The organism is Mesorhizobium sp. B2-3-12, from assembly GCF_006442205.1.
Classification (GTDB): domain Bacteria; phylum Pseudomonadota; class Alphaproteobacteria; order Rhizobiales; family Rhizobiaceae; genus Mesorhizobium.
Genome location: NZ_VFVR01000014.1, coordinates 56236 through 102422, shown reverse-complemented (window position 1 = coordinate 102422; position 46187 = coordinate 56236). Strand labels below are relative to the sequence as shown.

44 protein-coding genes, 1 tRNA gene and 1 pseudogene (1 of these 46 running past the window's edge) are annotated in these 46187 nt (G+C 64.7%); 25 read left to right on the top strand and 21 right to left on the bottom strand.

Features of this window, described 5'->3' with window-relative positions; all coding sequences use genetic code 11:
• From FJ948_RS27565 to FJ948_RS27545, 5 genes and pseudogenes are all read right to left on the bottom strand, one after another.
• Positions 1–282 (bottom strand): annotated as a pseudogene (locus FJ948_RS27565) (hypothetical protein); the annotation flags it as partial.
• Between the two features lie 64 nt (positions 283–346).
• Positions 347–1255: an N-acetylmannosamine kinase gene (locus tag FJ948_RS27560; RefSeq protein WP_140710035.1), complete on the bottom strand. Its 909-nt coding sequence runs from the start codon at positions 1253–1255 to the stop codon at positions 347–349.
• Positions 1239–2066, bottom strand: coding sequence for a MurR/RpiR family transcriptional regulator (locus tag FJ948_RS27555; protein ID WP_140710033.1), 828 nt, complete (start codon positions 2064–2066; stop codon positions 1239–1241). The genes FJ948_RS27560 and FJ948_RS27555 overlap by 17 nt, the downstream gene beginning before the upstream one ends.
• A 14-nt stretch (positions 2067–2080) precedes the next feature.
• Complete coding sequence (locus FJ948_RS27550; RefSeq protein WP_246677640.1) at positions 2081–3229, bottom strand: GNAT family N-acetyltransferase; 1149 nt, start codon at positions 3227–3229, stop codon at positions 2081–2083.
• Between the two features lie 196 nt (positions 3230–3425).
• Positions 3426–3701, bottom strand: a complete 276-nt coding sequence (locus FJ948_RS27545) for a hypothetical protein (RefSeq protein ID WP_140710031.1) — start codon at positions 3699–3701, stop codon at positions 3426–3428.
• Positions 3702–4021: 320 nt separating this feature from the next.
• Between FJ948_RS27545 and FJ948_RS27540 the strand changes: the two genes are divergently transcribed.
• The 6 genes from FJ948_RS27540 to FJ948_RS27515 all read left to right on the top strand — a co-directional run bounded on the left by FJ948_RS27540 (position 4022) and on the right by FJ948_RS27515 (position 11771).
• Positions 4022–4975: an ABC transporter permease gene (locus FJ948_RS27540; protein ID WP_224542515.1), complete on the top strand. Its 954-nt coding sequence runs from the start codon at positions 4022–4024 to the stop codon at positions 4973–4975.
• Positions 4976–5009: 34 nt separating this feature from the next.
• Positions 5010–6026, top strand: a complete 1017-nt coding sequence (locus FJ948_RS27535; RefSeq protein WP_140710027.1) for a sugar ABC transporter substrate-binding protein — start codon at positions 5010–5012, stop codon at positions 6024–6026.
• 12 nt (positions 6027–6038) lie between these two features.
• Positions 6039–8156, top strand: a complete 2118-nt coding sequence (locus tag FJ948_RS27530) for an SMP-30/gluconolactonase/LRE family protein (RefSeq protein WP_140710025.1) — start codon at positions 6039–6041, stop codon at positions 8154–8156.
• Positions 8153–9247, top strand: coding sequence for a strictosidine synthase (locus tag FJ948_RS27525; protein ID WP_140710023.1), 1095 nt, complete (start codon positions 8153–8155; stop codon positions 9245–9247). Before FJ948_RS27530 ends, FJ948_RS27525 begins: the two co-directional genes overlap by 4 nt.
• A gap of 3 nt (positions 9248–9250) precedes the next feature.
• Complete coding sequence (locus FJ948_RS27520; protein ID WP_140710021.1) at positions 9251–10750, top strand: sugar ABC transporter ATP-binding protein; 1500 nt, start codon at positions 9251–9253, stop codon at positions 10748–10750.
• 124 nt (positions 10751–10874) lie between these two features.
• Positions 10875–11771 (top strand): LysR family transcriptional regulator, encoded by an 897-nt coding sequence (locus FJ948_RS27515; RefSeq protein ID WP_140710019.1) that lies wholly within the window; start codon positions 10875–10877, stop codon positions 11769–11771.
• A 167-nt stretch (positions 11772–11938) separates the two neighbouring features.
• Here FJ948_RS27515 and FJ948_RS27510 read toward each other — a convergent pair whose 3' ends face one another.
• A complete protein-coding gene (locus tag FJ948_RS27510; protein WP_140710017.1) occupies positions 11939–13435 on the bottom strand; it encodes an aldehyde dehydrogenase family protein in 1497 nt (498 codons plus the stop codon).
• A 142-nt stretch (positions 13436–13577) separates the two neighbouring features.
• On the opposite strand from FJ948_RS27510, the gene FJ948_RS27505 reads away from it, so the two are divergent.
• Genes FJ948_RS27505 through FJ948_RS27495 form a run of 3 tightly spaced genes read left to right on the top strand, consistent with a single transcriptional unit; the run spans position 13578 to position 16617 of the window.
• The gene (locus FJ948_RS27505) at positions 13578–14321 is read left to right on the top strand and encodes a glucose 1-dehydrogenase (protein ID WP_140710015.1); all 744 of its coding nucleotides are present in this window, start codon (positions 13578–13580) and stop codon (positions 14319–14321) included.
• Between the two features lie 25 nt (positions 14322–14346).
• Positions 14347–15444, top strand: a complete 1098-nt coding sequence (locus tag FJ948_RS27500) for an isocitrate/isopropylmalate dehydrogenase family protein (RefSeq protein WP_140710013.1) — start codon at positions 14347–14349, stop codon at positions 15442–15444.
• A 33-nt stretch (positions 15445–15477) separates the two neighbouring features.
• Positions 15478–16617 carry an alpha-hydroxy acid oxidase gene (locus FJ948_RS27495; RefSeq protein ID WP_140710011.1) on the top strand — a complete coding sequence of 380 codons (1140 nt, stop codon included), beginning with the start codon at positions 15478–15480 and terminating at the stop codon, positions 16615–16617.
• 33 nt (positions 16618–16650) lie between these two features.
• Here the strand turns inward: FJ948_RS27495 and FJ948_RS27490 are convergent.
• Positions 16651–16726 (bottom strand) — tRNA-Ile (locus FJ948_RS27490).
• A 134-nt stretch (positions 16727–16860) separates the two neighbouring features.
• Between FJ948_RS27490 and FJ948_RS27485 the strand changes: the two genes are divergently transcribed.
• A complete protein-coding gene (locus tag FJ948_RS27485) occupies positions 16861–17571 on the top strand; it encodes an SIMPL domain-containing protein (RefSeq protein ID WP_140710009.1) in 711 nt (236 codons plus the stop codon).
• A 293-nt stretch (positions 17572–17864) separates the two neighbouring features.
• On the opposite strand, the gene FJ948_RS27480 is transcribed toward FJ948_RS27485, so the two are convergent.
• Both FJ948_RS27480 and FJ948_RS27475 read right to left on the bottom strand, forming a co-directional pair.
• On the bottom strand, positions 17865–18221 hold the full coding sequence (locus tag FJ948_RS27480; RefSeq protein WP_140710007.1) for a hypothetical protein: 357 nt from the start codon (positions 18219–18221) through the stop codon (positions 17865–17867).
• A gap of 283 nt (positions 18222–18504) precedes the next feature.
• A complete protein-coding gene (locus tag FJ948_RS27475; protein WP_140710049.1) occupies positions 18505–18951 on the bottom strand; it encodes a YcgN family cysteine cluster protein in 447 nt (148 codons plus the stop codon).
• A 197-nt stretch (positions 18952–19148) separates the two neighbouring features.
• Between FJ948_RS27475 and FJ948_RS27470 the strand changes: the two genes are divergently transcribed.
• Entirely contained in the window at positions 19149–21371 is a 2223-nt protein-coding gene (locus FJ948_RS27470) for an OmpA family protein (protein WP_140710004.1), read from the top strand.
• Between the two features lie 384 nt (positions 21372–21755).
• Positions 21756–22280: a TIGR00645 family protein gene (locus tag FJ948_RS27465; protein WP_140710002.1), complete on the top strand. Its 525-nt coding sequence runs from the start codon at positions 21756–21758 to the stop codon at positions 22278–22280.
• Positions 22281–22539: 259 nt separating this feature from the next.
• Here the strand turns inward: FJ948_RS27465 and FJ948_RS27460 are convergent, their stop codons facing one another.
• Positions 22540–23406 carry an NAD(P)-dependent oxidoreductase gene (locus tag FJ948_RS27460; protein WP_140710000.1) on the bottom strand — a complete coding sequence of 289 codons (867 nt, stop codon included), beginning with the start codon at positions 23404–23406 and terminating at the stop codon, positions 22540–22542.
• A gap of 183 nt (positions 23407–23589) precedes the next feature.
• Here FJ948_RS27460 and FJ948_RS27455 point away from each other — a divergent pair, with 183 nt between their 5' ends.
• Together FJ948_RS27455 and FJ948_RS27450 are read left to right on the top strand one after the other, a co-directional pair.
• Positions 23590–23856: a type II toxin-antitoxin system VapB family antitoxin gene (locus FJ948_RS27455; protein WP_140709998.1), complete on the top strand. Its 267-nt coding sequence runs from the start codon at positions 23590–23592 to the stop codon at positions 23854–23856.
• Positions 23853–24242 (top strand): type II toxin-antitoxin system VapC family toxin, encoded by a 390-nt coding sequence (locus FJ948_RS27450; protein ID WP_140709996.1) that lies wholly within the window; start codon positions 23853–23855, stop codon positions 24240–24242. The genes FJ948_RS27455 and FJ948_RS27450 overlap by 4 nt, the downstream gene beginning before the upstream one ends.
• A gap of 6 nt (positions 24243–24248) precedes the next feature.
• Here FJ948_RS27450 and FJ948_RS27445 read toward each other — a convergent pair whose 3' ends face one another.
• Both FJ948_RS27445 and FJ948_RS27440 read right to left on the bottom strand, forming a co-directional pair.
• A complete protein-coding gene (locus tag FJ948_RS27445) occupies positions 24249–24887 on the bottom strand; it encodes a helix-turn-helix transcriptional regulator (protein ID WP_140710047.1) in 639 nt (212 codons plus the stop codon).
• Between the two features lie 8 nt (positions 24888–24895).
• Entirely contained in the window at positions 24896–25768 is an 873-nt protein-coding gene (locus tag FJ948_RS27440) for a S1C family serine protease (protein ID WP_140709994.1), read from the bottom strand.
• A gap of 226 nt (positions 25769–25994) precedes the next feature.
• Between FJ948_RS27440 and FJ948_RS27435 the strand changes: the two genes are divergently transcribed.
• Entirely contained in the window at positions 25995–26945 is a 951-nt protein-coding gene (locus FJ948_RS27435) for a trypsin-like peptidase domain-containing protein (RefSeq protein ID WP_140709992.1), read from the top strand.
• A gap of 41 nt (positions 26946–26986) precedes the next feature.
• On the opposite strand, the gene FJ948_RS27430 is transcribed toward FJ948_RS27435, so the two are convergent.
• Positions 26987–29854, bottom strand: a complete 2868-nt coding sequence (locus FJ948_RS27430) for a patatin-like phospholipase family protein (protein WP_140709991.1) — start codon at positions 29852–29854, stop codon at positions 26987–26989.
• Between the two features lie 169 nt (positions 29855–30023).
• Positions 30024–30449 carry a VOC family protein gene (locus tag FJ948_RS27425; protein WP_140709989.1) on the bottom strand — a complete coding sequence of 142 codons (426 nt, stop codon included), beginning with the start codon at positions 30447–30449 and terminating at the stop codon, positions 30024–30026.
• 67 nt (positions 30450–30516) lie between these two features.
• Here FJ948_RS27425 and FJ948_RS27420 point away from each other — a divergent pair, with 67 nt between their 5' ends.
• Together FJ948_RS27420 and FJ948_RS30470 are read left to right on the top strand one after the other, a co-directional pair.
• A complete protein-coding gene (locus tag FJ948_RS27420) occupies positions 30517–31110 on the top strand; it encodes a TetR/AcrR family transcriptional regulator (protein ID WP_140709987.1) in 594 nt (197 codons plus the stop codon).
• A 148-nt stretch (positions 31111–31258) separates the two neighbouring features.
• On the top strand, positions 31259–31354 hold the full coding sequence (locus tag FJ948_RS30470; protein WP_210242293.1) for a putative RiPP precursor: 96 nt from the start codon (positions 31259–31261) through the stop codon (positions 31352–31354).
• A gap of 36 nt (positions 31355–31390) precedes the next feature.
• Here FJ948_RS30470 and FJ948_RS27415 read toward each other — a convergent pair whose 3' ends face one another.
• The 3 genes from FJ948_RS27415 to FJ948_RS27405 all read right to left on the bottom strand — a co-directional run bounded on the left by FJ948_RS27415 (position 31391) and on the right by FJ948_RS27405 (position 34189).
• Positions 31391–32206 (bottom strand): oxidoreductase, encoded by an 816-nt coding sequence (locus FJ948_RS27415; protein ID WP_140709985.1) that lies wholly within the window; start codon positions 32204–32206, stop codon positions 31391–31393.
• Positions 32207–32297: 91 nt separating this feature from the next.
• Positions 32298–33599 (bottom strand): beta-ketoacyl-ACP synthase II, encoded by a 1302-nt coding sequence (gene fabF / locus FJ948_RS27410; protein WP_140709983.1) that lies wholly within the window; start codon positions 33597–33599, stop codon positions 32298–32300.
• Between the two features lie 11 nt (positions 33600–33610).
• The gene (locus FJ948_RS27405) at positions 33611–34189 is read right to left on the bottom strand and encodes a TetR/AcrR family transcriptional regulator (RefSeq protein ID WP_140709981.1); all 579 of its coding nucleotides are present in this window, start codon (positions 34187–34189) and stop codon (positions 33611–33613) included.
• Positions 34190–34274: 85 nt separating this feature from the next.
• Here FJ948_RS27405 and FJ948_RS27400 point away from each other — a divergent pair, with 85 nt between their 5' ends.
• Positions 34275–35387 (top strand): efflux RND transporter periplasmic adaptor subunit, encoded by a 1113-nt coding sequence (locus FJ948_RS27400; RefSeq protein WP_140709979.1) that lies wholly within the window; start codon positions 34275–34277, stop codon positions 35385–35387.
• A 2-nt stretch (positions 35388–35389) separates the two neighbouring features.
• Positions 35390–38500: an efflux RND transporter permease subunit gene (locus FJ948_RS27395; protein WP_140709977.1), complete on the top strand. Its 3111-nt coding sequence runs from the start codon at positions 35390–35392 to the stop codon at positions 38498–38500.
• 186 nt (positions 38501–38686) lie between these two features.
• Here FJ948_RS27395 and FJ948_RS27390 read toward each other — a convergent pair whose 3' ends face one another.
• Entirely contained in the window at positions 38687–39643 is a 957-nt protein-coding gene (locus tag FJ948_RS27390) for a LysR family transcriptional regulator (protein WP_140709975.1), read from the bottom strand.
• Between the two features lie 108 nt (positions 39644–39751).
• Here FJ948_RS27390 and FJ948_RS27385 point away from each other — a divergent pair, with 108 nt between their 5' ends.
• Complete coding sequence (locus FJ948_RS27385; RefSeq protein WP_140709973.1) at positions 39752–40384, top strand: FMN-dependent NADH-azoreductase; 633 nt, start codon at positions 39752–39754, stop codon at positions 40382–40384.
• Between the two features lie 54 nt (positions 40385–40438).
• On the opposite strand, the gene FJ948_RS27380 is transcribed toward FJ948_RS27385, so the two are convergent.
• A complete protein-coding gene (locus FJ948_RS27380) occupies positions 40439–40738 on the bottom strand; it encodes an AzlD family protein (RefSeq protein ID WP_140709971.1) in 300 nt (99 codons plus the stop codon).
• On the bottom strand, positions 40735–41469 hold the full coding sequence (locus FJ948_RS27375) for an AzlC family ABC transporter permease (RefSeq protein ID WP_140709969.1): 735 nt from the start codon (positions 41467–41469) through the stop codon (positions 40735–40737). Before FJ948_RS27375 ends, FJ948_RS27380 begins: the two co-directional genes overlap by 4 nt.
• Positions 41470–41640: 171 nt before the next feature.
• Between FJ948_RS27375 and FJ948_RS27370 the strand changes: the two genes are divergently transcribed.
• The 3 genes from FJ948_RS27370 to FJ948_RS27360 all read left to right on the top strand — a co-directional run bounded on the left by FJ948_RS27370 (position 41641) and on the right by FJ948_RS27360 (position 44199).
• Positions 41641–42099, top strand: a complete 459-nt coding sequence (locus FJ948_RS27370) for an Lrp/AsnC family transcriptional regulator (RefSeq protein WP_140709967.1) — start codon at positions 41641–41643, stop codon at positions 42097–42099.
• Positions 42100–42510: 411 nt separating this feature from the next.
• On the top strand, positions 42511–43536 hold the full coding sequence (locus FJ948_RS30825; RefSeq protein ID WP_246677639.1) for a hypothetical protein: 1026 nt from the start codon (positions 42511–42513) through the stop codon (positions 43534–43536).
• Between the two features lie 63 nt (positions 43537–43599).
• Entirely contained in the window at positions 43600–44199 is a 600-nt protein-coding gene (locus tag FJ948_RS27360) for a hypothetical protein (RefSeq protein WP_140709965.1), read from the top strand.
• A 116-nt stretch (positions 44200–44315) separates the two neighbouring features.
• On the opposite strand, the gene FJ948_RS27355 is transcribed toward FJ948_RS27360, so the two are convergent.
• The gene (locus FJ948_RS27355; protein ID WP_140709963.1) at positions 44316–45239 is read right to left on the bottom strand and encodes a LysR family transcriptional regulator; all 924 of its coding nucleotides are present in this window, start codon (positions 45237–45239) and stop codon (positions 44316–44318) included.
• A gap of 128 nt (positions 45240–45367) precedes the next feature.
• Here FJ948_RS27355 and FJ948_RS27350 point away from each other — a divergent pair, with 128 nt between their 5' ends.
• Positions 45368–45886, top strand: a complete 519-nt coding sequence (locus FJ948_RS27350; protein ID WP_140709961.1) for a cupin domain-containing protein — start codon at positions 45368–45370, stop codon at positions 45884–45886.
• Positions 45887–45901: 15 nt separating this feature from the next.
• Positions 45902–46187, top strand: partial view of an alpha/beta hydrolase fold domain-containing protein gene (locus tag FJ948_RS27345; protein WP_210242292.1) — the beginning only. 632 nt of this gene lie beyond the right edge of the window; the window shows 286 of its 918 coding nt (coding positions 1–286); its start codon is at positions 45902–45904; its stop codon lies off the right edge, out of view.

Below are 46187 nucleotides of genomic sequence, written 5' to 3'. Positions count from 1 at the left end.
CTTGCCGATGTCGCATCGATCATCGACGCCGGTGCCGACATCGTGGCGCTGGATGCCACCAGCCGGCCGCGCCTTGATCAGTCCGATGATGGGAACGCTGACCCGCCGGCGCACGGCTTCCATGTTTGCCACACCCTCGATGCGCACCCCGGTCGCGCCGCCAAGAACGACCGAGCGGGCAATGGCGGCAATGTGCTCGGGAGCGTCGAGCGGCATGCCGGATTCCGCCTGGCACGAGACGACCAGCGTTCCATCGAGCTGAGCGAGCACATCGCCTTGCACCTGGGGCTTCTCCTTCGAGCGTTACCCCTGCAATCAATCGCGGATGATGCTTTTTGTCAAGAAACTATTTTAGATGAAAATTTCCGTCATAGAGCAGCGCCACCCCCAGCAGACCCGCATCGGCGCCGGCCTGCGCGGCAATGATCGGGCGCTGGAAGACGGCCGGAAGCCGCAGGGAACGCGCCCGCAGGGCCTCGATGAAACCCTGCGCCAGCCCGACGCCGCCGCCGACCGCGAAGCAATCGATGTCGACGGCGGCCGTCAGGTCGGCGAAGCCGTTGACCAGCGCGTCGACGGCGGAGGCGATCACCTCGGCGGCGCGGCCATCGCCTTGATTGGCGGCCGCGAACAGGTCCGGCGCGCCGACCGGACGGCCGAGCCGCTCGCTGCCGCGGCGAGCAAGCGCCGTACCGGATGCAACCGTCTCCAGGCAGCCGCGCCGGCCACAGCCGCAGATCACGCCGCCGGGATCGGACGTCATGTGCCCGGCATGGCCGGCGAGCCCCGTGGCGCCGGTCTGCAGGCGGCCGTCGATCACCAGACCGCAGCCAATGCCGGTGGAAACCGTGAAGAATGCGAAATTGCGAAAACCCCGGCCGGCGCCGACGGAGAATTCGGCCCAGGCAGCCGCCTGGGCATCGTTGACGACGAGCGGCGGCACGCCGAGCGCGCTTTCCAGCGCGTCGGCCAGCGGGTAGCCGTTCTCGATCGGCAAGGTATCCGGGTTGAGCGCGGTCAGCGCGCCGTCGCGCACGATGCCGGTGGTGGCGACGGCGACGGCGCTTGGCGCGTGCCTGGGCACAAGCGCGGCTATGGCCGCGACCAGATCGTCGCCCCTGCCCGTCCTTGGCGTCGCCGTCTGGCGCCTGTCGTGCAACCGTCCACCCTGCACTTCGGCCGCGGCGATCTTGGTTCCGCCGATGTCGATGGCAAGAACCGGGGCAAACACCGCACGGTCAGAAGCTGCGGTCACTCACGACCTCCGCCGTGCGGCCGAGCAGCGTGAGCCGCGCCGGATCCTGCCGCATCATCTCGGCCGCCAGCGCATCGACGATCAAAAGCTGGCTGATCTTCGACGGAAACGCGCCGCCGGTCAGCGGCGTCTCCGGCCAGGACGCGATCAGGGCGAGGTCGCAGGCGGCGACCAGCGGGCTCTTCGAGCGGTTGGAGATGCCGATGACGAAGGCGCCTTGCGAGCGGGCGAGTTCGGCGATGCGCACCGCGTCTATGGTCGAGCCCGAACTCGAAATGACCACCTGCACGGCGCCCTTCTGCGTGGTTCCCGCGGCCATCACCGCCAGATGCGCGTCACCCAGCGCACGGCTGAGCTTGCCGATGCGGGTCATCTTGTAGGCGAGGTATTGCGCCGTGATCGCGGAAGCGGCGATACCGAAGCAGTCGATCGCCGTCGCCGCCAGCAGCTGCCGCGAGGCCGTGGCGATGTCTTCCCGGACAATCAGCTGCTCGGTTTCGCGCAGCGAGATGATGGCGGTTTCCACCAGCCGCTGGATATCGTCGGTCGGCAAGCCGATGTCCCTTGCCCGCTCGTCGGTGGCCAGTTCCTTGGCCAGCGCCAGCTTGAAATCCTGGAAGCCGGTGAAACCCTGGTCGCGGCAAAAGCGCATGACGCTGGCTTCGGACGAGGCTGAGGCCTCGGCGAGTTCGGTGATGCTCTGGCGCAAGGTCGCGTCGGGCTGCGCCAGCACCGTCTCGGCGACGCGCGCCAGCGCCGGCGTCATGTCTCCCGCCGCCGCCCTCAGCGAGGCAATAAGCGCATGTGTCATGGATTTCCCTGTTCCTAGAAGTGCTCCGCCACCCAAGGCGGCGGTCCGGCAAACAGCTGATCACACAAACGTATATCAGCCGCATCGCCGGTCACCTGGCCATACTGCGCCAGTTTCGAGGCGCTGCGAAAGCCCGTGAATATCTGCACGAAGGCCGGCGCCTGCACGGCAATCGTCGGGCTGCCTCCGGTTGCCTCGCGGACCTCGACCACGCCATCCCTGATCCCGATCTCCAGCGCCGCCTCAGCGGGTCCGATGCGCAGCGCAAGCCTCATATTGTCGACATGGTAGCCGCGCTGGCGGAGCGCCGCGGCCGGATCGAGCACCCGCAACAGCCATTCCTCCTGATGGGCGAGACGCCAGCCCTTGTCCGGCATCGCCGCCACCAGATCATCCTGCGGGCCGCCATGCCAGCGCACGACCGGATAGACCGAGCGGAACCTGGCCAGGAACGAAAGCACGCCCTGCGCGGCTTCCGAGGAAGCGGCATGCCAGTCGCGGACCAGGAGGCAGGCCTCGTCGCCCATGTCCAGGATCAGATAGGCCGCCTCGCTTTCGGCAAGATAGGCGGCGAGGGAATCGGTCGGCTCCCGCCGCAGCTCGTTCCAATGCGCGGCACCACGGCTGAGCAGCCCAGCCTCGCGACCCGCCTTGGCGGCATAGGCAACGGCAAGGCGCGGATCGCTGAGCTCGACGCGCTCGAAGCCGAGCTTGCTTGCGGCCGGCAGGCTTGACGTCTCGGCTTCGTAGACGATCTCGTGGCCGGCGAGCTCGAAGCCGCTCTTGCGGTAGACCGGCCGCGTCGAGGCGAACAGCGTGGCGATGGCAGCCCCTTTGCCCAGGGCCTGGGCGCACAGCGCGTCGACAAAAGGCACCGCCAGCCCCTGCCCGCGACGCTCCGGCGCGATCGCCACATGCGCGATGTTGGCCGCCGGCACCGGCTTGCCATGGAAGACATGCGCGGTCTCGAGCAGCGCCGCGCAGGCCTCCGGCTGCCCGCTTTCGCCGCGCAGCAGCCTGAGCGAGCCGAGGCCGACATGGGCGATGTATTCGTCCGATCGCGCCTTGCCGAAGCCGAAGGCCCAGCTCATCAGCCGCGCGATCTTAGGGGCATCCCCTGTCGTCGCCGCTTCGACAACGACAGTTTTGGAGTTTTTCTTCATATGAGCCTCATGATTGGAGATTTTCATCATAACGTGAAATCGCCAATTCGCAATGGCCGGCGGCAATGATCGGCCGGTATGCTCGGGAGGTAATGGCCGGTCGTTCAGGATAGCGCCAAGCCGGACGCGTGTCCGCGCCAGTGGACCGTGTCGCGTTCGCAACGTGCCGGCCTGATGGCCGGCGAGCGTCAGCCGATCACTTCCCGCAATGGTGGTCGTTGATCTTATTTATCGCAAAGCCGTCCGGTCCTGTCCGGTGGTAGGAGCAGGCCCCGGCGGCCGTCGTGAACAGCTGCTGGTCGTAATAACGCGGGCCGCCGAACAGGAAGTCGATGAGATCGTCATCGGCGGGAACGTAGCGCTCCTGATCGCCCTGATGATGACGATGCTTGGACCCGGCCAATGCCGAAGAGGACATGCCGCAACCCATTGCCAGAGCAACAGCGCAGATCGCCAACCGTTTGATCGTCATCGCAAACACCCTTCTGTTCGGACTCCATCTATATCCAAATCATCGGACGGCGAAAAGTTCCCTCGGGCAAGGCGCGCCAGCCGATTTGCGGCGGTCCGCCGACGCGTCCGGACCGAACTGCACAGCGCATCAGAAAATCGAAATTGCCCCTGCCGCCTCGAGCCGCAATGGTCTTGTGGGAGGCAGCCGGCTCAAGGCTGCGGAGGAATCGCCGGGCGGCAGGGGGGCCGCACGGGCAGGCTGCCGCTCATGGCTGCGGCAAGGGAGGAAGGACATTGGCTGGTTCGGGCAAATCCGACAGCGCGCGCCCGGGCATCAAAATGTCCCAGGAACTCGTCGTCGTCGCGATCTCGGCCGTTCTCTTCGTCGTGTTTTCGGCGACGCTCAACAATTTCCTGAGCCAGGGCAACATCCTCGCCATCCTCAAGAACGTCTCGATCCTCGGCACGCTGGCGGTCGGCATGGGGTTCATCGTCGTGGGCCGCGGCATCGATCTGACCATGGTGGCGGTGATGGTCGTCGGCGTCGCCTTCTCGATCTGGATCTCCACCTGGGGCGTCGACTTCACGCTGGCCATCATCTTCGGCGCCGTCCTGGTCGCGGCCATCGGCCTGTTCACCGGCATCATGGTGGCGGTGGCCGAAATCCCGCCGATCTTCGCCACCCTGGCCATCGCCTCGTCGGTCTACGGCTCGGGCCGCATCGTCTTTGCCTCCGACGTGCTCTATGCCCCGTCCGATATCGGCTGGCTGAAATTCGTTGGCAACGGCACCATCCTCGGCATCCCGATGTCGGTGATCATCTTCGCGGCGGTGGCCGCGCTGATGGGCTTCTTCCTGAAGAAGACCCGCTTCGGCCGGCTGGTCTATGCCACCGGCGACAACCCGAACGCGGCCCGCACCACCGGCCTGCCGACGCGCCCGATCATCGTGACGCAATATGTCATCAGCGCCCTCATCGCCTATACCGCCGGCATCATCATGCTGGGTCTGGTCACCGGCATCGACACGCGCCTCTACAATTCCAGCCTGATCTACGACGTGCTTTTGGTCGTCGTGCTGGGCGGCATCGGCCTCTCCGGCGGCCAGGGCGGCGTGCGCAACGTCATCGTCGGCACCATCCTGGTCGGCATCCTGACCAACGGCATGACGATCCTGAATTTCAGCTACACCAGCCAGAACCTGATCAAGAGCGTGATCCTGCTGGGCGCCCTGGCGATCGACGCCATCATCAATCCGCGTGACGAGCAGACCTCGCAGAGCGGCGACATCTGAAACAACAACCAAGACATTAATCAGGGAGGAAACCATGAGATTGTTCAAGAACTGCCTGTTCGCGGGGCTTACCGCGCTCACGCTGCTGGGCGCGGCGCAAGTCACGGGCGCGCAGGAAACCGACCAGGTCGGCCGCTCGACCTATCTCGAGGCGCTGAAGGGCAAGAAGGTCATCTTCGTGCCGATCTCGCAGGGCATGGACCTCAACCAGGCATGGGTGGTGGTGTGGCAGCGTCACGCCGCCCGCTACGGCTTCACCCTCGAAGTGCGCGATCCTTCCGGCGACACCAATGCCGGTATCCGCGCCATGCAGGGCGCGATCGCCGAGAAGCCGGACCTGATCATCGTCCAGAACCCCGATGTGCAGACCTACGCACGCCTTTTGAAGCAGGCGCAGGCCGCCGGCATCAAGGTGCTGCAGGTCAACATGCAGTCGGCGACCCAGACCGATTCCTATGTCGGCAATGACTGGATCGAGATGGGCCGCCTCGAAATGGGCGAACTGGCCAAGCACTGCACCGGGCCTAACGCCGTCTCGCACAAAGTGGTGTGGCTTGCCGGCGTCCAGACGGGCGCCGCCAACATCTACATGCGCACCGGCATCGACGAGGTGCTGAAGGCCAATCCCGAACTGCAGCTCGTCTCCGACCAGCCGGCCGACTACATGAGCGAAAAGGCCCGCCAGATCACCGAGACCGTCCTCCAGCAGCATCCGGATCTGTGCGGCATCATGGGCATCTGGGACAATGCCGAAGTCGGCGCCGGTGCCGCCGTCGCGGCCGCCGGCAAGCAGGACCAGGTGACCATCGTCACCAATGGCGCCGGCAGCGCCACCGGCTGCGAGAGCATCAAGAACGGGCTGCTCGACGTCATCTTCAACTTCAACGCCCCGATCCAGGCCGAGATCGCCGCGCAGCAGATCTCCGAACTGCTGCAGCAGCCCGACCGCAAGGCGGGCAGCGAGAAGACCATCTTCTTCGGCCCGATCACCCGCGTCGACAAGACCAATGCGACCGGCAGGAACTGCTGGAAGCTGGACGAGCTCAAGTAACGGACTTCATTGATGAGCCTGGCCGAAAGCCTTGTGCGCTGGCGCTACCGCCTGCTCCCCGACCACGTGGTCGGGGAGATTCTGACCAAGAAGTGGATCGACAGCGTCATCCCCTTCACGGCGCTGGTGATCCTGTGCGCGATCTTCGGCTCGATCGTGCCGGGCTTCTTCGATCTGACGACGCTGACCAATCTCAGCGGCCAAACCGCGGAACTCGGCCTGGTCGTGCTCGGCATGACCATCGTCATGGTCTCCGGCGGCATCGACCTGTCGGTCGGCTCGACCTTCGCGCTCGCCGTGCTGGTCACGCTCTACGGCATGAATGTCGAGCAATGGAGCTTCGGCACCGGCTTGCTGGCGTGCCTTGGACTGGGCGTCGTCTGCGGCGCCATCAACGGCTTCCTGGTCGGCTTCCTGCGCATGCGGGCGTTCCTCACCACGCTGGTGACGCTGATCATCTACCGCTCGACCTTCGACATCGTCTTCCCGCGGGTCTCGACGCCGATCGTCACCAGCGGGCCGGATTCGCCGACCTATGATTTCCTCGGCTTCGGCACGGTCTGGGGCGTGCCGACATCCTTCGTCGTCTTCGTGGTCATCGCGCTGGCCATCCACCTCGTGCTGTCGCGCGCCCGCTATGGCTGGCGGCTGTTCGCGGTCGGCGGGGCGCGCCGCTCCGCCTACAATGCCGGCATCAATGTACGCTTCACCCTGTTCAGCGCCTATGTGCTGTGCTCGGTGCTGGTGGCGCTCTCCGGCTTCTTCTTCTCGGCCCGCATCGGCAGTGCGGCTTCCGACATCGGCACCGGGCTCGAACTGCAGGTGCTGACCGCGACCGTGCTCGGCGGCATTTCGCTCGGCGGCGGGCGCGGGTCCGTCGCCAAGGCGCTGATGGGCACCGTCTTCGTGCTCGTGCTTTCGAACAGCCTGCTTGCGCTCGCCGTGCCCGGCCCTGTCAACTTCCTGATCCTCGGCTTCGTGCTGCTTTTGTCGGTGCTGCTCGACGTGCGCTGGGTGAAGAACCGCCACAAGATCCTGCGCAGCGTCTACATCTCGCCGACCTTCGCCAAGATGCCGCAGGCGATCTCGACCGCGCCGGGCGCGCCGATGGCGGTGAACGACCGGCTGAAGGATGTCGGCGTCATCGGCCTCGGCTTTCTCGACGGCGCCGAGGACGTCATCTTCGACCGGCAGGACCGTCTCTACACCGGCAGCCGCCAGGGCGACATCCTGCGCTTCCAGCCACCGCATTACACCGAAAGCGAAGTGTTCGCCCATATTGGCGGCTCACCGCTCGGCATGGCTTTCGACCGCGACGACAATCTGGTCATCTGCGTCGCCGGCATGGGCCTCTACCGGGTCTCGCCTGCCGGCGAGGTGAAGCTGCTCACCGCCGAGACCAACCGCTCGCTGACCTCGGTGGTCGACGACTCCACCATGAAACTCGCCGACGACTGCGATATCCTCCCCGATGGCCGCATCGTCTTTTCGGAAGCGACCGTGCGCTTCGAGATGCATGACTGGTATGCCGACGCACTGGAAAGCCGGGGCAATGGCCGCATCATCATCCATGATCCCAGAACCGGTTCGACCCGTACGCTTTTGTCGAACCTCGTCTTCCCCAATGGCATCTGCACCGCTTTCGACGGCCAGTCGGTGCTGTTCGCCGAAAGCTGGGCCTGCCGCATCAGCCGCTACTATTTCGACGGCCCCAAGAAGGGCAAGGTCGAGCGCGTCCTCGAGGGCCTGCCCGGCTATCCCGACAACATCAACCGGGCCTCCGACGGAACCTACTGGCTGGCCCTGATGGGCATGCGCACGCCGGCCTTGGATCTCTCGCTTGAGATGCCGGGCTTCCGCCGCCGCATGGCGCGGCGCGTTTCGGAAGACGCCTGGCTGATGCCCAACCTCAACACCGGCTGTATGCTGCGCTTCGACGAGAACGGCCAGATCCTCGAAAGCCTGTGGGACCAGGCCGGCGAGAAGCACCCGATGATCACCTCGATGCGCGAGCACAAGGGCATCCTCTATCTCTGCGGCATCTTCAACAACCGCATGGGCACGCTCCCCCTGAAGGGCGTCGATCCCAACTGGTTCAGCTCGGATTCCTATTGGGGCAAAAAGCCATGAGCGGTTTGAGCCAGCTTTTTGACCGCTTCCTCGGCCGTGGCGACTGGGCCGTGACGGTGCCGACGCTCGACGGGCCGCTTTTGCCCAACCAGAGGCTGGAAGAGGCCGAGCCATTTGCCGGCCTTGCCGAGGCCGACAATCTCGTGCGCACCGAAAAGGGCATACTGGCCAGCAGCGCGAACCGGCTGATGCGCTTTGGCGCCGAAGGCCATGCCGAGGTGCTGCAGGAGTTTCCCGGCGAGATCACGGCGCTTGCCCATGCCCGCGGCATGACCGCAATGGCCATCGACGGCACGGGCGTCGTCATTCGCGGCGGCCTCCATGACGGCCGGGAGGCGACGGGTGACGAAGCCCGGCGTCTCTCCTGCGTCACCGCCCTCACCTTCCTCGACAGCAACACCTTGCTGGTGGCCAACGGCTCGGCCGCGCTGCCGGCAAGCGGCTGGCGCCGCGACCTGATGCAGAAGAACGCCTCCGGCTCGCTCTGGCGCCTCGACCTGAAAAACGGCCGGCTGGAGCTGATCCGCGACAATCTCGCCTGGCCGGCCGGCATCGCCACCACCGGCTCCAACCGCGTCTACGTCACCGAGGCCTGGCGCCACCGCGTGCTGGCGATCGACCTTGCCACCAAGGCGACGCTGCCGGTGCTGGAGCATCTGCCGGCCTATCCCGCCCGCATCGCGCCCGCTTTCAACGCCGGATACTGGCTGACCTTCTATTCCGTGCGCAACCAGCTGGTGGAGTTCATCCTGCGCGAGGAGACCTATCGCAAGCGCATGCTGGCGGAGGTTCCCGAAGCCTACTGGATGGCGCCGTCGCTCGGCTCATGGCGCGACTATCGCGAGCCGATGCAAGGCAGCCAGTTGAAGCAGATGAACGTGCTGAAGCCTTACGCGGTCACCCGGTCCTACGGGCTGGTGGTGCATTGCGACCAGAACATGAAGCCGCTGTCGAGCTTCCATTCGCGTGCCGATGGCAAGGTGCACGGCACGCTCAGCGCCTGCGAGGCGGGCGATGATCTGCTGGTCGCCTCGCGTGGCGGATCGAGGATCGTGCGCGTGGCGAACGCCGCCGGCGGCAAGCGAGGCTAAGCGATGTCGGACGCCAACATCATCGAACTCAGGGACGCCACCAAGGCCTTCTCGCGCATCCCGGCGTTCAAGAATGTCAATTTCGACCTGCGCAAGGGCGAAATCCACGCGCTGCTAGGCGAAAACGGCGCCGGCAAGTCGACGCTGACCAAGGTCATGGCCGGCGTCTTCAAGCTGACCGAGGGCAAGATGACCTTCGACGGCAAGGACGTGTCGTTCTCGGCACCGGCCGAGGCGCTGCGTGCCGGCATCGCCATGGTCTACCAGGAAACCAATCTGGTGCCGGCCATGACGGTGGCGCAAAACCTCTATCTCGGCGAAGAGAAGATGTTCAACCGGCTGCGCGGCCTCTACATCCAGGCGCGCCAATTCCTCGCCGGCATGGGTTTTCAGGTCGACCCGACCGCGCAGGTCAGCACGCTGGGCGCGGCGCACAAGCAGATGGTCGAGATCGCGCGCGCCGTCCACCACAAGGCCCGCGTCATCATCTTCGACGAGCCGACGGCGACGCTGACGCCTGAGGAAAAACGCCATTTCTTCAATCTCTTGCATCGCCTGGTGAAGGAAGGCATCGCCGTCATCTTCATCACCCACGCACTGGAAGAGGCGCTCGCCGTCGCCGACCGCATCACCGTCATGCGCGATGGCGAGATCGTCGCGTCCGGCGATGCCAAGGGCTTCACCCGCGCTTCCGTGGTGCAGGCCATGGTTGGCCGCACGCTGACCGAAACGCTGCATGGCGAGGTCAAGCGCGCGGCGCGCCCCTATGGCGACAAGGTGCTTTCGGTCGAGAACCTGTCCTGCGCCGGCCTGGTGCGCAACTCCTCCTTCTCGGTCTTTTCAGGCCAGGTCACCGGCATGTTCGGCCTCGTCGGCGCCGGCCGCACCGAAATGGCCAAGGTCGTCGCCGGCCTGTTGAAGCGCAACATCTTCCATGGCGGCGAAATCCGCTTGCTCGACAAATCGGTGCGTTACCGCGTGCCGAGGCCCGCCGTGCGCGACGGCATCGTCTATGTCACCGAGGACCGCAAGGTCGACGGCTTCTTCGAGACCATGACGGCCGGCGAGAACCTGCAGATGGGTGAACTGACCGAAGGCGCCAATCCGGTCTCCATGGTGTCGCTGGCGCGCGCCAGGCAGCTCGCCCGCGAATGGGGTGAGCGGCTCAGCCTGCGGCAGATCAGTGACCGCGCCAGGATGATCGAGCTTTCCGGCGGCAACCAGCAAAAGGTCGTGATCGCCAAATCCCTGATCCAGAAGCCGAAGCTGGTGATTTTCGACGAGCCGACGCGCGGCGTCGACGTCGGCGCCATCGTCGAAATCCATCAACTGATCGGCGAGCTCGCCGACCAGGGCATGGCCGTCGTCGTCATCTCCTCCTATCTGCCTGAGATCCTTGCGGTCTCCGACCGCATCCTGGTGGTCAAGCGTGGCCGTGTGGTGGAAGAGATGATGCTGTCGGAAGCGACCGAGGAGCGCGTCATGTTCGCCGCGGTCCACTGATCCCCGGCTGAACGGGGATATCTTTGCTGGCTAATCAAGGACCGACGCCTGGCCCGGCCTATTGCCTTGCAATCGCTTCCGCGTCTCAATAGGTCAGGAGGACAGATCACCTGCCCGAACGGACATGTCCAGCATCAACCTCAAACTTCTGCAGACATTCCTGCTTGCCGCCGAAAACGGCAGCTTCCGGCGTGCCGCCGAAGAGAGCAACCGCTCGCCATCGGCCGTCTCCATGCAGATCCGCGATCTCGAGGAACAGATCGGCATCTCGCTCTTCATCCGCACCGCGCAGCGCGCCAGCCTGACGCCCGAGGGCCAGATCCTGTTCGAGGAGATCGCCAATGCGATGTCGCAGGTGCAGACCAGCCTCGACCGGCTGACCGAGATCGCCGCGCGACGCAAGGGCAAGGTGCAGATCGCCTGCGCGCCGACGCTTGCCGCGAGCCGGCTGGGCGACATACTGGCCACCTTCAAGCTGCGCTATCCCCGCTCGATCGTCGAGGTCATCGAACTGCCGCCGCAGGCGGCGCTCAGCCTGCTGCAGCAGCAGGAAGTCGAGTTCTACATCGGCCCCGAATTGCCGAACCTGACGGACTTCCAGTTCGAGTCGATCCTCGACGATCCGCTGATGGCCTGCATCCCCACGGAAATGCATGGCGGTGAGAAGAAGCTGCTTTTGTCCGACCTGCAGCGCTTCCCGCTGATCCTGCTCAACCGCAAGACGGCGGTGCGCGGCCTTGTCGACCGGCTGACGGCGGCGGAAGGCATCGAGCTCAAGCCGCAATACGAGGTCGAAAGCGCACAGACGGCGGTGGCGCTGGTGTGTTCGGGACTTGGCGTCTGCGTGGTGCCAGGCATCGCCATCTCGCGCAATGACGAGCGCATGCGGGTCGTGCCGATCGACCATCGCGACGCCCACCGCTCCGTCGGCATCATCACCGCGCGCGGCTACGTGCACCACTCCTTTTCCGAACAACTGATGAACCTGATCCGCACCAACCTGCGCGAACTGGCGCACTGAGCAACGCACCCGGCACATGCGCCAGGGTGTGTCGAGATTCAGGTCAGGCCGAGCCGAGAATGATGGCGTTCGAGAACCGGAGCGGAGCGTACTTTTCGTACGTGAGCACCGGAAGCGCAGAACGCCGCCATTCGCAGGCCGGCCTCACCTGAATATCGCCACACCCGTCAGTCGGTCTGGATCCAGACGGCCTTGGTCTCCAGATACTCATTCAGATGCTCGACGCCGCCCTCGCGGCCGTAGCCGGACATCTTCATGCCGCCGAACGGCACGGCGGGGTCGATGGCGTGGTACATGTTGACCCACACCGAGCCGGCCTTGACGCGGCGCGCCAGCTTGTGCGCGGTGCCGAGATTGGTGGTGAAGATGCCGGCGGCCAGACCGTAGGGCGTCGCATTGGCGCGCGCCACGGCCTCGTCCAGCGTGTCGAAAGGCATCGCCGAGATCACCGGCCCGAAAATCTCCTCGCGCGCGATGGTCATGGTGTCCGACACCGCGCCGAAAACGGTCGGCGCGATGAAATTGCCGCCGTCATAAAGCGCGCCCGTCAGCCGCGCGCCGCCGGCGACGAGTTCAGCGCCTTCGTCGCTGCCGGCCCTGATGTAGCCTTCGACCTTGCCGGCCTGCCTGGCGTTGATGAGCGGCCCGATTTCCGTTTCCGCCTCGATGCCGTGGCCGATGCGTAGCCTGCCGGCGAACTCGGCCAGCCGCCGCACGAATTCGTCATGGATCTCGCGCGCCACGAAGAGCCGCGAGCCGGCGATGCAGATCTGGCCCGAATGCACGAACACCGACATCGCCGCGACGGGCACGGCCTTGTCGATATCGGCGTCGCGGCAGACGATGACAGGCGACTTGCCGCCGAGTTCCAGCGAAACACGCTTGAGATTGGCCACGCCCGCCCGCGCGATCGCCTGGCCGGTCAAAGTCGAGCCGGTGAACACGATCTTGTTGACGTCGGGATGCTCGGCGAGCCGCGCTCCGGCCTCCGCCCCGGTACCGGTGACGATGTTGACGACGCCATCGGGCACGCCCGCTTCCTGCATCAGCTTGGCGATCAAGAGCGGCGTCAGCGACGCATCCTCGGAAGGCTTCAGCACGATGGTGCAGCCGGTGGCGAGCGCCGGCGCGATCTTCCAGATCGAGGCCGCGGTCGGCGCGTTCCAGGGGATGATGGCGCCGACCACACCGACCGGTTCGCGTCTTGTGAAGGAGACGATTTCGCCCGGAATGGAATTCTCGATCGCCTCGCCGTGCAGCGCGGTCGCCATGCCGCCGTAAAAGCGCAGCATGCCGATGACGCGCCTGCGGTTGGCCAGCGTGCGCGTGATCGGCAGCCCCATGTCGAGCGTGTCGGAAACGCTGAGCTCTTCCCAATGGGTCTCGAACAGGTCGGCGATGCGCAGCAAGACGCACTGCCGCTCATAGGGCGAGAATTTCGACCATGGACCTTCGAAGGCCGCGCGCGCCGCGGCCACCGCGGCATCGATATCGGCGGCTCCGCCGCGCGGCACTGTGGCCAGCACTTCACCGGTCGCCGGGTTCAGTGCCTGCATCACCGCACCGGATTGCGCCGCGACCCACTTGCCGCCGATGAACATCGGCCGGAATTCGCCGTGGTAGAGCGTCGTGGCCTTCGCCCTCGGGTCGAAATTCACTGTCATCTCTTCCTCCTCGAGAATTCCGTGGCGACTATTACGCCCGGTGCGGCCGACCTCAAACAAGGAAAGCTAAAAGGGCGTTCAGATAATCGGACTGTGCAATTGGTGCGTCTTCCCCGATGGTTCAGCCAACGGAGGAACGGATATGAGACTTGCAGGCAAGGTCGCCATCGTCACCGGCGGCGGTTCGGGATTTGGCGAAGGTATCGTCAGGAAATTCGTCGCCGAGGGCGCGCTGGTCGTGCTCATGGACCGCGACGAAGCGGCCGCGTCCCGCGTCGCGAGCGAGGTGGGCGGCAATGTGCGGCCCATCACCGGCGACGTCTCGACGCTGGGGAGCTTCACGGCTGCCGCCGACCTCGCCCGCTCGGCCTTTGGCGGCCTCGACATCCTCGTCAACAATGCCGGCGTCGCGCAGCCGCCGCTGCCGCTGGAAACCATGGACGAAGACCTGTTCGACAGGATAGCCGACGTCAACATGCGCTCGATCTACAACGGCGCCCGCGCCGTGGTGCCGCATTTCAAATCCACCAAATCGGGCGCCATCCTCAATGTCGCCTCGACCGGCGGCGTCTCGCCGCGCCCGAACCTCACCTGGTACAACGCCTCCAAGGGCTGGGCGATCGCCGCGAGCCGGGCCATGGCCGTGGAACTCGCGCCTTTCGGCATTCGCGTCAACGCCATCAACCCGGTCGCCGGCGACACGCCGCTTCTGTCCACCTTCATCGGCTCCGGCGAGGAGAACCGTGCCCGCGTCGTCGCCACCATCCCGATCGGCCGGCTGTCGACGCCGCAGGACATGGGCAATGCCGCCGCGTTCCTGTGCTCGGACGAGGCCAGCATGATCACCGGCGTCGACCTCAACGTTGATGGCGGCAAGTGCATTTGAGGCTCTGGCATATGGGTGTCCACCGATGAAGGAAACTTACGAAATCGCGGTGGTGCATGGCGACGGCATCGGCCCGGAAGTCTGCGCCGCCGCCATCGAGGTGTTGAAGGCGGCGCTCGGGTCGGGCAATCCGTTGCGCTTCACGGAATACCCCGCCGGAGCCGAGCATTTCCTGAAAACCGGCCAGAGTTTTCCCGAGCCGACCTTCAAGGCCTGCCGGGCGGCGGATGCGATCCTGCATGGTGCCGGCGGCCTGCCCGGCGTCGTCCATCCCGACGGCACCGAAGCCGGCCTCGATTTCACCCTGAAACTGCGCTTCGACCTCGACCTCTACGCCAACATCCGCCCGATCAGGCTCTTCGAAGGCGTGCAGAGTCCACTGAGCGGCATGAAGGCCGGCGACATCGACTACATCATCCTGCGCGAAAACAGCGAAGGGCTCTACGCGGCGCGCGGCTCGGGCGCGCTGCTGCGCGGCGAGGTCGCGGTCGACACGCTGGTGCAGACCCGCGCCGGCATCGAGCGCATCGTGCGCAAGGCTTTCGAGCTGGCACGCCAGTCAAAGGGCGCGCCGCGCGACGGCGTGCGCCGCGTCACCTGCTGCGACAAGGCCAATGTGCTGCGCAGCTACGCCTTCTTCCGCTCCGTCTTCGACGAAGTGGCGAAGGACCATCCCGATATCGCCACCGAACATGCGCTGGTCGACGCCATGGCCATGCATCTCGTGCTCAAGCCCGGCCATTTCAACGTCATCGTCACAGAGAACATGTTCGGCGACATCCTGTCCGACCTCGCCGCCGCCACCGTCGGCGGCATGGGCATGGCGCCGTCGGCCGAGATCGGCGAGACAAACGGCTTCTTCCAGGCCGCGCATGGCTCCGCGCCCGACATCGCCGGCAAGGGCATCGCCAATCCCTACGGCACGATCCTGTCCGCGGCCTCGATGCTCGACTGGCTCGGCCACAGGCATGACGACGGAAAGCTCAACCGGACCGCCGACCGCATCCGCGCTGTCACCGAAAGCTGCCTTGCCGGCGGCCTGCTCAGCACCGATCTCAAGGGATCATCCTCGACCCGCGAGATTACGCAGGCCGTGTGCGATCGCCTCGCCGGCCCGGCATGAGGCGGGCGGGCATGCTGACAGGCGAGGTCTGAGATGGGATCGCTCGATCGCATGGTTTCGGTCGAGGATTTTCGCCAACGCGCGCGCCGCCGCCTGCCCAGATCGATCTTCGAGTTCGTCGATGGCGGCGCCGGCCACGAGCTGACGCTGGCCGCCAACCGCGCCGACTTCGAGCGCATCCGGCTGGTGCCGCGCGTGCTGACCGACGTCTCCCGTCCAGACCTGACCACATCGCTGTGGTCGCAGACCTTCGCGACGCCGCTGGTGATCAGCCCGATGGGCTCCTGCGCGCTGGTCAGGCCCGGGGCCGACATCGCCATCGCCAGGGCAGCGGCGGCGCGCGGCATCCCCTATACGCTGTCCACCATGTCGACGACCGGCATCGAGCGCATGGCCAGGGCCGTGCAGGGGCCGCTCTGGTTCCAGCTCTACGTGCTCAAGGATTTCGACTTCAACCGCCAGCTCGTGCGACGGGCCGAGGAGGCCGGCTATTCGACGCTGGTCGTGACCGTCGACCTGCAGGCCGGTGGCAAACGCGAAAAGGATTTGCGCAACGGCATATCGATCCCGCTGCGCCCCTCGCCCCGGCATCTCCTCGAGGGCCTTTTGCATCCCGGCTGGTCGCTGCGCCTGCTGCGCGGCGGGCTGCCCCGGTTCGAGAATGTGCGCGGCTATCTCGGCGACACCAGCGCCGGACTGACCATCGCCGCGCGTGTCGGCGCCAACCTCCATGCCGGCTTCGACTGGGACGACTTCCGCCGCATCCGCGACTGGTGGAAGGGCCGGCTCGTGGTCAAGGGCGTCCTGCATGCCGGCGATGCCGCAAGCCTCGTGAAGGCCGGCGCCGACGGCATCTGGGTGTCCAACCATGGCGGCCGCCAGCTCGACGGCGCCATATCGAGCATCGACGCGCTGCCGGCAATGCGCCATGCGCTGGGGTCCGAGGTGCCGATCCTCATCGATTCCGGCATCCGCACGGGCATGGACATCATCAAGGCCGGGGCAAGCGGAGCATCCGCGACGGCGATCGGCCGGGCCGCCCTGTTCGGCGCCGCGGCTGGCGAGGCAGGCGTGGCCAGGGTGCTCGACATCCTGCTGGAGGAAGTCGCCAACGGCCTGAAGCTCAGCGGCGTGCCGGGCTTCGGACGGCTGGGACCCGACCTGATAGCCTGACGATGCCTCTCGCGCGTACTGGGTCAAAGCCAATGGTGGGCCCGGAGGGACTCGAACCCCCAACCAAGCGGTTATGAGCCGCCGGCTCTAACCATTGAGCTACAGGCCCCACGCGGGCTGGATTAATGTTTTTCGCATCGCGGCACAAGGCTTTACCGGCGGGCTTTCGCAGATCGCCCAAATCATCCCATAATCGCGCTCTACGCGACCCCTGCGACTTGATCGCGGACCAAGGAGATTTTCATGACCAGATATGTTTTGCCCCTCGCGCTCGCCGCTGCAATCGCTTTTCCGGCGATGGCTGGAGCCACCGATCTGCCGACGCCGCCCCGTATCATCGTTTCGGGTGAAGGCGAAGCGACCGTGGCTCCCGACCTGGCGGTCCTGACGCTCAGCGTCATGCGCGAAGCCAAGACGGCGCGCGCCGCGCTCGACGCCAACAATGACGCCATGGCCGCCGTGATCGCCGCGATGAAGGCCGCCGGCATCCAGGATCGCGACCTGCAGACCGCGGGCATTCAGATCAATCCCCGCTACAATTACACCAACAAGCCGGACGGCAGCCAGGAGGCCGAACTCGTCGCCTATCAGGTGACCAACACGCTTTCGGTGCGCGTGCGCGACGTCGACAAGACGGGCGAGGTCCTCGACAAGGCGGTGTCGCTCGGCGTCAACCAGGGCGGCGGCATCGCCTTCACCAATGACAATCCGGCGGCGACCGTCACCGAGGCGCGCAAGAAGGCCGTCGCCGACGCCATGGCCAAGGCCAAGACGCTGGCCGAGGCGGCCGGCGTCAGCCTCGGCCGGGTGCTCGAGATCACGGACCAGAACATCAGGCCGGCGCCGATGCCGATCAACGCCAAGGCCTTCGACGCCGCGGCCGGGGCGGCACCCGTGCAGGCCGGCGAGAACGCCTACAATGTGCAGGTCACCGTTACCTTCGAACTCAAATGATTGGCGAACTGAGGTAACCCGTTGAGCCGATGGCCGGTCCCGCCGGTCATCGGTCAGCCCTTTGCCCACATGAAAAACCCCGCGGGATCGCTCCCGCGGGGTTTTTTCGAGCCGCGCCCATCCGACGGACAGGGGCTCTACTACTCCAGGCTGATCTTCGCAGAAGATCATGCCTCCAGGCTAATCCTCGCAGAGGATTATGCCTCCAGACAGACCGACGCAGAAGATCATGCCTTCCGGCTAATCCTCGCAGAGGACCATGCCGCTAACCGATCTTCACGGCCGGAAAAGCCTCAGCGGTCGATGACCGGGCAACCGCGCTCGTTGGCGAACACGACGACGACACGGTCGCCATATTGACGGCCCACCACCTTGATCACGCGGCGGTTGACATCGACGATGCGGGCACGGTGCAGCCCCATGCGCTCGGCCTTGTCGAGGGCGCGGTCCGGCGAGCAGCCACGGCGCCAGTCGTCGCGACGCTCGTCCCGGCGGTGGCGATAGCCATCGTCGCCGGCATAGACGCCGAAGCGAGGATCCTGGTTGTTGCCAAAGCCGAGGTAGAGGCTGTCGGCATGGGCCGGCATGGCCGCCAGCGTGCCGAGGCCGACCAGAGCCGAAAGCGCTGCCGTCTTGATGGTGTTGTACATGGTTCTCTCTCCTTGTTGCGGGCTTGCGCCCCTCCTCGTGAAACCGATAGCGGGAGAATGCACTGGCCTGTCTGAACTATTTACGAACTCGCCGTTCATCCGCGGTTCATGTGGCGCCAACGGGGCAAATCGCCGGCCATCCGCAAATTCCTCGCCGGCCTAAATCTTTCGCCGATCCAATTCTTTCGCCGATATTGAACAATATCGCGCCAAACGCCTTGTCCCCGAGCCGGGTTCCCCCGAAAGCAGCGATCTTCGCCCGCAACTGCGGCCGATGTCTGCCTCAGGGCTCGTCGTCGAGCATATAGTCAAAATAGTCCTCGGGTTCGGCCAACTCCGTCTCGCTCGCCTTGACCCGGCCCCGCATCGAGATGCCGGCCTCATGCACGGTCTCGGCACTGCCCGAGACCAGGCGGTGCCACCAGTAGAGGTCGCGGCCCTCGGCCACCAGCCGGTAGGCGCAGGTGCTGGGCAGCCAGCTGATGGTGCGCACATTCCGCGGCGTCAGCCCGACGCAGTCGGGAACGCGCGCCAGCCGGTTGGCATAGTCGGCGCAACGGCAGCTCTCGGCGTCGAACAGCCGGCAGCCGACGCTGGTCCAGTAGATTTCACCGGTATCCTCGTCCTCGAGCTTCGACAGGCAGCATTTGCCGCAGCCGTCGCAGAGCGATTCCCACTCCGTGGGGCTCATCGCTTCCAGCGTCTTGGTTTTCCAGAACGGCGTTTCCATCTCCGGCATGTGGCCCCGGCAGCCGCCAAGGTCAAGCGCCGCAACGGCCGCAATGCGGCGGTAACCCGGCCGAATGACACGAATTTGCCTTCAAAAGGCCGGCCAATCGCCCCGTACGGCCCCTAACGATGGGCAACCGGAACCAATTTCGTTAGAAGCGGTTTCGGCAAGGATGGGACCCCACAAGGAGAATTTCGATGAAACGCCAATCCCGGATTCTGGCAGGCACTGCCCTTGGCCTGCTGATGGCGTCCGCGCCGTTAGGCGCAACCCCGCTGCAGGGGACAGCCGCGTTCGGCCCCATGCAACGCGACGCGACACCGCTGATCATCCTGGCGCAGGACACGCCCACCGACCAGGGGCAGGGCGACCAGGAACAGCCGCGCAAGAAGAAGCGCGAGCAGCAACAGCAGACCGAACAGGCGCCGGCCGCCGAGCAGCCCGCTCCAGCGGCCGAGGAACAGCAGCCGCGCAGGAAGAAGCGCGACCAGCAGCAGCAGGCCGAGCAGGCGCCGGCCGGCGAGGCAGCGCCCGCAACCGACGAGCAGCAGCCGCGCAGGAAGAAGCGTGACCAGCAGCAGCAGGCCGAGCAGGCGCCGGCCGGCGAGGCGGCACCCGCAACCGACGAGCAGCAGCCGCGCAGGAAGAAGCGCGACCAGCAGCAGCAGGCCGAGCAGGCGCCGGCCGGCGAGGCCGCACCTGCAACCGACGAGCAGCAGCCGCGCAGGAAGAAGCGTGACCAGCAGCAGCAGACCGAGCAGGCGCCGGCCGCCGAGCAGCCCGCTCCAGCCACCGAGGAACAGCAGCCGCGCAAGAAGAAGCGCGATCAGCAGCAGCAGACCGAGCAGGCGCCGGCCGCCGAGGCCGCACCCGCCAACGACAACCAGCCGACCAAGCCCGGCAGGAAACACAAGCAGGATCAGCAGAACGAGGCGCCGGCCGCCGTGCCGGAGACCGCCCCGACCCCGAAGGAGGCTCCCGCGGGCGAAGCGACGCCGAAGATTGAACCGGCCCCCGCCGGCGAACAGCCGGTCCAGGGCGAACAGCCCCAGGACAAGACGAAGAAACACGGCAGGAAACCGGCTGGCGAACAGCCCGCGAATGGCGAGCAGCCCGCGACCGGGGAACAGCCTGCGACCGGCAAACAGCCCGCCACCGGCGAACAGCCGGCGACGGGAGAGCAGCCCGCCACCGATGGCAAGGCCGCGCCTGTCCAGGGCGAAAACCCCGTTCAGGGCGAAGCACCCGCCGACAAGAACGCCGCTCCGATTCTCGACAGCCAGAAGGATGCCCAGCGTAAGGGCGGCGGCCGCAAGCATGGCGACAACAACGGCCAGCAGAATGGCGAGCAGCAGAATGGCGGGCAGAATGCCCAGCAGGGCGGTGACCAGGGCCAGAAGCCGGTGGTCGCTCCCGTCGACCAGGGTCCGCCTCCAACCGACGACAAGGCTGCCCAGCAGGAGATCAAGCCCGAAAAGATCGTCCCAGTGACGGAAGAAAAGGGCAAGCGCCGGGACCGCGCGCCGGATGAAAACATCCGCGACCGCCAACGCCCCAAGGGCGTCGACGTCCTTAAGGAGATCGGCGACCGCGTCATCATCCAGCTTGGCGGCCAGACGCTCGTCCAGAGCAACGATCGCCCGCGCCTGACCCGCGGCGCCAAGGATGTCTACTACGAGGACCTGCCGCAAGGCCGCACGCGCGAGACGGTCGAGCGCGACAATGGCTTCCGGATCGTCACCATACGCAACCGCTACGGCGACGTCATCCAGCGCTCGCGCATCACGCCCGACGGCCGCGAATATGTGCTGAGCTATGTCGACGAGCGCAGCTACCAGGACGAAAATGACTGGCGCGACCCCGGCGATGACCTGCCGCCGATGCGGCTGACCATTCCGCGCCGGGATTACATCCTCGATTCCGAGGATGTCGAAAGCGACGACGACTACTACACCTTCCTCGAACAGCCGCCGGTGGAGAAGGTCCAGCGCCTCTATTCGATCAACGAGGTCAAGCGTTCGGCCCGCGTGCGTGACATTGCACGGCGTATCGACCTTGACACGCTGAACTTCGAATTCGGCTCGTCTTCGATCTCCGACACCGAGGTGCAGAAACTGGAGGGCGTCGCCAACGCCATGGAGAAACTGCTGAAGAAGAATCCGGCGGAGACCTTCCTGATCGAGGGCCACACCGACGCCGTCGGCACGCCGGAGGCGAACCTTGCTCTGTCGGACCGCCGCGCCGAAGCGGTTGCCGAAGCGCTGACCAATGCCTTCGGCATCCCGCCCGAGAACCTGACGACGCAGGGCTATGGCGAGGAGTATCTGAAGGTCGACACCTCGGCGCCCAACCGCGAGAACCGGCGCGTCGCCATCCGCCGCATCACCTCGCTGGTGGCGCCGGTGGCCAGCAACAACTGACCATGATCGCGAAAAGCGAAAGCCGCTTTTCCGAGAGGATCATGGTCCGTCAAATGTCTGCTTTTCCAGAGGCTTGAGGCGGCCTCTGGAATCAGATCGGCAAGAAGGACCCATGCCGGCTCACCGCGGTGGGTCCTTCTTGCCTTCAGCTGCCCGGTTCAACAAGAATTGTCCAGGCGTCAGGCTCCGCTCATTGAATAGCGAAGCCGCCTACCCCAGATTCAGGGCTGGGCGTTCCCTGCCCCGTCCCGACTCCAGCGGGACGCATTGAGCCCCGCCGGGTCCCCTCTCCGGCGGGGTTTTTTGCTTCCGATTTTGTCTTGCAAACCGCCCCCGGGTGGCCGAAATACGCCCCGACGGACAAGAGAACCAGCGGAACCACCTATGAAGCGTCTCGAACTCGCCATCGAATCGATCATTCTTGCCTCGCGCTGGCTGCTGGTCGCCTTCTATATCGGGCTCGGCCTCGCTCTGGCCGTCTACGCGCTGTCGTTCTTTAAGAAACTCTACGAGTTCATCACCACCGTCTTCCTGCTGGGCGACACCGACACCATCCTGAAGATGCTCGGGCTCATCGACGCGGCCCTGGTCGCCTCGCTTGTGGTGATGGTCATCATCTCGGGCTACGAGAACTTCGTCAGCCGCTTCGACGCCCAGGCTGGCGAGGGCGGCGTGCACTGGCTGGGCACGATCGATGTCGGCTCGCTGAAGGTCAAGGTCGCCTCGACCATCGTCGCCATTTCCTCCATCCACCTGTTGCAGGTGTTCCTCAACTCGTCCTCCTATTCGACGGACCAGTTGATGTGGCTGACCATCATCCATCTCGCCTTCGTCGTCTCGGCGCTGATGCTGGCCTATATCGACCGGCTGATGGGCCTGAGCAAAGGCAAGAAGGAGGAGATAGGCTGAGACTCGACAAAGACGGAGTTGAAGGCTCCCAGACTTCGTCATCCCAGGGCGGAGCAGCCGGGTAGCGGCGTCGCGAAGACCCTGGGATTCATTCCGTGACATCGGCCGTAGAGTGCAGGGGCGCGGAATTCCGCACCGCGGCAACGCTCCGGAGTCCCGGAATGGATCCTGGGTCTGCGCTGCGTCGCTTCGCTCCTTGCTTCGCCCCAGGATGACGAAGTGGAGCCAATTTCCAAGTGATACGTCCGGCGTCGAAAGGCTAGTATATGCTCTTGATATTCGTCTCGGTACGCGCGAACACCTCGTCCGGCACGAAAAAATCTCCGGCCAGCGGGCCGGTGGCACCGGGCGCATAGGGGGAAAAGTCGCTGACACCCTCGGCGCGCAGCACCTCCTCGTCGATGTAGAAATTGCCTGTCGCCTCGCGCGATGGCCGCATGAAAATCGCGTGCGCGGCATCGGCCATGATGTCGGGCGAGCGGCTCATCGCCGCCACGGTGGCGCCGCCCAGCAAGTTGCGCACCGCGGCCGTGTCGATGGTCGAGATCGGCCACAGCGAATTGACCGCGATGCCGTCCTTGGCGAATTCCGCGCTCATGCCCAGCGTGCACATCGACATGCCGAACTTGGCCATGGTGTAGGCGACGTGGTTCTTGAACCATTTGGCCTTCATGTCGAGCGGCGGCGCCAGATTCAGGATGTGAGGATTTTTAGCCAACTTCAGGTGCGGAATGCACATTTTGGACACGAGGAAGGTGCCGCGCGTGTTGATCTGATGCATCAGATCGTAGCGCTTCATGTCGGCTTCCAGCGTGCCGGTGAGGTGGATGGCGCTGGCATTGTTGACGCAGATATCGATGCCGCCGAATGTCTCGACAGTCCTGGCGACCGCCTCGGCGACCTGCGCCTCCTCGCGGATGTCGCACAGCATGGGCAGCGCCTTGCCGCCGGCCTGCTCGATCTCCTGCGCCGCGCTGTAGATGGTGCCCGGCAGCTTCGGATGCGGCTCGGCGGTCTTGGCCGCGATCGTCACATTGGCGCCGTCGCGCGCGGCCCGCAGCGCGATCGCCAGCCCGATGCCGCGCGACCCGCCGGAGATGAACAGCGTCTTTCCCTTGAGCGACATTTCCTTGCGCCTCCCTGCACTCTTTTCGTCGGCACGATCCTTGCCCGCGCTGCGGCGGGATACAAGAGCTTGCGACGGGAAGCCATGGTGACGCAGCGGAGGCTGGCCAGGTTGGGAATGCAAAAACTGTTTGGACTGGCAGGCACGCGGGTATATATTCTATACAAATAGGAAGATTATAGAATGGCGCTATCGATCAAGAATATGGAAGTCGAGCAGCTGGCGCGCGAACTCGCCCATCGCCGACGCGTGTCCGTGACGGAGGCTATCCGTCAGAGCCTTGAGCGCGAAGTTGCGCGCGAGAGGCTGGTGCCACGTGACGAAGCAAGCGACCTGCTTCAGCGGCTGATGGCAATTGCCGACAGCGCGGGAAAAATCCCCGAACGCGAAAATGCGATGACGGACGACGAAATCCTCGGTTACGACGAGTTCGGAATCCCCACGAAATGATCATCGATTCCTCGGCTCTCGTCGCCATACTGCGTGTCGAGCCCGGCTTCGAACGATTCGTGCTCGCGATCACGCAGGCCAAGAGACGGCTGCTGGCGGCGCCAACCTTTCTCGAAACGACGATGGTGCTCGCGGGCGGCAGGCAAGACGAAATCCTGGATCGTCTCGACAGCTTCCTGCGCACCGCCTCGATCGAGACAATCCCCTTCACCGCCGACCACGCCGCCGTCGCCCGCCAGGCCTTCCTGCGCTATGGCAAGGGCCGGCACCCGGCGGCGTTGAATTTCGGCGACTGCATCGCATACGCCACGGCGAGGCTCGAAGCCATGCCATTGCTTTTCAAGGGCGATGACTTTCGTCTGACCGACATCGAAGCGGCGGTCTGAGCACTATCAGACCAGAACCAGCCCCTGCCGCATCGCAATGGCGATGGCATCCGTGCGATTGGCCGCACCCAGCTTGATCAGGATCGCGGCGACATGGAACTTCGCCGTGTGAACCGAGATGTTCAGCCGCCGCGCGATGACCTTGTTGGGCGCCCCCTCGGCAAGCAAAGCCAGCACCTCCGCCTCGCGTGGCGACAATGCCGGGCGGGGGGCGTGTTCGTCCAGAGCTTCATCCTCGAACGGCTCGCCATCTCCGGCCTGGAAATCCCCATAATGTCCGGGCGTGCGGCCATCGCCCGAGACGCGATAGCCGGCCGCCGCCAGCCGCGCCGCCGCGGCGATCAGCAGGTCGTCGGCGCCAGCGGGCATGACGGCAAACACCTCCCCGGCGGGCCGCTCGCCGCCAGCGCGCCCCGAGAGCAGCACCCGGGGCAGCGAGGCCGGCACGGCATCACCGCTCCTGTCGTCGACGATGGCAACGTCGGCCCTGCCGCCGCCGGCCACGACCGGCAACAGGTCGTCGCTGGCGGCAAGCGAGGCCGCCAGGCGCTCGGCACGCGCGGCATCGGCAAGCGCGACCAGCACCATCAGCCGCCGCGAGGCGGCGCTGTCTGTCCTGATCCGGTCGCTGGCCAGCGTTTCCATCATTGCTCTCAGCTCAACGGCTTTTCGCCGACGGTGAGCCGGACATCGCGCTGTTCGCCGCCGCGCACCACCCCAAGCGTCACCGAAACGCCGGCGCTGTCGGGTCCAAGCTTGCGGATCAGTTCGCGCGGGCCATGCACCGCCTCGCCATTCCACGCCACGATGATGTCGCCGAGCGAGAGGCCGGCGGCCTTGGCCGGGCCATTGTCGTCGAGGCTCATGACCATCGCGCCTTTCGCGTCGCGGTCGCGCACCGGATGCAGGCCGGCGCCGAGATAGCCGCGTGCGACATGGCCCTTTTCGCGCAAGGTGGCGACGGCCCGCTCGATCGTCTCGTAGGGCATGACCAGCGCGCGGCCGCGCGGCCCGAACAAAAGCATGCCGATCAGCGCGCCCTTGGCGTCCAGCACCGGGCCGCCCTCGAAGCGGCCGCCGGCGCCGACGGCCAGGTTGATGCGCCGGTCGATGGTGCCGCCGCGCATCGAGCGCCAGGCCGGACCAACCTCGCCGACCGAGCCGGACACCGCCAGCGCCGAACCCTGGCTGCTGCCGATGGCAATGGCGATGTTGCCCGGCAGCACGGCATCGGCCTTGGCAAGCACAGGCGCGGTGGCCGCATCCGTGGCCTTCAGCAGGGCGACGCCCGTCGATGGATCGCGGCCGACCAGTTCGGCCTTCACCGTCTCGCCGGAGGCCAGCGTCAGTTCGATCTCCTCGCCGGCCTCGACGGCTTCCTCGGCGGTGACGAAATAACCGTCGCCCCAATGGAAGGCACTGGCCGTGCGGTGATGATGGGTGGCGAAACTAGCCGTCGCGGGAGCCACCTTGGCGGCCAGATCGGCGATGGCGTCCGAAAACGCGCTCAGATTGAAGTCGCTCATATGGGTCTCCTGGGTTTCTTGCATGTCCCAGATATCGCTCGACGGCGCGCTCGCAGGTACTCGCCTGACGGCTAGTTGCTGGCTGCACTGGCCATCTGGTCAGGTCGCGACGCTTCCGGCCGCTCCGCACATATAGTGCGTGTCGCCCAAAAGTGCTCAGCGGTTTTGGGAGAACGACACAGACGGAAAATAGTCATCCCTACGCCTGAGAACACGGAGCCCTTCCATGGCCCTTGCCGCCGCCAAATTCGAACCCGACGAGACCTTGCTCGATGCTTATTCCTCGACCGTCGCGGACGCGGTCGACCGCATCGGCCCGGCCGTCTGCCGCATCGAACGCATTGGCGGCCAGGGCGGCCACGGCTCGGGCTTCGTCATCGCGCCGGACGGGCTGGTCGTCACAAATTTCCATGTCGTGGGCGACGCCAGGACGGTGCGCGTCTCGATGCCGGACGGCGCCTCCAGCGAGGGCCGCGTGCTCGGCCGCGACCCCGACACCGACATCGCCCTGGTGCGCGCCGACGGCAGCTTCGCCGATGTGGCGCCGCTCGGCGATTCCAAGCGGTTGCGGCGCGGCCAGATCGCGATTGCCATCGGCAATCCGCTCGGCTTCGAATGGACGGTCACCTCGGGCGTGGTCTCGGCGCTCGGCCGCTCGATGCGCGCCTCGACCGGGCGGCTGATCGACGACGTCATCCAGACCGATGCCGCGCTCAACCCCGGCAATTCCGGCGGCCCGCTGGTGTCGTCGGCGGGCGAAGTGATCGGCGTCAACACCGCCATGATCCACGGCGCGCAAGGCATTGCCTTCGCCGTCGCCTCCAACACCGCCCGGTTCGTCATCTCCGAGATCATCCGCTTCGGCCGCGTGCGGCGCGCCTTCATCGGCGTTTCCGCCGACACCACCAATTTGCCGCGCCGCGCCGCCCTTCTGTCGCAAGTCTCGACCAGCACGGCGGTGCGCCTGCGCAGCGTCGAGAAGGACTGCCCGGCCGCCAAGGCAGGCCTCAAGGAAGGCGACATCATCGCGGCGATAGACGGCCGCCCGGTCACCGGCGTCGACGACCTCGTACGCATGCTCGACGCCGAGCGCATCGGCCGCGAGACCCTGTGCACGGTGGTGCGCCGCACGGGCGTCAGCCAGGTGGCGGTGACGCCGGTGGCACGCGCGAGCTGACGATCCGACACGGCGGGCGAACCTGCCGCCCGCCCACTGCCTTAGCTGATCTCCTGTCCCTGATTGCCCAGACGCATCTTGAGCAAGGTGACCAGGCTTGCCTGCATGCTGTCCAGGCCTTGGGTGCTGGCGGTCTGCTGCCGCTCGCGAAGAGCCACGCGCATGGCATGAAATCCAAGCGCGCGGTAGGCTTCCATCTGCTCTTCGGAAAAGAACTGATCGCTTGTCGGTTCATTGGGAAAAAGCGGGTATCGACGTTCGTAATCCAGGACGTAGTCGGGCTCGTCACCGGTCACCGACGCCTTGACATAGACCAGGATGCCTTCGACCGGGTCATTCTCATAGAGGATCTTGCCCACGGCGAAATGCCGCAGATGCAGCTCCGAGTCCGGCGGGACGATCTTGGTGCGGTTGGCGTCACGCGCCAGCGCGGCATCCCTGACCGGTCGCCACTCGAGCGAGATGCGTACGCCGAGATCGATCCTGGCGAAACGCTGGACATCGGTGAAAGCGCCGAAATTCATGCCGGCATCGGCTTCGGCGTCGACCACGATGATCAGCTTGCACCTGCGCTTGAGCAGTTGGTAGAGGCCGATATTGTCGATATGGCCGCCATCGGTGATGTAGACGCGCGAACTGTCCGACCTCAACTGCCCTGTCGCCTCCGCCAGCAGATACAGCCGCAAAATGTCCTCCCAGCTGCGCCGGGGAGTATCCTCCTCGGCCGCGGACAAGGCCGGTCTCGCGCGCCTGTCCTCAAACGCCTTCCCACTCGGATTGGGCAGCCAGAATCCCAGCCGCAGGTTGAGCAAGGCCAGTGTCGGCCCGAGCAGGCCGAGACTGATGCGCCCCATGCTCGAGGAAATGGCGGCCCCCGAGATCGCCGCGGCCGCCGCGAGGTCCAGTTGCCCCTCTTCCTTGACCATCGCCTTGGAGCGCGCGTACCCGGTGGATTCACTGCCGACGAAATGTTTTGAAAACAGAAAGAATTCGGCGTTGCGTCCCCGTTTGCTCGGGTCGACCCCTGTCGGACTTTTAGCCGCCGGTGGTGGAGGCCGGCGGTCTGGCTGGACGATATCCGGCCCGCCCCACCAGGCCCGCAACCTTATGGCCGCGGCTATCTTTGTTCCCAGCCATCGAATGGCGCTGGCGGTGAAAGACTTTCTCGGAGGATCGGCGACCTGCCTGGCGTGGCGGACATTCAAGGTGCCGTTTATCAGGAGATAAGGCGCCTTCACGCCGAGGTCCTTCAACCCGATGTCCGCCATCCCTTCACTGCCGCCGAGCTGGAACGCCCACCGCAGCCGGTCGCGGTAGAGGCGGTGCAGGCCATTGGCATTCTCGGTGAAATTGAAGGCCACCGTTATGACGATGGCGGTGATGGCCAGGTAGTTGAGCAACACCGTGAATTCATCCGGATGCCAGACACCTCCCGACTTCCTGGCGGCCACCGCGAACACGGCTGAACCCGTCAGGGCCAGCAGCACCTTGACGACCACGGATCCGCTGTAGTCATGCATCATCGCGGCAAAGAAGCTGGTGAGCCGGCCGGGCTCGAGATCGTCGGCCAGATAGCGGACCGCGAAGGTTCGCCCCACGAGGAACAGCGCCATGCAAACGACCAGGACGGTGAACAGGAGGTGGCTGTTGGCGGTTAGCCAGGTCGGGCCATAGGCATAACCGGTGGCACGGCCGAATATCCACGGTACATCGATGCCGAAGATCGAGAGCGAAGATATATCGATGCCGCTGACCAGAATCGGAGATAATTTTATGCCCCAGAGCGTGATCAGCAGAAAGAAACCGTAGATCAGCAAGGGCAAGGCAAGCCCCAGCGCCAGGAATGCCGCCCGCGCCAGATAACCACGGATCTGGTGCCCGATCTTCGGAGAATTCAGCGCCTTCTGCACCCAGGAAATCAACAGGCCCCTGAAAGCCGCCGTTGCGGTGACAATGGCCGCCGCGGCCGTGATCAACCCCTTGAGCGTTTCCAGCGTGGTCTGCCGGTGGCCGTATTTCGGCGAGGTCACCTCGATCAGCCACAGGATGATCTTGGGCTGCACTTCAATCAGGAACAGGCTGGCCGTGACCAGCAGCAGGGTGCGGCCATCCTTGGCCCACAGGCTGTCCTGTTCCAGGTGCTCGCCTTTGCGCGCGGTGGCGTAGCTGTCGGAATAGGATCGCCGCAGCCCCCATCCAACCAACCAGACGGCGAAGATCACCAGGGCCGAGCGAGACAGCACGAAAGGATTGGCGATCATCGATCGCAAGCTGGCACCCCATCCCGTCTTGCCCCAGTCATCTCCCAACAGCCAGTCGGCGACGTCGAGAACGATGCTGTGCCCGAGATGGCCGGTGGTCGGGTTGGTCAGGATGACGAATGTCGCCAGTGGCAGGACAAGGGTCAGCAGCAGCAGGAAATTAACCATCCAGCCGCGCATGAGGATACCGATCGACAGGGTAATGTCGCGAAAGCCGCGCGGCGCCAGAAAACGGCTGTTGTCGCGAATGTGGCCGACGAGCTCGTTGTCATGCACGTCATCGCCAGAGGCGAAGGGGAAATCGAGCTGACCGTCCTTGCCCGTCCTCGCCTGCTCGAGTTCCTGACGCGTCATGTCGGCGACCATTGCCGATCCGATATAGCCGCCACCCGACACGGTCGACAGATAGTCGATGCGAGGTGTGAGCTTGTATTGGTCGAGCGCCTGCAACGCCCCAAGGCAAAATGAAGCCGACCTTATGCCGCCGCCTGAAAGCGCGACACCGAACAGCCAGGCTGGATCACGCTTGGGCACGGAATCGGGCTTGCCGCCGCTGGCGTCGTTCGAAACCTCCACGCCCAGTCTCCTGCGGCGCTGGATGATCGAACGATATTCCGACCGCAGAACCGTCTTGAAGTCCGTGGCCATGGCTTCCCCCGACGCCCACCATTATTCAGACAATACAACAGGCAAAGAAGTTTTCCGCAAGGATTATTGCACGTCGGAAGTTGAATCGGTGCGGTACTATCGGCATCTTTGAAAATTACAAGCAATTGTAATGGTATCCGCGTCATCCCCCGCCGATTTTAGCCGAGGATCAACCCCCCGCGGCACCCTGCGCATACTGCGCCAGAAATTCCTCGCTGGGCGGGATCGGCTTGATGATGTCGATCAGCACGCCGTTGGGATCCTTGGTGATGAAGTGACGCTGACCAAATGGCTCGTCGCGCAGCGTTCGCAGGATAGGCAGGCCGGCAGCCAGGATCCGCGCATAGACCGCATCGGGGTCGCGAACCTCGAAATTGATCAGCAGGCCCGAGCTCCGCCCTCGCCCCTCCTCCGGGATCGTCTCATGGTCTCCCTGGACGATGCCAAGGTTGACGCGCCTGTTATCCGCCGATTGCAGATGCACGTACCAGTCGCTTTCAAACAGCGGCCGGAAGCCGAAATGCCTGACATAAAAGGCCGCCGTTCCGGCGACATCGCCCGTCATCAGCACCGGATAGTAGCTCGTCGTCTTCATCTTTGCCTTCTCCCGTCAATTAACATACAGTCTGCATGTAAATCGTATTAACATACAGGCTGCATGTATGCAACAGGGATCCACCCGCCGCTCGAACCGCGACCGCACCGAGGCGACGCGCGCCGATCTGATCGCGGCGGCACGCAAGCTGTTCACGGAAAAATCCTATGCCGAGACCGGTACGCCGGAGATCGTCGCCGCCGCCGGCGTGACGCGCGGCGCGCTCTACCACCACTTTGCCGACAAGCAGGCGCTTTTCGCCGCCGTGGTCGAGCAGGAAGCCGCGGCGGTGGCGCGGGAGATCGACCGCGCCTCCCCGCCCTCGCTCAGTGCCCGCGATGCGCTGATTGCCGGATCCGACGCCTATCTTGCCGCCATGCGCGCGCCCGGCCGCACGCGGCTCCTGCTGCTCGACGGCCCGGCCGTGCTCGGCCGCGCCGCCATGGATGCCATCGACAACCGCCACGGCAACCGCTCGCTGCGCGAAGGCCTTGTCGCGGCAATGCGCGCACGGTCGATGACAAAGCTGCCGGCGGAGGCGCTGACGGCCCTGCTCGGCTCGGCTTTCGACCGCGCGGCGCTGGCCATCGAGGCGGGTGCTTCAGCCGAGGATTACCGCGCCGTTCTGACGGCGCTGATCGATGGCTTGTCCCGCGCATAGTTGACGAGCCAACGGCCGCCTGCCTCCTTCCAATCGAGGGCAGGCATCGCGGTGAGGACGAAAACCGCCGCGCGACGCAACCCGAACCCGTGCGATGTCGTTATGTCTGGGCTCGCCCACCCGTGCGGGTCCATATCGGGACGGACACATGAAGAAGACCTATGAAAAACCGACATTACGCAAGCGCGGGAAATTGACCGCCCGCACGGCGCAGATCGTTGTTTCCGGGGTGACGGTGATCTAGTGATTTCCGGGCACCAGCCGCTGGCGTCCGCCCGTCTCAGAGCGGCAGCCCGAGCTGCTTTCGCAGGCTCTTGTCGAATGCGGATGCGGGGACGAAACGGCGCAGAAGACTGACCTGACGCGCCATTTTTCCCGCCGCGTAGCGCCTCTTCGGAGTGGGATCGGTGGCCGCTTTCAGGACCGTCGCCGCCACCACTTCGGGGGCATCGCCTTTTTCCATCGATTTTCGCACGCTCAGGGTCATGCCAGCGCGCGCCCCGTCATAGATATCGAGCAGCCGGTCGGGGGCGGCGAGATTTTCCTCGAATGAGGTGCGGGTATAAGCGGGCTCGACCAGGGCAACGCGAATGCCGAATGGGCGCAGTTCGTGGTCGAGCGATTCGGAGTAGCCCTCGACGGCATGTTTGGTCGACGCGTAGAGCGCGAAATAGGGTGCCGGGATGAACCCCTGCACCGAACTCAAATTGACGATCCTGCCCTTTCCCTGGCGACGCATGGCCGGCAACACCGCGTTGGTCACGCGCAGAACGCCGAAGACGTTCACGTCGAACAGCGCCTGAGCCTGGGCGGTCGAGGACTCCTCCGCACCGCCAAACAGACCCATGCCGGCATTGTTGACAAGCAGGTCGATGCGCCCGGCCTGAGCCAGCACGTCATCGACCAGCTTCGCCACGGACGCGTCATCGGTCACGTCGCAGGCCAGCATGGTGACACCGTCGGTTTTTTTGCCTGTCGCGCGACGGCTGGTTCCAAAGACGCGAAAACCCGCGTCGAGCAGGGCTTTGGCGGTTGCCTGCCCGATGCCCGAGGATGCCCCTGTCACCAGGGCGACACCAGGATTGGTCTTGTTCATGAAAATCGCTTCTTTCTTTGTTCTGGATTGCGTTTCGCCACAGGAACTTGGCGAATTGGGAAAACAGCAATGTTGAGTGGCAAGGCCTCGATCACCGGCCGCCTCCGGTGGTCGCGCGGGCCGACTTCTCCGTCCAACGCTGGAACAACGCGCTGGCGTTGACCCCGCCAAAGCCGAAGCCATTGGCAATCGCGTAGTCCATTTCCATCGGCCGTGCGTGGTTCGCGACAAAGTCGATCCCGTCGCCGGCCGGATCGGGAGCACTGAGGTTGAGCGTCGGCGGCGCGACCTGATCCCTCAGCGCCTGGATCGTGAAGATGGCTCCAAGCCCGCCGGCGGCTCCGAGCAGGTGCCCGGTCGCCGCCTTCGTTGCGCTGACAGCTATGCCGAAATCCGAGCCGAAAGCCCTTTTGATCGCCGCGATCTCTCCCGCATCGCCGACCGGCGTGGAGGTCGCGTGCGCATTGAGGTGGCGGACCTCCCGGGCCGAAATGCCCGCCTGGGCGATCGCGATCTCCATGGCTCTGCGCGCACCGTCGCCATCCTCGGGGCCGGACGTGATGTGATAGGCATCCGCCGTCGTGCCGTAGCCGACGAGCTCGGCCAGCGGCTTGGCGCCGCGCGCAAGCGCATGGCTCAAGGCCTCGACGACGAGGATTCCGGCGCCTTCGCCCATGACGAAGCCATCACGCAACATGTCGAACGGACGGGAGGCCTCGTCGGGACGGTGATTGAACGAGGTCGACAGCGAGCGTGCCGCCGCGAAACCGCCGAGACTGACGGTATTGATGCAGGCTTCGGTGCCGCCGCAGACCGCGATGTCGGCCTCATTGGCGCGGATAAGGCGCGCGGCGTCGCCGATCGCCTGAATGCCGGCCGCGCACGCCGTCACCGGAGCGCCGAGCGGACCCTTGAAGCCGTGTCGGATCGAAACCTGTCCCGCCGCCATGTTCACCAGGAACGACGGCACGGTGAAGGGTGAGAGACGCCGGACACCGCGCTGGTCGACGGTTCGCACGGCGTCGGTTATTGCTGGAAATCCTCCGATACCCGAAGCGATGATCGTCGCGGTGCGGACCCTGTCATCGTCCGAGACCGGCTTCCATCTCGCCTGGGCCAGCGCCTGTTCCGCCGCAGCCAGAGCGAAGAGAATGAAGCGGTCCGCCCTGCGCTGTTCCTTCGGAGCCAGGACGGTATCGGGATCGAAACCGGCCTCGGGGTCGTCCCCCAGGGAGGGAACCGTTCCGCCGATCTTCGCCGGCAGGTCCGCCACCGCGTCATCGGCAAGCCTCCTTATGCCCGAGCGACCCGCCAGGAGACGCGCCCATGACGTTTCAACATCCGCGGCAAGGGGCGTGACCGCGCCCATGCCTGTAACAACAATCCGTCGCATCTGTTCTCCTATCAAGCAGCGACAGCTTCGCGAACCTGTTCGGTCGCGGCATCCAGAAAGGCCTGGGCGAGATGGCGGTCATTGACGGCCCGCGAGAGGACGACCGCACCGACCATGGTCGAGAGAATGGCCTTGGCCTTGCCGGTGTCTTGCTCGCCCTGGGCGCCGCCAACCCAACTGCCGAGTAGCTCGAGATATTCCCTGATCCCGGCTTCGAATGACGCTTTCACGTCGTTGCCCTGCCTGGCCGCATCCGAGCCGAGCGCCACAACCGGACAGCCGTCCAACTTCTCTTCGCGATGTCCGGCACTAAGATAGAACGCCACCACCGCGGCAAGCGGGTCATCGGGATTGGTCTCGGCCGCGGCGGTCCATCGGTGGGAAGCGTGCTCCAGGGCCCGCCGCGACGCCTGTGCGGCCAGGTCCTCCTTGGACGTAAATTGCTTGTAGAAGGCGCCTTGGGTCAGCCCGGCGCCCTTCATCAGATCCTTCAGTCCAATGCCGTCGAAGCCGTGCTCTCGAAAAAGCCGGCTTGCCACATCGATCACGGTTTGGCGGTTTTGCTCCGCCTGACTGCGACTTACCCGCATCGCCATCTCCTTTTTTGGATTGCGTTCATAATCTATATCAGATATAGAGTGCGAACGCAATCTATTTTGACACGAGGCGATGGGCATGAAAAAGAGACTGGTTGTTGGGCTGGGGAGCATCCTGGTCGTCGGCTTGGGGGTGACGGCGTTCGTCACACTTTCCATTCGCACGCAGCTAGCCTCCGCCGCTGGCGACCCCAGGCAGGAACCACCGGTCGTGCGATTGGTTACGGCAGCGGAGGTGCCCGGATCCGACCGCGGCTTCACAGGCACGATCGCGGCGCGGGTGCAGAGCAACCTTGGCTTTCGCGTCCCCGGCAAGATCATCGAGCGGCTTGTGAATGTCGGCGAGCAGGTCAAGGCTGGCCAACCGCTGCTGCGGATCGACGACACCGATCTGGCCCTTGCGCTCACCGCGAAACGCAACGCCGTTGCCGCCGCCCGCGCTGTCCTGGTTCAGACCAGTGCCGACGAAAAGCGCTATGCCGTTCTGGTCAAGAAGGAGTTGGCGGCAACCCCGCAGCGCTACGAACAGGCGAAGGCGGCGCTTGATACAGCAACGGCACAGCTCGCCGCCGCGGAAGCCGAAGCCAAGGTCGCGGAGAACGAGGCGGCCTATTCCGTCCTGAACGCCAACGCCGATGGAACCGTCGTCGAAACGCTTGGCGAGCCGGGACAGGTTGTCGCGGCGGGACAGACAGTAGTTCGGATCGCGAACGCCGGCCCCCGCGAAGCGGTGGTCGCGCTTCCTGAAACGATCCGACCGGCGATCGGCTCGGTGGCCGAAGCCGGCTTGTATGGAGGCGACGGGCGGCATTATGCGGCGCATCTGCGGCAGCTGTCGGACGCCGCCGATCCCCAGACCCGTACCTATGAGGCCCGTTACGTGCTCGACGGCGAGGCCGCGGCCGCACCGCTTGGCGCGACGGTTACCATCCGGCTTGCGAGCCAGGCGAGTGAGCCGGAAGTGCAGGTGCCGCTGGGGGCCGTGCTGGATGATGGCCAGAGGACCGGCGTTTGGACCTTGGACGGGGCAACCTCGACCGTGCATTTTCAGCCCGTCAAGCTGGTTCGTTTGACCAACGAAACCGCCGTGATCTCCGGGCTGAGCTCCGGCGCTTCGATTGTTTCGCTCGGCGCTCATCTCCTGAAGGAGGGCGCTCACGTCAGGACCGCGTCCGAAAACGGGAGCAACTGACGGTGAACCTCAACCTTTCAGCGATCGCCGTTCGCGAGCGAGCCGTCACCCTTTTCTTCATCATTCTGCTGGTTGCCGCCGGCGCCTACGCCTTCCTCATGCTTGGACGGGCGGAGGATCCCAACTTCACCATCAAGACCCTGACGGTCACGACGGCATGGCCGGGCGCGACGGCGCGTGAGATGCAGGATCTCGTCGCCGAGCCGTTGGAGAAGCGGCTTCAGGAGCTGACCTGGTACGATCGTGTCGAGACGACGACACGGCCAGGCTATGCCTATCTGACGGTCACGCTGAAGGACAGCACACCGCCATCCAGTGTGCAGGAGGAGTTCTACCAGGCCCGCAAGAAGCTCGGCGACGAAGCCCGCAACCTGCCCCCCGGCGTGTTCGGTCCCTTCGTCAATGACGAATACTCCGATGTCAGCTTCGCCCTTTACGCCCTCAAGGCGAAGGGCATGCCCATGCGCGAGCTCGCCAGGCAGGCCGAGACCATTCGCCAGGATCTTCTGCACGTGCCTGGCGTCAAGAAGATCAACATCCTCGGCGAACGCCCCGAGCAGATATTCGTCGAGTTTTCCTATGCCAAGCTCGCCACCCTCGGCGTGTCGGCACAGGACATCATTGCCGCCTTGCAGCGCCAGAACACCGTCACACCGGCGGGCTCGATCGATACGCAGGGGCCGCAGGTCTTCATCCGGGTCAACGGGGCCTATGACAGTATCCAGACGATCGCCGACACCCCGATCGTCGCCGCGGGCAGGACGTTGAGGCTCTCCGACATCGCCGATATCAAGCGCGGCTACGAGGATCCCGCCACCTACGTCATCCGTCACCAGGGCGAGCCGACCATCATGCTCGCGGCGGTGATGCAGGAGGGCTGGAATGGTCTTGAACTCGGCAAGGCGCTGGAGGAGAAGTCCGCTTCCATCGCACAGACGCTGCCGCTCGGAATGACGCTGGCCAAGGTCAGCGACCAGGCGGTCAACATCGGCTCGTCGGTCAACGAGTTCATGCTCAAATTCGCGATGGCGCTCGGCGTGGTGCTGCTGATCGCCCTGATCAGCATGGGTTGGCGCGTCGGCATCGTCGTGGCGGCCGCCGTTCCCCTGACGCTTGCGGTCGTCTTCCTCATCATGCTGGAAACCGGCCGGTTCTTCGACCGCATCACGCTCGGCGCCCTCATCCTGGCGCTTGGCCTTCTCGTCGACGACGCGATCATCGCCATCGAGGTGATGGTGGTGAAGATGGAAGAGGGCATGGACCGCATCAAGGCGGCGGCCTATGCGTGGAGCCATACCGCGGCGCCGATGCTGTCGGGCACGCTGGTGACGATCGCCGGGTTCCTGCCGGTGGGCTTCGCGCACTCGACGGCCGGCGAATATGCCGGCAACATCTTCTGGGTCGTGGGGTTCGCCCTCATCGTCTCCTGGGTCGTCGCTGTCTTCTTCACCCCGTATATGGGCGTCAAGATGCTGCCCGCGATCAAACCGGTCGAAGGCGGCGTCCACGCCATATACGACACGCCGAACTATCGGCGGCTTCGCCGGCTCATCACCTTTGCCGTGCGCCACAAGTTCGTGACCTGTGCTGCCGTCGGCATCGTCTTCGCGCTTTCGGTTGTCGGCATGGGCGGTCTCAAGCAACAATTCTTCCCGACATCCGATCGCCCCGAAGTGCTGGTCGAAGTTCGGTTGCCCGAAGGCACCAGCATCGGGACGACGACCGCCACGGTCGAGAAGCTGGAACACTGGCTTGGCGAGCAGCCGGAGGCCAAGTTCGTCACGAGCTACATCGGTCAGGGCGCCTCGCGCTTTTTCTTCGCCATGGCGCCGGAACTGCCGGATCCCGCCTTCGCCAAGATCGTCGTGCTGACCCCGGACGCGGAGACGCGCGAGGCTTTGAAGCACCGGCTGCGCGAAGCGGTCGCGACAGGGCTTGCCCCCGAAGCGAACATCCGCGTCACGCAACTCGTGTTCGGACCTTACACGCCGTTCCCGGTCGAGTTTCGGGTCATGGGACCTGACCCCGAGCAATTATACGCCATCTCCGAAAAAGCCCTCGACGTCATGCGGGGCGTCCCGGACGTGCGGCAGGCCAACCGCGATTGGGGCAACCGCACGCCCGTACTGCGCTTCATTCCGGATCAGGATCGGCTGAACCTCATTGGCCTGTCGCCGGCGGAGGTGGCCCAGCAGCTCCAGTTCCTCCTCACCGGCATCCCCGTCACGCAGGTCCGCGAAGACATCCGCAATGTCCCGATCGTGGCCCGCAGCGCCGGCGCGGAGCGGCTGGACCCGACACGCCTGGCGGATTTTTCGCTGATGAGCCGTGACGGGCGCCAGATCCCGCTGGACCAGATCGGCCACTCGGAAATCCGCCTGGAGGAGCCGATCCTGAAGCGGCGTGATCGCACGCCGGTCATCACGATCCGCTCGGACATCAATGAGGCGACCCAGCCTCCGGAGGTTTCCAAGCAGATCATGACGGCTCTGCAGCCGCTGATCGCGTCCCTTCCGGCCGGCTATCGCATCGAATTGGGTGGATCGATCGAGGAGGCTGAAAAGGCCAACACCGCGCTGGGTAAGGTCTTACCCCTCATGATCGCCGCCATGCTGATCGTGATCATGCTGCAGGTGCGATCCTTCTCGACGATGGCGATGGTCATGCTGACGGCACCGCTGGGTCTTGTCGGCGTGGTGCCGATGTTGCTCGCCTTCAACCAGCCCTTCGGATTCAACGCCATTCTGGGCCTGATAGGACTGGCCGGCATCCTGATGCGCAACACGCTGATCCTGACCGAACAGATCAAGGAGAACCGTGCCGCCGGTCTTGACGACTATAACGCCGTCATCGAGGCCACCGTGCAGCGCACGAGGCCCGTGATCCTGACCGCACTTGCCGCCGTGCTGGCCTTCATCCCCCTCACCCACTCCGTCTTCTGGGGTTCGATGGCCTATACGCTGATCGGCGGCACGGCGGCGGGCACGGTGCTGATCCTGCTGTTCCTTCCAGCGCTCTATGTCGCGTGGTTCCGGATCAAGCCGGTTGCGGATGCTGTCGATGAGGCCCCGGCGGAGGAACCGGAGCCGCGAACCGCAATGGCTGCCGAATAGGCGGTACGGCGGCAATCCGCCGGCAGCTCGGATGGGGCGCCAACTCAGCGTTCGCGGCCCAGCCCTGCATTGCGCGCGTCGAGCTAGAGCAATTCCAGGAAAAGTGTGTAACGGTTTTCCGTCCGGAATTGCGTGAAAAAGAAAGAGTTAGAGCGGGTCGGCGATTCTACCAAACGCTGAACCGCTCTAAAGGCCCGGCGCGTTGGGAACCTCCGGTTCCTCCTCGGGCACCTCGCCTGGCTCGAACTCGTTGAAGCAGCCGAGCCCACGCTTGAAGCGGTCGATCAGCCAGGCGGCGGCCGGCTTCGGGCTGCGGTCGTTGCGGTGCATGGCAAACAAGGGCGAACTCACTTCCTTGTAGGGCTCGAGATCAAGCTCCACCAGGCGGCCAGTCGCCAGATCGTCGGCGATCAACCAGCGCGGCAGTCCGCCCCAGCCCAGCCCCTCGCGCATGAGGATGTGCTTGGTGCGCATGTCGGTCAGTCGCCAGGTGCGGTAGGCGAAGACACCGTAATCGCGTCCCTTGGTGCGCTCGGACTGGTCGGTGACGACAAGCTGGGTGTGTTCGCGCACATCCTCGAGCGCCACCGGCCTCGGCAGCAGGGCCAGCGGGTGGTTGGGCGCCGCCGCCGGCACCAGCGACATGAAGCCGATGCGCACGAGATGCACGTCTACCTCGCCCAGCAGGCCGCCTATGCCGAGATCGGCTTGTCCATTGACGACGAGATCGGGAATGAGGCCGAGCGTGCCGATATGCAGGCGCAGCATCACGGTCGGGAATTGCGCCTCGAACGCCTTCAGCACCCGCACCAGAACCGGGGAAGGCAAAGCCACGTCGACCGAAAGCGCCACCTCGGCCTCCAGACCGTGATGGAGGCCGTCGGCGCGCGAGCGGATGCGCTGCAGCACGCCCACCATGCGCCGCGCGTCTTCCAGCATGGCCCGGCCGATCTCGGTCAGCTGCGGCACGCGCGTGCCCTCGCGCTCGAAGAGCTTCAGCCCCAACTGCGCCTCGAGATTGGCGATGCCGTAGCTGATCACGGATTGCGCCCGGTTGAGCTTGCGGCCGGCGGCCGAGAAACTGCCGGTGTCGGCAACGGCGACTAGGATCTGGAGTTGGTCGAGCGTCGGATTGGGCTGCATCAGCATATCCATTTGGTAGATGGTTGATATAGAAAATATACCGGTTTACCGGATGGGTCGATAGCCCCATATGCGAGGGGACAATTCATTCCACTGGAGAGACCCGCTATGTCCATTCTTCTCGTTACATCGAGCCCGCGCGGCGCTGCCTCGCATTCGACCCGCATCGCCACCGAATTTGCCCAGAAGCTTCTCGCCGCCGACCCGTCGAACACGCTGGTCGTGCGCGACCTCGTCGCCAACCCGCTGCCGCACATCGATACCGACTATGCGACCGGCATCTATACGCCCGCCGAATCCCGCACCCCGCGCCAGGCCGAAGTGGTCGGCGTTTCGGACGCCGTGCTCGATGAGCTCTTCGCCGCCGACACGGTGATCCTGGCCACCGGCTTCATCAACTTCAACATCTCCTCGACGCTGAAGTCCTGGGTCGACCACATCTCCCGCTCCGGCAAGAGCTTTGCCTATGGCGAGAACGGCCCCAAGGGCCTCGTCACCGGCAAGAAGGTCTATGTCGTGCTGGCTTCGGGCGGCGTCTATTCGGAAGGTGCGGCCGTACAGTTCGACCACGCCATTCCCTATCTGCGCGGCGTGCTCGGCTTCCTCGGCATGACCGATGTCGAGGTTATCCGCATCGAGGGCGTCGCCATGGGCCCTGACGCGGTGGATGCCGCGCTCGCCAAGGCAACGGCCAAGGTCGATGCCGTGGTAGCCAGCCAGCAGGCCGCCGCTGCCGCTTAAGGCTCCCGATCATCCGACCTCGAAAGGCAGGCCTTCGCGCCTGCCTTTTTCATTTCAGCCGATCAGATGCCTGAGAACCCCCGTCGCGGCCACGCCGATCAGCACGGTCGGCAGCATGGACAGGCGCGTTGCCGCCGCCAGCGTGATGGCCAGCGCCAGGAGATCAGCAGGATTGCGCGACACGAAGGCCGGCGCGATGACGGAGATCAGCACGCAACCGGGTGCCGCCTCCATCACCGCGGTCGCACGCGCGCTCAGCACGCGACTGCGCAGCACGACATAGCCGCCGATCCGCGTGAGATAGGTGACGCCGGCCATCAGCACGATGGTGAGAACCGTGGTCGCGTCGATCATGCATCACCTGCCATCAACCACGCGGCAAGCAGCCCCGACACCGCGCCGGCCGCCACATACCAGGCGCCGGGAACGAAGAGATAGACAAGCGCGGCCACTACCAGGCTGACCAGCCACGGCCGCGCCGCCGCCGCGCCTTTCCACATGCCGCGCATCAGCACCAGGAAGACAGCCGGAAACGCCATGTCGAAACCGTAGATCTCGATATCGCCCAGCATCGGGCCGAGCAAGGCGCCGAGCGTCGTGAAGGCCACCCAGGCAAGATACATCGCCAATGCCGCGCCCATATAGTAGCGCGAGCTGAAGGCCGGTTTGACCCCCGCGGTGGCACGCTGCTTGGCGTCGGCCAGGCCCAGCGCCCAGCTTTCGTCGCACATGAAGAACAGCGCCGTGAAGACCTTGCGCCGCGGCAGCTCGCGCAGGAACGGCGCCAGTGCCGCGCCCATCAGCAAATGACGGCTGTTGACCAGGAAGGTGATGGCGACGATGAGCAGGATATGCGGCGGCGACGTCCACAGCTGGATCGCCGCGAATTCCGAACCGCCGGCGAAATTCAGCCCTGTCATCATGGGCAACTCGACCGCGCTCAGCCCTTTCTGCGTCGCCTGGGCGCCAAGCACCAGCGCGTAGGGAATGGTGCCGAGCAGGACCGGCACGCAGGACGCCACGCCACGGCGGAACTCCGATCCCGAATCGCTGCCGGCTGCCCCGACTGCCTGTGAAACGCTCATACTTCTCCACCGGCGGCTTTGCGGCCGCCCCTTCCGGTTTGCGTCTGGAATTCGTGATATCGGCGGCCACATTACAATCAGCTCTCCGCAATTTGGTTGCGAAAATTGTTGCGTTCCATTAAATTTCGGCATTCACTGCCGATAATATTCAAAAGAATGGAATCGCACGCCGTGAAACTGGACGAGATCGACAAGCGTATCCTGCGGGCATTGCAGCGTGACGGCCGCAGGGCCAACAATGATCTTGCCACTCAGGTAGGGCTGTCGCCCTCACCTTGCCTGCGGCGCGTCAAGCTTCTCGAGGAAGCCGGCATCATCGACCGCTACGTCGCCGTGATCAATCCGGCCAGCATCGGCAAGGGCCTCACCTTCTTCACCCGCATCTGGCTGAAGGCGCAGGACGAGGACACGATCGAGCATTTCGCCAGCGAGGTCGCCAAGCTGCCGCAGGTGATGGAATGCTATCTCATGCTCGGCGACTGCGACGCTATGGTGCGCGTGGTGGCCGCCGGCATCGACGACTACCGCCGCTTCCAGTCGGAGCATCTGAGCCGCATCAAGGGCGTCCAGAACGTCAAGACCGACGTGCCGAGCCAGACGATCAAATACACGTCGGAACTGCCGATCTGATCATCGAGACTCGGAGAGACCATCAGAGTCGCGCAATGACGGTCTGACGAATTGGCTCTGGCGCCGCTCCACAACAGCCAAACTTAATGGTGGACGACGGCGACCACAGGCGCGACTAGCACAGGTTCTACTGCCATCTCGACGCCCAGGGCACCTGGGGCGTGTTGGCCCGGCGGCATCGGACGATAAGGATCGGCTGCCTACTTTTGCGCGGGCGCCCGTTGGCACGAACCGGGCTTTTTTGATTCACGTCCACCTCCTGTGGATTGGTCTGAAATGGAATGATCTGCGCCCCGGACAGTCGTCATTTGACGGTATGCGTATTTGTTGCCTCCCTGCAACAGTGGTCACATGTAGCCTTAGTTTAAAGTGCAATTTTATGCGAACCCACCGAATCTAATGAGATTGTAGTTGACAGCTTTCTTCGGCGCGAACAGGCTTTGGCGGGGAATAAAGCTTGATAACGGGGGTGGGCTTATGACGGATACTCAAAGACATAACGAATATGTAAGTTCGCTCGGTTGGCTGCCGGTTTTGGTGTTGTTTTTTATGACCGCAATTTTCTGGACGGCACCTGCTTCGGCACAGGTCGTTTTCGGCGGCGACGCCGGCGATCCCGAAAACACGATCTGCAGCTTTGCCGGCGTGATCGGCACAACGATCAATGACGATTGTAGTAACTCGGACGACTATTTTGTCCCCGCGCCAGGAATCACGATAGGCCCGAGCGGCAGCCAGATTAACTTCGACGCCGCGACAGGAGCCGCCACGTTCGGTGGGGCGGTCGACATGGGCGGCAATGTTGTAAAAAATGTTGGCACCCCGACCGCGGGGACGGATGCAGCCAACAAGGACTATGTGGACGGTGTCGTGGGCGATGCTTCGGCAAAGAACGTAGAGCAGGACGGAAGGCTTGACGCCGTCGAAGCCAAGAATACCGAGCAGGATGGCCGGCTCGACAGCGTCGAGACAAAGAACACCGAGCAGGATGCGACACTCACCGATCACGAGACGCGGATCACGCAGACGGAAACCAAGAATACCGAGCAGGACACACGGCTCGATGGCCACGACACCATGCTGGCATCCCTCGATACCCGCGTAACGACAAATACAACCGACATTGCCGTCCTGGACGGACGGGTCGGCGCCCTGGAAAGTGGTTTTGCCGATCTAGGCAACCAGATTTCAGAGAACCGGACCGAGGCTCGGCAGGGCATCGCGGCGGCTATAGCCATGACGACGGCGCCAATGCCATCTGCTGCCGGCCGCACGAGCTGGGCCGGCAATGTCGGCTATTTCAAAGGTGAAACGGCGTTCGGCGGCTCATTTGCTCATCGCTTCGATTTCAACGAGCCTTTCGCGCTCACCGCTGGCTATGCCTATGGCGGCGGCAGCAGCCACGGTTTCCGCGTCGGCTTGGCGGGCGAGTTCTAGCACCTGGCTACTTTTCGGCGAATGGTGCCGAAGCGGCCGGCAGCGTTGCCGGGAGGGTTTGGAATGCGCGGATTTGCCCGGCTGACAGCACTGCTTCTGGCCCTGTTTTGCATCCAAACAACACCGGCATATTCTCAGGCGAAAAAGGACGACCGATCTGCCCCGAAGGCATCCGAGGGTCCAAAGCCGGCCAATATCGACCACAACGGCATTCTGATCCTGATCCGATCCACATTGCTGGCCCTGGACAACGCCAACAAGACCGGAGACTATTCCGTCCTGCGCGAGCTGGGCGCTCCAGATTTCAAAACGAACAACCCTGCCCGCCTGGCTGAGGTTTTTGCAAAACTGCGCAACGAGCAGCTTGATCTCAGCGGTGTCGCAGTGCTCGAGCCCCAGCTGACATTGACGCCGCAGATCGAAGCCAACGGAATGTTGCATATGGCGGGCTTTTTCCCGTCGGCTGCCATGCAGCTGAACTTTGAATTTGCCTTCGCCCCTGTCGACCGGCAATGGAAGATATCGGGCATGTCTGTCAGACTAGGCGCCAGCACGCCGTCGGCCCCCGACAATGCCCCGGCTGTAGCGCCCGCACCATCTCTGGAGAAACCAGAAGCGCCAGCCGCCGCCATCTCCACAAAACGTCAGATCAAAAAGAAATAAACAGGCAGACCGTCTTCCGCAGTGCCAGGTTCATGCGTGAGCGCCTCGACAAGTCCCGCTGCGCAGATCCGAGTCGCGGCGTGGTCGTCGTCTGCCCAATTGACTCAGGCAGGGCATCAATCCGTTCCGGCGATGCCACCTTGCCAATGCTCGTTGGGAACCGAAACCTCGCGCATGAAATCCACGAAGCTGCGCACGGTCTGCGACAGCTCGCGCTTGCTCGGAAAGAGCAAATTGACCTCGACGGGCGCGATGTCCCAATCGGTGAGCAGCGGGACGAGACGCCCTTCGGCGAAATCATCGACGCACAGATAGGTGGACAGCACGCCGAGGCCCGCGCCATTGCGGACAAGCTGGTGGATGGTCAGCGCTTCATTGACGCTGACCCGGTTGCGCACATCGACGGTGGCCATCTCGCCCGCTCGGTGGAAATGCCACCTTCGCGTCCGGCCGTCGCCACGGGGCATTTCGATGCACTCATGCGTGGACAGATCGGCCGGCATCAGCGGTGTGCCTTGGCGGGCGAGATAATCCGGCGCGGCGGCGAGGCAGCGACGCACACTGCCCAGGCGTGTCGCCACCAGCGCTGAATCGGGCAAAGGCCCCATGCGGATCGCCACGTCTACGCGCTCGGCGACAAGGTCGAGGTCGCGGCTCGTCAGGTCGAGCGCCACGTCGACATGGGGAAAGCGGGCAAGGAACGCCGGCAGATGCCGTGACAGGACATTGATGCCGAAGCCGATGCCGGCACTGATCCGCAGCACACCGCGTGGCTCGCCGGCCAGGCTCTCGACATAGGTCACCGTCTCGTCGATCCGCGACATCAGGTCGACGCAACGCGTCCGCAGCGCTTCCCCGGCGGCGGTCAGGATCACCGCGCGGGTGGAGCGCTGGAACAGTCGCACACCCAGTTGCTGCTCAAGCCGGGCAATGTCGCGGCTGACCGTCGACTTCGGCAGGCCGAGCGCGCGGCCGGCGGCCGAGAAGCTGCTGGTCGCCGCCACTTTCTCGAAGACACGCAGGTCGTTGAGATCGATCATGCCGGCGACTGTTCCATCCGCGGGACAGTGAGTCCAGCCGGTCGAACGAGCTTTTTGCTGCCTTGGCGCCAGCCAGCCGCTACCACTGACAGAAGGCTGGGGAGCCTCGCCGACCGTGGAGATCAGACATGCCTGAATTGACAATTCCCGCCGACGATCCCAACCGCCAGCTGTCGATTGTCGATCCCGACGATCCGTCGCTCCAGCATCTGGCTGTGGTGGGCGACACCTACACGGTCCTGCTTTCCGGCGCGCAGACGGCTGGGCGCTTCTGCCTCATCGACATGAAGGTTCCCGATAGCGGCGGCCCCGGTCCGCATCGACACGATTTCGAGGAGATGTTTCATCTCCTGGAGGGCGAGATCGAATTCACCTTCCGTGGCCAAAAAAGCGTGGCCAAGGCAGGCATGACGGTGAACATCCCCGCCAACGCGCCGCATTCCTTCAAGAATGTCTCGGGCGCGGATGTGCGCATGCTGTGCCTGTGCGCGCCGGCGGGACAGGAGGCGTTCTTTGCCAGGGTCGGCACGCCGGTCGGCAGCCGCACCGCCCCTGCTCCGGAACTCAGCCCGGCGGAATTCGGCGCCTTCCTCGCCAAGGCAGCGGCACTTGCGCCGGAATTCCGCACCGAGCTTCTGAAACCATAATCCGGACAGGCCATCATGAGCGTCGAAATCCACCCCCAGGACGAGCATGATCGCACCGTCATGCGGGCGATGCGCGACATGCTGGCGACGCTGCCGGCACTGGAATTTGCGCCGCCGTCACGGCCGGCCTTCGAAGAGCTGATGCAACAGACGCCCGTCGCCGACGGCATCAGCTTCGAGACAGGTATGGTCGGGGCGGTAGCGGGCGTGTGGTGCCGGCCAAAGGCCGACGCGGCGCGTGCGGCCATCCTCTACCTTCATGGCGGCGCCTATGTTCTGGGTTCCGCCGTCGGTCATCGCA

What these genes read in the sequence shown, in the direction of transcription:
- FJ948_RS27555 (WP_140710033.1), bottom strand. Translation starts at nt 2,066, where the DNA reads ATGACACATGCGCTTATTGCCTCGCTGAGGGCGGCGGCGGGAGACATG.
- FJ948_RS27550 (WP_246677640.1), bottom strand. Translation starts at nt 3,229, where the DNA reads ATGAAGAAAAACTCCAAAACTGTCGTTGTCGAAGCGGCGACGACAGGG.
- FJ948_RS27545 (WP_140710031.1), bottom strand. Translation starts at nt 3,701, where the DNA reads ATGACGATCAAACGGTTGGCGATCTGCGCTGTTGCTCTGGCAATGGGT.
- FJ948_RS27540 (WP_224542515.1), top strand. Translation starts at nt 4,022, where the DNA reads ATGTCCCAGGAACTCGTCGTCGTCGCGATCTCGGCCGTTCTCTTCGTC.
- FJ948_RS27535 (WP_140710027.1), top strand. Translation starts at nt 5,010, where the DNA reads ATGAGATTGTTCAAGAACTGCCTGTTCGCGGGGCTTACCGCGCTCACG.
- FJ948_RS27530 (WP_140710025.1), top strand. Translation starts at nt 6,039, where the DNA reads ATGAGCCTGGCCGAAAGCCTTGTGCGCTGGCGCTACCGCCTGCTCCCC.
- FJ948_RS27525 (WP_140710023.1), top strand. Translation starts at nt 8,153, where the DNA reads ATGAGCGGTTTGAGCCAGCTTTTTGACCGCTTCCTCGGCCGTGGCGAC.
- FJ948_RS27520 (WP_140710021.1), top strand. Translation starts at nt 9,251, where the DNA reads ATGTCGGACGCCAACATCATCGAACTCAGGGACGCCACCAAGGCCTTC.
- FJ948_RS27515 (WP_140710019.1), top strand. Translation starts at nt 10,875, where the DNA reads ATGTCCAGCATCAACCTCAAACTTCTGCAGACATTCCTGCTTGCCGCC.
- FJ948_RS27510 (WP_140710017.1), bottom strand. Translation starts at nt 13,435, where the DNA reads ATGACAGTGAATTTCGACCCGAGGGCGAAGGCCACGACGCTCTACCAC.
- FJ948_RS27505 (WP_140710015.1), top strand. Translation starts at nt 13,578, where the DNA reads ATGAGACTTGCAGGCAAGGTCGCCATCGTCACCGGCGGCGGTTCGGGA.
- FJ948_RS27500 (WP_140710013.1), top strand. Translation starts at nt 14,347, where the DNA reads ATGAAGGAAACTTACGAAATCGCGGTGGTGCATGGCGACGGCATCGGC.
- FJ948_RS27495 (WP_140710011.1), top strand. Translation starts at nt 15,478, where the DNA reads ATGGGATCGCTCGATCGCATGGTTTCGGTCGAGGATTTTCGCCAACGC.
- FJ948_RS27485 (WP_140710009.1), top strand. Translation starts at nt 16,861, where the DNA reads ATGACCAGATATGTTTTGCCCCTCGCGCTCGCCGCTGCAATCGCTTTT.
- FJ948_RS27480 (WP_140710007.1), bottom strand. Translation starts at nt 18,221, where the DNA reads ATGTACAACACCATCAAGACGGCAGCGCTTTCGGCTCTGGTCGGCCTC.
- FJ948_RS27475 (WP_140710049.1), bottom strand. Translation starts at nt 18,951, where the DNA reads ATGGAAACGCCGTTCTGGAAAACCAAGACGCTGGAAGCGATGAGCCCC.
- FJ948_RS27470 (WP_140710004.1), top strand. Translation starts at nt 19,149, where the DNA reads ATGAAACGCCAATCCCGGATTCTGGCAGGCACTGCCCTTGGCCTGCTG.
- FJ948_RS27465 (WP_140710002.1), top strand. Translation starts at nt 21,756, where the DNA reads ATGAAGCGTCTCGAACTCGCCATCGAATCGATCATTCTTGCCTCGCGC.
- FJ948_RS27460 (WP_140710000.1), bottom strand. Translation starts at nt 23,406, where the DNA reads ATGTCGCTCAAGGGAAAGACGCTGTTCATCTCCGGCGGGTCGCGCGGC.
- FJ948_RS27455 (WP_140709998.1), top strand. Translation starts at nt 23,590, where the DNA reads ATGGCGCTATCGATCAAGAATATGGAAGTCGAGCAGCTGGCGCGCGAA.
- FJ948_RS27450 (WP_140709996.1), top strand. Translation starts at nt 23,853, where the DNA reads ATGATCATCGATTCCTCGGCTCTCGTCGCCATACTGCGTGTCGAGCCC.
- FJ948_RS27445 (WP_140710047.1), bottom strand. Translation starts at nt 24,887, where the DNA reads ATGGAAACGCTGGCCAGCGACCGGATCAGGACAGACAGCGCCGCCTCG.
- FJ948_RS27440 (WP_140709994.1), bottom strand. Translation starts at nt 25,768, where the DNA reads ATGAGCGACTTCAATCTGAGCGCGTTTTCGGACGCCATCGCCGATCTG.
- FJ948_RS27435 (WP_140709992.1), top strand. Translation starts at nt 25,995, where the DNA reads ATGGCCCTTGCCGCCGCCAAATTCGAACCCGACGAGACCTTGCTCGAT.
- FJ948_RS27430 (WP_140709991.1), bottom strand. Translation starts at nt 29,854, where the DNA reads ATGGCCACGGACTTCAAGACGGTTCTGCGGTCGGAATATCGTTCGATC.
- FJ948_RS27425 (WP_140709989.1), bottom strand. Translation starts at nt 30,449, where the DNA reads ATGAAGACGACGAGCTACTATCCGGTGCTGATGACGGGCGATGTCGCC.
- FJ948_RS27420 (WP_140709987.1), top strand. Translation starts at nt 30,517, where the DNA reads ATGCAACAGGGATCCACCCGCCGCTCGAACCGCGACCGCACCGAGGCG.
- FJ948_RS30470 (WP_210242293.1), top strand. Translation starts at nt 31,259, where the DNA reads ATGAAGAAGACCTATGAAAAACCGACATTACGCAAGCGCGGGAAATTG.
- FJ948_RS27415 (WP_140709985.1), bottom strand. Translation starts at nt 32,206, where the DNA reads ATGAACAAGACCAATCCTGGTGTCGCCCTGGTGACAGGGGCATCCTCG.
- fabF (WP_140709983.1), bottom strand. Translation starts at nt 33,599, where the DNA reads ATGCGACGGATTGTTGTTACAGGCATGGGCGCGGTCACGCCCCTTGCC.
- FJ948_RS27405 (WP_140709981.1), bottom strand. Translation starts at nt 34,189, where the DNA reads ATGCGGGTAAGTCGCAGTCAGGCGGAGCAAAACCGCCAAACCGTGATC.
- FJ948_RS27400 (WP_140709979.1), top strand. Translation starts at nt 34,275, where the DNA reads ATGAAAAAGAGACTGGTTGTTGGGCTGGGGAGCATCCTGGTCGTCGGC.
- FJ948_RS27390 (WP_140709975.1), bottom strand. Translation starts at nt 39,643, where the DNA reads ATGCAGCCCAATCCGACGCTCGACCAACTCCAGATCCTAGTCGCCGTT.
- FJ948_RS27385 (WP_140709973.1), top strand. Translation starts at nt 39,752, where the DNA reads ATGTCCATTCTTCTCGTTACATCGAGCCCGCGCGGCGCTGCCTCGCAT.
- FJ948_RS27380 (WP_140709971.1), bottom strand. Translation starts at nt 40,738, where the DNA reads ATGATCGACGCGACCACGGTTCTCACCATCGTGCTGATGGCCGGCGTC.
- FJ948_RS27375 (WP_140709969.1), bottom strand. Translation starts at nt 41,469, where the DNA reads ATGAGCGTTTCACAGGCAGTCGGGGCAGCCGGCAGCGATTCGGGATCG.
- FJ948_RS27360 (WP_140709965.1), top strand. Translation starts at nt 43,600, where the DNA reads ATGCGCGGATTTGCCCGGCTGACAGCACTGCTTCTGGCCCTGTTTTGC.
- FJ948_RS27355 (WP_140709963.1), bottom strand. Translation starts at nt 45,239, where the DNA reads ATGATCGATCTCAACGACCTGCGTGTCTTCGAGAAAGTGGCGGCGACC.
- FJ948_RS27350 (WP_140709961.1), top strand. Translation starts at nt 45,368, where the DNA reads ATGCCTGAATTGACAATTCCCGCCGACGATCCCAACCGCCAGCTGTCG.